This is a genomic window from Providencia sp. Je.9.19 (genome assembly GCF_051129765.1).
Taxonomy (GTDB): domain Bacteria; phylum Pseudomonadota; class Gammaproteobacteria; order Enterobacterales; family Enterobacteriaceae; genus Providencia.
In genome coordinates this window covers 1,614,803-1,672,473 of sequence record NZ_JBCPSS010000001.1, presented here as the reverse complement: position 1 = coordinate 1,672,473, position 57,671 = coordinate 1,614,803, and the positions used below count along the sequence as shown (strand labels likewise).

Sequence of the window (57,671 nt, the reverse complement as noted above, 5' to 3'; positions counted from 1 at the left end):
TGTGAAGCAAATTAATGGCCCATCAGCATCGAGTATTTCTACACTTCCTTTATTGGCGCAGAACGGTATTACTCATACTGAGCCTGGGCATGCTTTTACAGGCACCATTCCTGCTAACCAGTTTGGTACACAACCTGAAAAGATAGCGATGGTTTATTTGACTGAAGTTTCCCATCAATTTGCAGGTAAAACATATTGTTTTGGTGGCGGGTATTATCGAAGAGGAAACGCGAAGAATGCACTGGTTAGAATGTCTGATAACCAGTATCAAAGTGCCGATATTTTGCCACTAGATAGTTCAAGTATTGATTATCACATTCCATTAGCGGGGCAATTTCCTATTGGCTCAGCTGTCGTGATGTGCTTTCGCACACAAATTTTTGCCACTCGTAGCGACGTTGTTTTAATTTCAGGTATTTCTCAAGGAAAACCGAGATTAGAGGGGATTTACAACAGTCAGGGCGAGTGGAAAAAGGAGCGTTATCATGGCTAAGTTTTTAGTTCTCGTCATTGATAGTTTTGGTGTTGGTAGTATGGATGACGTGCCTTCAGTACGGCCGCAAGATATTGGCGCTAATACCTGTGGGCACATCTTTCAATGTAAACCTGATTTACAGCTCCCGATGTTGGAAAAGCTCGGCATTGTTAATGCGCTAGGTTTTCAGGCAAATAATATTAATTTTTCTGATGAAGCAAATGTGGGAACTGCTGACCTTCAACATGATGGCGGCGACACTTTTATGGGGCATCAGGAAATCATGGGCACAAAACCCAAAATTCCTTTACGTATCCCTTTTTCAGTTGTGCTTGCTGATGTTGAAGCCGCTCTGATAGCTGCTGGCTTCAAGGTGAGCCGAAAAGGAAATAAACCGTTGCAATATCTCTGTGTTAATCAACATGTTGCGATTGGCGATAATCTTGAAGCTGATTTAGGACAAGTATTTAATATTACAGCTAATTTGACTGAAATAGGCTTTGATGAGGTACGTAAAATTGGTGAGATTGTACGCCAGCAAGTGAAAGTTGATAGGGTGATTGCATTTGGTGGTTTGATGGTATCTAGCCAACAAATGCATGATGCAGTCGAGCAAAAAGAAGGCCGATATATTGGAATTAATGCCCCTAAATCAGGGGCATATGATAAGGGTTTTCAGGTTGTTCATATGGGATATGGGGTTGATAGCCAACAACAGGTTCCAGAAAAATTAGCGAAAAAAGGGGTTCAAACGGTCTTAATTGGCAAAGTCGCGGATATTGTTGAAAACCCTCATGGCACCAGTTACAAAAATTTAGTCGATTCACAAACTATTATGGATCTGACTTTTGAGGAAATGTGTGTGCCAGGTGACCGTTTTATTTGTACTAACATTCAAGAGACCGATCTTTCTGGTCATGCTCAAAGTGTTGATCGTTATGCGGATTGTTTAGCTATTGTTGATAAAAATTTAGCTCGCATTATCGAAGTTATGACAAGCGAAGATTGTTTGGTAGTTATGGCTGATCACGGCAATGACCCGACCATTGGTCATAGTAAGCATACGCGAGAAAAAGTTCCGCTGTTAGTTTATCAACCCGGCATTCGCGGTGTTGATATTGGTCATCGTGCAACACTTTCAGATGTTGGGGCGACAGTTTGTGACTTTTTTCATGCAAAATCGCCACAAAATGGTACCTCATTTTTATCATTAATGAATTTACAGGAGAAAGGATAAAAAATGAATAATTACCTTGATCCTACGGGTTATACCTATGCCCATGAGCATTTACATATCGATTTATCCGGTGAGAAAAATAATATTGATTGCCGTTTAGATCAATACACTTTGTTGGTTGCAGAAATGAGCCGGTTATATGATCTCGGTGTGCGCAATATTATTGAGGTAACTAATCGCTATATGGGGCGTAATCCTCAGTTTTTACTCAATATTATGCATGAAAGTAAAATGAATATTGTCGCCTCTACAGGCTATTACCAACAAAAATTTTATCCTGATAGCGTTAAATCATTGAGTGTGAAACAGATAGCGCAAGAGATGATTGATGAGATTGTCATTGGCATTGATGGTACAACGCTAAAAGCGGGTGTTATTGCGGAAATCGGCTCAAGTTTTGAGAAAATAACCGATGATGAACGCAAAGTTTTTGAAGCGGCGGCAATGGCTAGTCTTGAAACTGGACGCCCTATTTCAACACATACGACATTAAGCACTATGGGGTATGAGCAGCTAGTTATGTTAAAGGGATTTGGTATCTCACCTAAAAGTATTGTGATTGGGCATTGTGATTTGAAAGACAATCTTGATGTGATTTTACCGATACTTGAAGAGGGTGGATGGGTGCAATTCGACACTATTGGTAAAAACGATTATTACCCTGATGAAAAACGAATTGAAATGTTAAATGTAGTGAAATCAAAAGGATTTTTAGGGCAAGTAATGCTTTCTATGGATATTACTCGACGTTCTCATTTAAAAGGGAATGGAGGAATAGGTTTTGATTATTTAATCACGACTTTTGTACCTATGTTGATAAACGCAGGTTTCACTCAAAAAGATGTCAATTTAATGTTACGTGATAATCCGATTCAATTTTTTAATTACAATCATAAATAAAAACAGAAGGATGGAGCTATGAAATTCGTTGTTGGCGGACAAATTGAAAAAGAAAAAATTGCAGACAGTATTCGTGCACTTGCTGGCGATAAAGCAGAATCTGTTGTTGTTATGAATGATATAGAAGCTGCAATGGCGCTCAAAAGTGGCACTGTAGACTATTACCTTGGAGCCTGTAATACCGGGGGTGGTGGTGCACTGGCAATGGCTATTGCTATTGTTGGCATGGGATCTTGTGCAACTGTGGGTATGCCAGGAAAAATTTTATCTGATGATGAAATTATTGAGCATGTCAAAAATGGCAAAAAAGCATTTGGTTTTACAGGACAAGATATTGATGTTGTGTTGCCTGTGATTATTAAGGCCATTTTCTCTGAGTAAGGGGTAGGTTATGGCTCAAGATTTTTTGTTGCGGCTTATTGAAGTCGACCCTCTCAAAGCGATGTTACTTGCTTTGATTGGCGCAATATCTGCCATGATGGCAAACCGAGGAATTGCAGTATTTCATGATGGCTTGCGGCCACTGATCCCTGAATATTTGGAAGGGCGTATGAGCCGTAAAGCTCTCGCTGCAACCAGTTTTGCGCTAAGTTTTGGTTTAATTATCGGTTTTGGTATTCCATTTTCATTAGCTGCACCAATTATTCTTGTTCACAGTTTGCTCCTCGGTACTGATGTTATTGGTATCTGGTGTGCGGATAGTAAAAAAGGGTTTATTTTATCGGGTATTATTGGTGCGCTTTATGCTGTTGGATTACTGACAGGTCTGCGTTCTATCGTTGAAATTTTCTCAATGCTACCTGTTAACTTTATGAATAACTTGAGTAAAGTGGGAGACCCTATTGTTGTGTGTTTCTCATTATTCCCAGCGGTTGTTGTAGGTTATCAGTATGGCTATCGCAAAGGGATTTGGGTGCTAGTTGCGACTATTATTGGTTATTTAGGTACACAATCAGTCGGTAGCTTGACATTTGGTGGCCTAATTGAAAAACCAGTCAAACTCGATCCAAACGGTACCGCATTATTACTGGCGATGGTCGCAATGTTCTATTTTGCGATGAAAGAACGCCCTCCTCAACGTACTGATGACGGTCAAAAAGGGGCAAATGAAATGTTGGTGGGGTTATTTTCCAGCCGCATCGAACGTATTCAGAAAAATAAATGGTTGTTGATCCTCAGTGGTGGTTTAACCGCGGTGGCGGCGACGATGTCATTTAGTTTATTAGCAGAAGGACCTGTATCACTGCAATTAATGGCTCAAGGAGAGCAAAGTAGCGCAATGTTGGTCGCATTAGCGCGAGCCATTAGCTTTGTCCCATTAGTAGGTACGACTGCTATAGCAACAGGGGTGTACAGCCCTGATGGCATGAAATTTGTTTTTGTTGCCGGATTAGCAACGAGTAATCCTTGGATAGCATTTATTGCTGGTTGTGTGATTATGTTCTTAGAAATCATTATGCTAGCAAAGATTGCAATTTGGCTTGATAAATACCCTGGCGTTAAAGCATGCGGTGATCATATCCGTACTGCGATTACGCGTATGTTAGAAATTTCCTTATTAGTTGGCGGGATGATTGCATCAAATGCGATTTTACCGGGAATGGGCTTTATGGTTGTTGCAGGGATTTACCTACTAAATCGAACTTCTAAGCGACCATTTGTTGAGATGGCGATAGGCCCAATAGCAACGATTATTGTGGGTATTCTTGCCAATATTATTCATCTCGTTGGTTTGAGCTAATTTAGATACGTTAGATAAAAGAGAGTGAAAATGAAAACATATCCGTTACAAAGCATGACGATGGATCAGGCACAACAAAAACAGTTTCGTTTGGTTGATATTATTTGTCAGCATTTTCCGGGTAGTGATTTTCTCACTCAAGGTGATTTGGGGTTGGTTCCGGGTCTTAATCAGCCTCAAATCACGCAACGAGTCGAACAGGTTTTGGCTGACTTTTTTAGCGCCGAGTCAGCCGCTTTAGTGGGAGGGGCAGGGACTGGAGCATTAAGAGTTGGCCTTGCCGCGATGCTAAAATCAGGTGAAACTTTACTGGTTCATGATGCGCCTATTTATCCGACAACACGTGTCTCGATTGAACAAATGGGGATCAAAGTAATCACAGCGAATTTTAATCAGTTAGCAGAGGTTAAAAAGGTAATAAAAGCACACTCACCAAAAGCATGTTTGATACAGCATACTCGTCAAAAAATGGATGATAGCTATTATCTACCTGATGTTATTGAGTTGATGAATTCCTTTCAGATCCCAACAATTATTGATGACAATTATGCAGTAATGAAAACATCTCAAATTGGTTGTGAAGCCAACGCATCATTATCTACCTTTTCCAGTTTTAAATTACTGGGACCCGCAGGTGTTGGGGTGATCGTTGGGGAGCGACAATGGATAAGTAAGATACGTGCAACAATGTATTCAGGGGGAAGCCAGATCCAAGGGTATCAGGCGATGGAAGTGCTACGTGGTTTAGTGTTTGCACCTGTGACTCATGCTGTCCAAGCAAGCGTGAATGATGAGTTAGTTGTACGATTAAATCATGGTGAAATCAGAGCGGTTAAACATGCTTTTTTAGCAAATGCACAATCAAAAGTATTGTTAATTGAATTTAATCAACCGATTGCCAAGCAGGTACTCGCTAAAGCGACGGAGATGGGGGCTTTACCTTATCCTGTGGGAGCTGAATCACGATTTGAAATTCCACCTTTGTTTTATCGAATTTCAGGCACGTTTAGGGAAGCCGCACCAGACTTGGAAGAACGGATGATCCGTATTAATCCTAACCGTAGCGGTGCTGAGACGATAATGCGTATTTTACGCAATAGTTGTAGTGAATTGTGATGACTAGCTAAAAATATAATAGAATATATTGTGATTTTATTTTGAGTGGAATTTATTTTTTACTCTAACTTTTAAAAAGTAAAGGCTTGAACTTAATTATTAACGCCAAGCCTTATTTACTTTATGTGTGATAAATTAAATTGCTTTTAATTTTCTTATTGTGATTTACTCCTAATTAAATGTTGTTCGATAGAATGACGAATTGAGGGTGAGCTGTTATTTTCAGTAAAACTAAGTGCTATTGCTGCGCGCTCATTGCTATTCATTAGAGAGAAAGGTTTTGCTATACCGTTAATTTTACTGTGAGATATTTCTCCAGCCTTAATATGTGAGGCTATTGCAGCTTGATTTGCATGAGACATATTATTTTCAGTAAAGCTTAACGCGACGATAGCCTTTTCATTCGCATTCATTTGTGAAAGCGGTTTTGAAATACCATTAATTCTAGTGACGGGTAAATTGGCAGCTTTAATATGTGCGGCAATTGCGGCTTGATTGGCATAAGACGTATTATTTTCAGTAAAGCCTAATGAGATAACTGCATTTTCATGAGATGTATTATCCGCATAAACAGTCGCACTCATCATCAAAGAAAATATAGTGGGGAATATGTACTTCTTCATCTTAAAACCTTATTAAATAAAATTTTTCATACTCAGGTTGAGAATGAGTTAAATAACTTCATTGCAAGATGATGTTTGAAATTCAGCATCTTTCGATGAAGTTGTATTTTCAATTTCATGAATTTAAATAAAATAATTAAATCAATAGCTAAATTAATAACTATCATTTTTAATTGATTTAAAATAAATGTGATTTATTATTCATATATACAGGTGATTATGATTAATTTATATTAAATAAAAATAACAAAAAAATTATTCTTAACACGCTCTTAATATAGGTCATGGGTATTGATGCTAAAATTGACATTTATGCAAATAATGAATGCATAAGATGCATTCGACTATTTTGAGGTGGAAAGATTAAGTATGAGATAGTGCAGATTTTACCGATATTAAAGACGAAAAAGTGGCAAAGTTGAGGTACTATCAGAGGTATTAAAATGCAAAATAATGAATATTGCAGTATTGATTGATCAGAGGAAAAAAGATGATTGCTGTTATTTTTGAATTACAGGCGAATGAAGGGCAACAAGAGAATTATTTAGCGCTAGCTCAACAATTGAAAGAGTCATTGATTGAAATTAACGGTTTTATCTCTATCGAACGATTTCAAAGTTTAAGTGACAATAACAAATTGTTGTCTCTTTCTTTTTGGGAAAGTGAGGAAGCAGTCATGGTATGGAGAAATACTGAATTACATCGGTTAGCGCAAGCAAAGGGGCGAGAGTCTATTTTGAAATATTATCGTTTGCGAGTCGCTTCCGTGATCCGTGATTATGGGTTAAATGAGCGCGAAATGGTGCCGTCCGACAGCCTTAATTACCATAACTAAAATTATTATGACTCAATGTTTTAAAATCCCCTCGCGACTTTAGTGAGATTACCTTAGTCGCAAGGGCGGTAATATACTGAGCCTTTAATGGATTAAACTTAGTTTGTGGTTTGTTTTACAATAATGGTCTGCTTTTCTTTATTGGCAAACCAGCGTTCACGTAATAAATCGTATGCCAGATTAAATGCATAAGTATAGAAAAGGAAGAAGGCAAAGAAGCCGACTTCTAATAAAAATGCATTCCATAGCGACATTTTTAATAATAGTGCCAATATTGGTACGCCCATGACAACAAAACTGAGTTCAAAGCCAATGGCGTGAGCAACGCGTACCTTTGCAGGTCTAGGTCCTTTTGATAAAGGCCAGTAGCGATCGAACAGCATGTTATAAAATAAGTTTAATAACATCGCGAGAGTTGATAACACAATGGCGACGGTTCCCATTTCAAAAATTGAGCGTCCTAAAAGCCATGCACTGACCGGCGCAGTTATCGCAATCGCGATGACTTCAAATGACACTGCGTGAAAAATACGTTCAGTTAATGTTTTTTTGTTTTTGCTCATACCTACCTCAAGTTCATTATTCAGATGTTTATTACTCAATAGAAAACGAGTGCAATTATTTTCTATTTTGTATATAAATACAAAATGGCAGCCATCGATAAAACCGATACCTTATGAACTATTCTATAGACACATTGCGTACCTTTGTTGAAGCCGCATCACTTAAATCTTTTTCTGCGGCGGCAAGAAAGCTCAATAAAAGTCAGTCAACAATTAGTAGCGCTATCAGCGGATTTGAAGATGATATGGGGTTTTCTTTATTTGATAGGCAGGGCAGAGAGTCAACGCTGACTTTTGCAGGTCGAAAAGTATTGAGTTTGGTGGAAGATATATTATCAGCTGATGAACGTTTACAGGCATTAAGAGTTGAGTTGTCGCCTGAAATTGAACCTCGATTAAGCTGTGCTTTTTCTGATGTTTATCAGCCTCCTCACGCAGAGGATTTGTTGATAACGTTAGATAAGCAGTTTCCGCATATTGAATTTGAATTTTTGATTGCTGAAAATGATGACGTTATTAATATGCTGCAAAATCAACAGGCGCATATTGGTATGATGGAGTCACGAATTGAGTATCCTGCTGATATCGCATTTGCTCGTCTGCCTATTCAAGGTGAGCTCGGATTATATGTACTTAAAACACATCCACTTGCTTATGAAAAAAATATTATTCACCAAGATTTAACGAAAACACGTCAGCTCAGGCTCAGCAGTGGCACAGGAACAATTATTAATAGTGAGAAAAATTGGTTTGCTCCTAATTATTTATTATTACTTGAAATGGCTGAACAAGGTATGGGATGGGTCATATTACCGACTTGGTTAGTGAGGCAATTTGGCCATGATTTACTGGCTAGTCTTAATTATACTCAATGGCCTAAAAAAATAGATGTTGATTTAGTTTGGTCTAAAAATAGCCCTCCAGGCAAAGCCGGTTATTGGTTAATTGACAAATTACTAAAAGATAATGGGTTTAATAAATAATAACTGTTTGTAACAATATATTACCATGTAAATATAGGTAATAATGTTTTGATAAATGGAATTATAAAGCTAGTCTGATTAATCACAACATCGTTATTTTGAATAATTGAGAGAGCAAAATGAAAAAACTATTAGTACCTACACTGTTAGCCGTTGTATCTACTATGTCTTTTAATCTTTACGCTGCCTCTGCTCCAGTGGAAAACCAAAAAGAAGTCGTCAAAAATAATTTAAATGCTTATGAACAAATTATGGTTGGAAAAGTATGGGAAACAACTGGTGCTTTAGATCAAGATAAAAAAGCTGTAAATTCAGATGATAAGCAAGTTGCCAATTTTTTTGGTTTAGCTGAATATTACCCTGATGGATCGTTTAATATGACAACCTTTGATGGTAAACCAAAAATGAAAGGTGATTGGTCATTTAGTGAAGAGGGTAAAACACGTTCATTAACAGCAAAAGACGATAAAGGTGATGTTTTATTTACACGTGTTGTCGAAAATGTCACGGTAACACCTGAAGAGTACACTTATAGAATTTATCCAGAACAGGATAATAAGACTAAATATTTTGATATCGTCCATAAAGTGAAAAAATAAAATTTAAATAGATTAATGCCGTGTTGTATATAGCGGCATTAAATCCTTATATTAATTCAATTCCACTATTATTATAATAGCTATTCTTTGTATTTCCCTCGGTAAATTAATTGTTCATAAATAATGAAATTTTATTGATTACTGTATTTCAGTGTTTTTATTAAACATCCTATTGTGTTTCACTGTATTCATTACTGTTGCAAATTTTGCAAAAGTCTTTTGTTATATTAACACTTGGTGACAAAATATAGTGGTATACAATAGATCTCAGTCGGGTGGTCTGACGCATTTATGACTACCCAAATTATTTTTAACAAAAATACATCAATGATTTTATATGCTTATCAATATCTGTTCTGTCATAAAGGGCAGTGATGGGGCAAGTTAAGGTATGAATTTTAGTGAAGTTTATTAAAGAGAGGATAATATGGGCGTTCCATTGTTGGGTCTTGGTACTTTCCGTTTAAAAGACGATGTCGTAATTGATTCAGTAAAAACGGCATTAGAATTAGGCTATCGGGCAATTGATACTGCACAGATTTATGAAAATGAAGCTGCGGTTGGAAAAGCGATAGCAGAAAGCGGGGTACCGCGTCATGAGCTCTATATTACGACTAAAATTTGGATTGAGAATTTTAGTAAAGAAAAATTGATCCCGAGTTTGAAAAAAAGTTTAAGTGACTTACAAACTGACTATGTGGATTTAACATTAATTCACTGGCCATCACCTAATGATGCAGTGTCAGTTGATGAATTTATGACGGCGTTATTAGAAGCAAAAACGCAAGGGTTGACGCGCGAAATTGGTATTTCTAACTTTACTATTCCATTAATGGAAAAAGCGATTGAAGCGGTTGGGGCTGAAAATATTGCGACTAATCAAATAGAACTATCACCTTACCTTCAAAATAGAAAAGTGGTTGAATGGGCGAATAAGCATGGCATTCATATCACGTCATATATGACGTTAGCTTATGGTAAAGCGTTAGAAGATGATGTGATTAAGAGCATTGCTAAAAAACATAGCGCTACACCTGCACAAATTATTTTGGCTTGGGCGATGGGCGAAGGGTATTCAGTTATTCCTTCATCCACCAAGCGCGAAAATTTGGCAAGTAACTTATTGAGTGTTGATATTAAATTAGATGCTGATGATAAAAAAGCGATTGCCGCACTCGATTGTGATGGCCGTTTAGTAAATCCTGAAGGGCTAGCACCACAGTGGGATTGATCAGTAATCTCAAATTACGTTAAACATAAAGGGCAATGGCGATAGATATCGTCATTGCCCTTTATTTAAAAATAAGGTCTAAAAAAGCGAATATTATTTAAAACAAGTTTGTGCCCAGCGAGCTAAACCTGCGGTAACCGAACCAAAATCATCGCCTCGAACAATAGGAATATTAGGTAATTGTTGGCTAATGGCTTGGTGTAGAATAGGTGAACGAGCACTACCTCCGGTAATAAAAATAGCGTCCGGTTGTATACCACCTTGAGTGACCGCCTCTTTAACTAATTCAATCATTTTACTTTTAGGCGATTCAATTGATTCAACCATTTGTTCTCGCTGAATATTAACTTCTAAATTTTCATTTATTAATGAAATTTTTGCTAAATAACTTTCATTATCTGATAATGCGATTTTGGCTTCTTCCGCTTTACGTACAATACTGTAGCCGAGCGTTTCATTATAGATTTCAAGCAAACGAGCTAATTTTTCAGGTTCTTGTGCTTCTTGCTTTAAGCGAGTTAAGGCCATCAGATTTTGTCGTGAATAAAAGTCTTTTTGTGCCTCGACATTATTTATTGCAATAGGATTCCAAAATTGCAGTAATGGCATTTTAATTCCTGACGATGATTGGCTTTCCATTCCAAAAAGATTCATTAACTGTTTTAGCGCGATAAATATATCAAGATCATTACCACCAACACGCTGGCCTGTATGCGCTAAAAGTGATGCGGTACGATCTTGAGATGCTCGGTAGCTTGGCCCCATCTGAATTAAAGAACAGTCGGTTGTACCACCACCAATATCAACTACTAACACTATTTGATCTTTATTTAATGTCGCTTCATATTCAAGGCCTGCGGCAACGGGCTCAAATTGGAACGCGATATTTTTAAATCCAGCACGTTTTGCTGCTCGAATTAGAATGGCTTCAGCTTGTTGGTTTGCTAATTCACCACCACGACCATGAAAATTGATTGGGCGTCCAATAACGGTATCTGAAATAGTTTCTAGGGTATTTTTTTCAGCTTTTTGCTTTATATTTGCCATCATGGCGCAAACGAGATCTTCAAAAAAGCTAACTTGTACTTCATGGAGGCCAGATGCCCCAAGAAAGGATTTAGGCGATTTAACATAGTAAACATCCCGCGGATCGCTTAAATATAATTCGAGCGCTGCTTGGCCAAAAACAATATCTTCGGGTACTAAATCGATTCCTTCATCTCGATTGAAAGCAATCGATCTTCTTAGTATTTGTTTTCCTACTTCATCAGATGGCGAGATATTGCAGTGACGAAATAAGTGCTCAGAGACTGATTCTCTTGTTGGTGCGCAAAGGGTAGAGGGAATATAAACATTATTACCTTCTAGCGGTAATAGCATTGGGTTTCCATCTTTCATTATTGCGACAGAACAGTTGGATGTCCCGTAGTCAAAACCAATAAACATCTCGCCTCCACATTTTGGACTTGCCTGAAAAAAAGGGGGGAAACTTTATATCAAGCGCCGGTGAATTGCTATCGGATTTATGGTTTTATTTAGAAAAACCCTCTATTGCTTTTTTCATGGGCCATCTGCTGGGATTAGAAATTAAATAATTTGCTATAAAACCTATTTTGCTCAAAGTTATCATGATAATAATGGGCTAAAGTCTTACCTGCGATTTTGCTAAATTTGATTGGAGAATAAGATGAGTAAAACAAATATTGAGCTGAAATCAACCATTACATGTCCTGAATGTGGGGCTTCTCAGGTAGAAGAAATGCCAACGAATGCATGTCAGTGGTTTTATGAATGTAAACATTGTGGTGTATTATTGAAACCGCTGGAAGGTGACTGTTGTGTTTTTTGTTCTTACGGATCAGTTAAATGTCCGCCAATTCAAGAAGCTAATCTTTCTGGGGTGGCATCATGTTGCACTGCGAATTTAAATAATTAATAATCTGATTTTACTGTAGATTACTTTGCTAATTAGAATATTTATGACAGGTAATTATTTATATTAAGGTAAATTATTATTCTTTATATCTGACTTATCGTCAATATGATGAGTTACAATGCATGTACTTATCTTAAATTATTTCGTAATTAAATGTTTTTATTACACTATACTTGATAATTATAATTTACAATATTTTGTCCAAATAATATTAAAGTCATCATTTGGAAATTCTTTATCATCTCTATCTATGAGTGGAATTGAAACGACATTTCTGCCATCACTATGTAGGTATGTTTTGACGATAAAACGTTTATAACTATAGTTATTTTGACTGGTGAATATTAAAACATCTCCACATACATAGCCAAGCATACCATGATCTAATGTTTCTCTTATTTCATGATATCTTACATTTTTATATTCTGCTGTTTTGGGGAAAGCTAAAAAATCTTCAACGGCTTTTTGTGATTTTTTTACAATATCTAAATCGGGTGTATAGTTAGTGGCTACACCGCCAATAAAGGATGCGCTAGCGACAAGACCCACTATTAAAAATAAAAATACTTTATTTTTCATAATTTAAGTTTCTTAATATATTTATCTTTTCAGTTATCACCTTTAAGTTAGCATAAATTAATTTATAACAATATATGAGGGACACAATAGTAGTTAATAAGCAACGGAAAATTACATCTTTAAATGAATTGTCATATCAAAGATCTTTTTGATGACTAAAGTGATAATTTCACTCGTATTAATACTTACCAGGCATTAATGAATCATTATTTTCTTGTCAAATAAAAGCATTATTTTTTGAGATTTGAATTTATTAATTTAGCCATTTGAATAGCCTCAATAAGCTGTGCCCGATTTACCCGAGGGCTATTACTATCGAGTAATTCCTGCCAAATGTTAATCGCTTTTTCATAGTTAGCGTTCATAAAGGCATCAGAGGCAATTAACATGAGGGCGGTGACTTCATTTTTATCTAAACTTAAAGCTTTATCGATCACAGCTCGAGCGTCATTCGTAAGATTTTGGCCTGCTTGATAATATAATACAGTGGCAATAGCTGAATACAGTTGCGCATTTTCTCCACTATATTTAATTGCTCTTTGATATGCTAAAAGCGCATTTTCATAACTATTTTGATATAAATAATATTCACCGAGAGTTGCCCATAACTCACCATTTTGGGGGGATTGTCTTATATTCTGTTGTAGACGAAGCAGGTCCTTTTGTTCTTGTTGTAATGGTGAGAAAGATAATAAGGGATCAGAAATTCTTTGGTATTCATGATAAGCCTGCTGAAAGCGTGGCAGGGTGAGATAACCTGCAATAGCACACAAAAGTAGGGTAAATAATAATAGATTAATTTTTTTATTCCAACCTTTAAGGCTGCTATTCTTTTCGGTGACTGTACCGATAATTTTTTCTGTATCATTTGCCTGTATTTGTGTTAACGGGGAACCTGTATGTTCTAGGCGCTTTGTTTTGATTGTCCGCCACAAGATAAAAAAAATAAAAATAAATGCGGTCGGAGGAAGTGCCCATAATAAAAGTGTTTCGTTATTTAATGGTGGGTTATAGCGGACAAAATCGCCGTAGCGATCCGTCATATAGGTCATAATCTGTGGTTCTGATTTTCCTTCTTCAACCATTTTGAATACTTGATGGCGCATACTAACTGCTGTGGGGGCATTGGATTCTAATAGATTTTGATTTTGACATTGTGGGCAACGCAGCTGCGAGGCAATCTGTAAAGAATAATCTTGTTGTTCAGGTGAGCTAAATTGCCAAGTATCCACAATCTGTGCTTGGGCAATAAACGTAATTGAAAGGAAGAATAGAAGATAAATAAATTTAAACATTATTTGTTCTTCCTTTTATCCAGCCTATTAATACCCCTAGGCACATAATAAATGCGCCTCCCCAAATCCATTGAATTCCATCTTGTACGTAGAAGCGAACGGCGTAGCGGTCTGTACCTGTTTTTTCACCTAATACGGCATACCAATTACGTATTAATCCCCAATAGATCCCTGGCTCAATCATTAATTGCTGGCGGGCAGTATAAAAACGGCGCTCAGTTATGATGCTATGTAGATGATGGTTGTTTTGGCTAATTTGGATAATAGCTTTTTCGGTAGTGTAATTTGATTTTGCATCGAGCTGTAATTGCTGAAGATTAAATTGATATCCTGCCAGTGTAACTGTTTGGCCTAGATATATATTGACACTAATTTCTTGTCTACTGCCAATGGATAAGGCAATACCAGCCGCAAAGATAATCACGCCCGTGTGCGCAACTAAGACTGATATTTTTGCATTGATGGCTTTTAATGGACGTAGCCAAAGTATCAGTAAAACTGCAATAAGTAATGAACAAGAGAGTGTAATAACTAAGCCATGAGACCATAATATGAGTGCAGTAGTTGTACTTGATAAACAAATGACAACTGCTTGCCATTTAAAAGTATGATTACTTTTTTTCTGATAGGCGAACGCACTTAACGTTATCACCAGTAGCATGATAATACCGAATGGTAATAAGGTTTGGTTAAAATAAGGTGCTCCTACTGAAATCTTTCCCCATCCTAGTAGGCTGTATAACATAGGGTAGAGGGTTCCGGTCAGTACAATGAATAGCACTGTAGAGAATAAGATTAAAGTCAGTAATAAATAGATTTCCCTATTGCCCTTAGGAGGACTCAACGAATTATTGAATTTTGCTCGCCAACCGTAAATAAATAGTGCGGCAATACTGAGAACGCTAAATAGCAAAAATAAAGGTACAGCTCTAACGTTATCGAGTGCAAAGGCGTGCACGGAGACTAAAATTCCGGAACGAACAATGAGTGTACCGAGTAAGGATAAAATAAAGGTAATAATCGCCAATAATATGGACCAATGACGATATATACCGGTTTTGCGTGAAGCCGTTAAACTATGGAGTAAGGCAGTGGATGATAGCCAAGGCAATAAAGAGGCGTTTTCTACGGGATCCCAAAACCACCAACCGCCCCAGCCCAGTTCGCTATATGCCCACCATGAGCCTAAAACAATGCCTAATGTCAGTATGCACCAGCTAGGCACTGCAAAGCGCCAGCACACCCAAGCGATAGATTGGCCAAAATTACCGAATAACAGTGCCGCAAGGACTAATGCAGCAACGATAATGAGCCCACTATAGCCTAGATACAATAATGGTGGGTGTAAGATAAGCCCCCAGTGTTGCAACATGGGGTTGAGGTCGCGTCCTTCGATGGCGGGTGGAAAAATGCGGGCAAAGGGGTCTGAATAGATAACAATAAAGAGTAATAATGCGGCGATAATAACGGCAAGCACGATAAGTGTTAGCGAAAAAATAGGATGATTTTGTCGGCGATAGCGCCAAGCAAATAACGCACTCCAACTCGAAAGGAAAACGACCCATAGCAATAAAGAACCTTCATGTCCGCCCCAAACTGCGGCTACTTTCATCGCTAATGGCGATAATCGATGGCTATGCTGTGCCACATAAACCACAGAAAAGTCACTTTGAATAAAGCTGATAGTGAGACAGATAAAGGCGCTAACTAGGCATAAAAATTGTAGCAGGCTCCAAAGCACGTTCTGAGACATTTGCCTCGGAACGTGCTTGAAGATCCCCACAAATCCTAATATCGCTTGAAAACTGGTGATACACAACGCCAATAATAGGCAGATGAAACCAATTTCCGGGATGATTAGTTCCAAATATCACCCTTATTATTTAATGAATCACGCAACGGTTAATTGACCCGCATAGAGGACAAAGAAACGCAGTAGAAATACGCCAAGTAAACTTGCCCCACTAACAAGTAAAACGCGAAATGCACCATTACCACGGTTCTGCCATTTTTTAAGCGCCAACGGAATAATGAAGCCAATACCGATTACGCCAATCCAAAACCACCACGTCCAAAAGCCCCCGCCCAATGCGGCTACTAATGAACGCACTTTGCCATCATCTCCTAAGGCGAGTCCGACAAAAAATGCCGCAAGTAAGAAGAGTTCTAACCAAACGACAAAACTTTCCACTCGATGAAGAAAGGCAGATTCTTGGTTATGAATATTTTTACGATAGCGTAATGCGATAGCAATTAATGAGACAGCTATCCCCGATGATATTCCTGAAAATAAGAATAAAGCTGGTAATAAAGGATTGTTTAAGAATGGATATGATTTTAATGCGGATAATAAAAACCCCGTATATGCGCCGAGTAAAACCGCTAGAACTAACATGGTAATATCAAGCGTGCGCATGACTTTATTTAACAGCGTTAATAACCGAGGAATAATTGTTAATTTAGGTAGCCACCGATGCTGTAATGCAATAACTTCTTTTTCAAAGATTTTAGCCAACCATATGACTAATACAGCCATGTAGACTTGAAATAACATGACACCCATCGACATCACTGAGGTTGGGCTGTAATGAAACATCAATTTCCAAAATGTCCATGGACGAGTTAAATGGAGAATGAGGATTAATAAGCCAATCACGATGGTACTCGGTGCTAACAATAAAGTGGTACGCATTAATGTGCTTTCGCTACTTGCTGCGTTTGGATAATACTGACGGAGTAAAACGGCGATGACAACTAAGCCCGCAGAGATACCGATAAGAAATAAATAAACCGCAATTGGCCAATCCCATACTAGAGATTCAAAATGGAAAGCGGACGCAGTTTTCATTGGCTAACCTCCCCATATTTGAAGGGAACTCGATAAACTTTGGGGCGTGTACCGAGTGCAATTTTGAATCGATAAGTTGGTTTTTGTCCAAGCATTTTGGAAACATCGCTTTGTGGATCATCTAAATTGCCAAAAATCAGCGCTTTGGTTGGGCATGATTCTACACAGGCGGGCTGTTTACCTTTTTTCAGGTTGGTCTTACGGCAAAAATCACATTTATCTGCGGTCTTATTGACGGGGTGAATGAATCTAACGCGATATGGGCAAGCGGCAATGCAGTATTGGCAGCCGACACATAAGTCAGGATTAACATCAACAATACCGGTTGTTTTATCGATAAAAGCAGCGCCCGTTGGACAGACATCGACGCAAGGGGCATTTTCACAATGTTGGCAGGAATGACGAAAAAAACGGTATTTAACGTCAGGAAATTCACCAATCGGTTCGCTACGGATAATGGTCAGCCGTGATACCCCTTCGGGGACTTGGTTGACTTCGCGACATGCATCCATGCAAGCCGTACAGCCGATACACAAATTTTCATCGTGGATCATGCCATAGCGAACGCCATCTATTTTCATGGTGTTCGCTAGCGTGTGGCTAGTTATCCCCCCAATCGCCGCCAGTGCTCCGGAATAAATAATGAATTGACGACGAGAGCAACTCATGGCTGCTCCTTAAGCAATTTAACCGCTGCTGGGTTGAAATTAGGATTATCACGTTGATCTGAATGACAATCTACGCAAATTTTGACTTTTCCTTTATCGGTTAGTACTTTCATTGCATCTTGTTGCGGATGCAGGTCATGACAACTAGCACAAGCGACTTTGGTAACGTGGACATCATGAGGCCAAAATGCTTTTTGCAACTGTTCGGGTAAGTGGCACGACAAACAGACCGTATTTTGTTGCTCTACGCTATACATCGGGTTATTAAAGCGCATCACATCTTTTACGCCTTCCCGATGGTCTGGGCCTGGATTACCATGGCAGTTGGTGCAGGTAACGGGCAACTTATTGTTTGGATTGACCACTGATGCGTGAGTGCCATGCATACCTTCTTTATCGGGCTTATGGCAATCAAGGCAAGCACTATCTGCGCTGCGCTGCTGTGTGACAACCCAACGATCGCCGGCGGCTTTTTCCTCAGCTATTTGAGGTGTCGCGAATGCTGATACTGCCCATAAAAAGCCTGATGCCAGCACCCCGGCAGTTAATAACGAACGTAATACGCTCATATTCACTCCATTGGTTATGTCGCCTCTTTGTCTTTAATAGCACAGAGGCGAGTAGAGGTTATTTGGCTAACAGGTCGTTTTTACGCGCTTGAGCATCCCACTCTGGCACGACAGTTTTCATGAACTCTTGTTTTTCAGCATTGATTTTCTGCATATCTAAGCCAATCGCTTGCTGAGCCTTCTCTTTGGTTGAGATATCCGGAATAGCAATTTCATGAGTAATGCCTTTTGAACCGAGTAAACGTGCCAGTTTAGTACGTGCGTCAGCGGCTTTATCTAATGAACCCCCTAACATACGTAGCCCTTCATCAGGTGCATGCATGTGAATGCCGTGTGATGCGATAGCTAAATCCCAACGCCATTGAGCGTGGCGAATATCAGTAAGGATTGGCTGCATTTCTTCTTGGGTTGCACCCGCGTCCCAAGCAGCTTTCGCTTCAAAGTGAGCGCGAACTAACTGATCTTCTGCTTTTACTTTCATCTCTTGGATGGCTTTTTTACGTTCCGCAACAACGTCTTGTAGTTGTTGTTTGCTTTGAGTATGACAATTGCTACAGGTTTGCTCAAAGTTATCGAATGGATTACCAATTTTATGACTGGTATATAATTCGCCTTTATCGTTTTGTAGTTTTGGCATATGGCAATCAATGCAAGTGACGTTATTTTTACCGTGAATACCTGCACTCCAAGTTTCATATTCAGGGTGTTGAGCTTTTAACATTGGTGCTTTTGATAACGTGTTGGTCCAGTCGGAGAATCCTATTTTGTCGTAGTACACTTCCATTTCTTCGACTTTGGTACCGTTATCCCAAGGGAATTTGACTGATTTATTTTCACCAGAGAAATAGTATTCAACGTGGCATTGACCGCATACCATGGATTGTTGGTCGAAACGACTCGCTTTATCAAAGGGCTTGCCAATGGTTTCCATTGCCCGTTCTGCATAAGGGCGTGTGAGGGTTAACTCGGGTTTTCCTTTTGCAAACTCAGGAGAATCGGTCTTATGGCAATCGCCACAGCCCAAAACATTGACTACTTCTGGTCCACCTTTTGCCCATTTACCTTGAAAGTAGCCATCTTCGCCATGTTCTTGAATTAATCTGGCGACATCCGGGCTTTTGCAGCTCCAGCAAGCCATCGGTAAAGGACCGTCTTGGGCATCTTTGGGCGCGCCAGTACGTAAGGTTTCACGAACATCAATGATTGCGTATGCGTGACCTCGCGGTTTGTTATAGTCACGGGAGAAAGGATATCCAGCCCAAAGGATCACTAATCGTGGATCTTCAGCAAGGGCATCTTCACGATTTGATTGTTCTGATGTAGCTCGCCAAGAATGGTATTGATCTGGATAAGCCGCTTCAAAGGTTTCGTTTCGGGTATTAATTGTCGATACATTATCTGTATTCGGCGTTTGTGCATGAACGGAAGTAAAGAGAAATATTCCTGCAATCAAACTCAGTAAGTACAGAGTGTTATTTCTTATCTTTGCCATAAGAGCCTCGAGTAGGGTAAATCAGCCATCCCATAAGCTGACACCTTTTATTATTCGAGCTGTAGTTGTGTTGGTTTTGTGTCTTACTACAATTCGAATTATTTAGGGTATATTTTTAGTTATATAAATTTGATAGCAAGCGCACATTTGCCATCAATGACATTGCCAACTTATATGTTTAACAAAAAACCACACAAAAAATATTGTTTTTGATCAAAGGTAAATTTGAATTAAGTGATTTAATGTCAAAAATTAAATAAAAGTACGTTAATAGTGGAATTTATATAGTAATTAGAGATGAATTTAAAAACTGTATTTTGTATTTTTCAGTTAAGAATGATTCTTATTATTTATTTAAAATAATTATTTAATAACTAATTGAATTTAAACACTTAATGTTATTTAACTCACGAATGGTGATTATTCTGTTTTTGACGCGTAAATTAAAATGTGCGTAGTATCAAAAAAATAAAATATAAATTTTACTAAAATGACCTTTCATATACCACTTTAGTAGTATATATCGATGTTAATTAAAAAATATGTCATTACAACTTAAGCTTAAATGGGGATTCTATATTTACAGATTGTTAATGAATAATTATGAAAACCGTATAATACCTCTTTTTATAGTGAGTTAATGCTTAGTCTAATATTTGAATAGTTTCTGGCTGATTTATATTCATAGTGAATAAATTACTCCTGTTACCTATTAGGTAGTATGTATTTTTGCCCTCTCACTCGTTAATATTCATGCTAAATACACGCATAAAAAATGCGGTTTATCAGTTCTTTTTAGTACTTTTTTGTTGGGCAATGTAAAGGAAAAAACATGGTTGATATCACCCGTAGGGGCGTATTAACTGGTGCGTGGCGTAATGCAGCTCCGGTAGTTAGACCGCCATGGAGTGGTACTGAACAGCATTTTATTGAGCTGTGTACGCGTTGCAACGCTTGTCTAGCGAGTTGCGAGACCTCTATTTTGCAGCCCGGATCTGGCGGATATCCTGTCGTTGATTTTAAGCGCGGGGAATGCACTTTTTGCTATGCCTGTGCAGCATCTTGCCCTGAACCTATTTTCCTCCCTCAGCAAACCCAACCTTGGAATATCTCGATATCTATCGATCAAAGCTGTCTTGCCTATAAATCAATCGAATGTCGGCGTTGTGAAGACAGTTGTGAGCCTCAAGTGATTTCTTTTCGTCCATCACTGGTCGGTATTTATCAACCAAAAATAGAACAACAGGGCTGTACAGGTTGTGGCGCCTGTGTTGCAGGATGCCCCGTATCGGCCATAACCGTGGAGCGTGAACATGCACGATAACTGGCAAGTGTGCAGTTTAATTGTACAAGTAAAAAGTGAACGAATATCTGCTGTGACTGAAAAACTGAATCAATTTCCTCATTGTGAGGTGGCTATTAGTTCACCTGAAAATGGGAAATTGATTGTCGTCGTCGAAGGGCAGCATAGTAAAACTTTGTTAGATACTATTGATTTAGCACGCAATATCGAAGGCGTGCTAGATGTTTCACTGGTTTATCACCAGCAGGATGAGCAATGTGAGGAAAATGATGAAACTCAGTCGTCGTAGCTTTATGAAAGCCAATGCGATAGCGGCCGCTGCTGCGGCGGCAGGCATTGGTGTACCAAGTATCGCGAAAGCGGTCGTTGGACAACAAGAAAGTATCAAGTGGGATAAAGCCCCGTGTCGTTTCTGCGGTACTGGCTGTGGCGTGCTTGTCGGCACACAAAATGGCCGTATTGTCGCGAGCCAAGGTGACCCAGAAGCACCAGTCAACCGTGGTCTTAATTGTATCAAGGGCTATTTCCTACCAAAGATTATGTACGGGAAAGACCGTTTAACCCAGCCATTGCTGCGCATGAAAGATGGCGAATATGATAAAAATGGTGAGTTTACCCCAATTACATGGGAACAAGCCTTTGATGTCATGGAAGAAAAAACGAAAGCAACACTGAAAGAAAAAGGTCCTGAAGGTATTGGGATGTTTGGTTCAGGTCAATGGACAGTTTGGGAAGGTTATGCGGCTTCTAAATTGTTTAAAGGTGGTTTTCGTTCAAATAACCTCGATCCAAATGCACGCCACTGTATGGCCTCTGCGGTCGTTGGTTTTATGCGTACTTTCGGTATGGATGAGCCGATGGGCTGTTACGATGATATTGAACATGCGGATGCCTTTGTGCTTTGGGGCTCTAACATGGCAGAAATGCATCCAATATTATGGTCGCGTATTACAAATCGTCGTTTATCAAATCCTGATGTCCATGTTGCAGTTTTATCAACTTATAAACATCGTAGTTTTGAATTAGCGGATAATGGTATTGTTTTCGCGCCGCAATCCGATTTGGTTATCTTAAATTACATTGCTAACTATATTATTCAAAACAATGCAGTTAACCAAGATTTTCTAGATAAACACGTTAATTTACGTCGTGGTGCAACGGATATCGGTTATGGCCTTCGTCCAACGCATCCATTAGAAAAAAATGCTAAAAATCCAGGGTCTGATGCTTCTGAACCGATGACTTGGGATGAATATAAAGCTTTCGTTGCGGAATATACGTTAGATAAAACCGCTGAAATGACGGGAGTACCGAAAGATCAGCTAGAAGAATTGGCGAAACTCTACGCCGATCCAAAAATTAAAGTCGTTTCATATTGGACGATGGGTTTTAACCAACATACTCGCGGTGTTTGGGCGAATAACCTTGCTTATAACCTTCATTTATTAACCGGTAAAATTTCTCAACCAGGTTGTGGTCCTTTCTCTTTGACAGGACAACCATCTGCCTGCGGTACAGCACGTGAAGTGGGAACATTCTCACACCGTTTACCTGCGGATATGGTAGTGACTAATGAAAAACACCGTGAAAAAGTGGAAGGTGTTTGGCAACTACCTGCGGGCACTATCCCTGAAAAAGTTGGATTACATGCAGTCGCGCAAGACCGTGCATTGAAAGACGGTAAACTCAATTTTTATTGGGTGATGTGTAACAACAATATGCAAGCAGGGCCGAATATCAATGAAGATCGCCTACCGGGCTGGCGCGATCCGCGCAACTTTATTGTTGTTTCAGACCCTTATCCTACCGTGAGTGCACTAGCCGCTGACTTGATTTTACCCACGGCAATGTGGGTCGAAAAAGAAGGTGCTTATGGTAATGCAGAGCGCCGTACTCAGTTTTGGCGTCAGCAAATTCAAGGTCCAGGCGAATCAAAATCAGATTTAATGCAGATGGTGCTGTTTTCTCGTCGCTTTAAAGTTGAAGAAGTATGGCCTGAAGAATTGTTAGCTAAAAAACCTGAATATCGTGGAAAAACACTGTATGACGTGTTGTTTGCTAATGAAGCGGTAACTAAATTCCCAGTGACTGAATTAGCTGAAGACCAATTAAACGACGAATCTCGTGAGCTTGGTTTCTATTTACAAAAAGGCTTGTTTGAAGAGTATGCCGGCTTTGGTCGTGGACATGGTCATGACCTTGCTGATTTTGATGCTTATCACCAAGCTCGTGGTATCCGCTGGCCAGTTGTAGAAGGTAAAGAAACACAGTGGCGTTATAGCGAAGGGAATGACCCTTATGTTAAAGCCGGGCAAGGTTATCAGTTTTACGGTAAACCAGACGGTAAAGCGGTTATTTTTGCATTGCCATTTGAGCCTGCGGCTGAATCACCTGATAAAGAATACGATTTATGGCTTTCAACTGGGCGAGTGCTGGAGCATTGGCATACGGGAAGCATGACGCGCCGTGTCCCTGAGCTGCACCGTGCATTCCCAGAGTCGGTTGTCTTTATGCATCCATTAGACGCAAAAGATAGAGGCTTGCGTCGTGGCGATAAAGTCAAAGTGGTTTCTCGTCGTGGTGATGTGACCACAATAGTGGAAACTCGTGGTCGTAATAAACCACCTAAAGGCTTGGTGTATATGGCATTCTTTGATGCTTCCCAGTTGGTCAATAACTTGACGTTGGATGCGACAGATCCACTTTCTAAAGAAACGGATTACAAAAAATGTGCCGTTAAACTGGAAAAGGTGTAATTGGCAATGCCCCAGAACGCTAAGTCTCAAAAGACTAAGTCCCAGAACAGCCGCCGTCGTTTTCTGCGCGACATTGCTCGCACAGCAGGCGGACTGGCGGCGGTTGGTGTGGTACTGGGGCTACAGCAACAAACTTCCCGTGCGAGTAGTGTACGACTCCGCCCGCCGGGAGCGCTTGCTGAAAATGCATTTTCGAGTGCTTGTGTTCGTTGCGGTCAATGTGTTCAAGCCTGTCCTTATGACATGTTGAAATTAGCTACGTTGGCATCCGGTCTTGAGTCAGGTACGCCGTATTTCATAGCCCGCGAAATTCCTTGCGAGATGTGTGAAGACATTCCTTGTGCCAAGGTGTGCCCAAGTGGTGCATTGGATAAAAACATGGAATCGATTAATGATGCTCGGATGGGATTGGCTGTTTTACTCGATCACGAAAACTGCCTTAATTTTCAAGGGCTACGATGTGATGTGTGTTACCGCGTTTGTCCGTTAATTGATGAAGCAATCACACTTGAACTTGAACAAAATCATCGCACTGGTAAGCATGCACGCTTCTTACCCACGGTAAATAGCAATTTCTGCACGGGATGCGGAAAGTGTGAGCAGGCTTGTGTACTGGAAGAGTCCGCGATTAAAGTTTTACCAAGAGAATTAGCCAAGGGCGAGTTAGGACATCATTACCGTTTCGGTTGGTTGGAGGGAAGCAATGGCAAATCGTAAGCACGATGCCGGACGTGAGGCTCTGGCTAAAAAAGGGTGGTGGCAAAGCCATAAATGGCTGGTTTTAAGGCGAATAAGTCAACTTTTGGTCTTGGCTATGTTTCTAAGTGGTCCATGGTTTGGCGTGTGGATCTTACATGGAAATTATAGCAGTAGCATATTGTTGGATGTTGTTCCATTAACTGATCCGCTTATTACGCTGGAAAGCTTAGCAAGTGGTTACTTACCTGGTATTTCAGCATTAATTGGTGCGGCTCTCGTTTTTGCTGTTTATGCATTGCTGGGAAAACGGTTTTTTTGTAGCTGGGTGTGTCCTGTTAATCCAATCACCGACGCAGCCGCATGGTTACGTCGTAAATTCGAGTTGAATCAATCTGCAACAATTCCTCGCAATATTCGGTATGTATTGTTGGGTGTGATTTTAATTGGTTCAGCTATAACAGGCACCTTGTTATGGGAATGGTTAAATCCAGTTTCGTTAATGGGGCGTAGCCTTATTTTTGGTTTTGGCAGTGGTGCTTTGGTTTTAGTTGCACTGTTTTTATTCGATTTATTAGTCGTGGAACATGGATGGTGCGGTCACATTTGCCCCCTTGGAGCCTTGTATGGCGTTACGGGTTGTAAAGGTGCACTGGCTGTTACAGCGGAAAGAAAAGAAAATTGTAACCGCTGTATGGATTGTTTTCACGTTTGTCCGGAGCCGCATGTTTTGCGGTTGCCGGTTCTCGATAAACAAGCCCCTGCACTGATTTCAGATATGGATTGCATCACTTGCGGTCGCTGTATCGATGTCTGTGCTGAGGATGTTTTTAAAATAACACTACGATGGAGTTCGGGAGCTAAATCATGAAAAATCATGCCCTGAAAAAAACAATAAGCCGTTGGATGGCTGGTATGGCCTTGGTTGTAAGTAGTTTTGTTTTAGCTGCTAACGGTGTGGATTTTAATCAGTCACCTGAAGTTTCAGGCACGCCAGAAGGGGGCATCCATGTTCCTAAAGAGCAAGAAAAAATGGCGTTGAACTACGTTAATCAGCCGCCGATGATCCCTCATAGTGTTGATGGGTATCAAATCACAACAAATACCAACCGTTGTTTACAGTGCCATGGCGTTGAAAACTATCGTACTACGGGTGCGCCAAGAGTGAGCCCGACTCACTTTATGGATGCTAGCGGTAAAGTTTTGGGTGAAGTTTCACCTAATCGTTATTTTTGTTTGCAGTGCCATGTACCGCAATCAGATACACCACCGATTGTTGATAATACTTTTGCCCCATCCAAAGGCTTTGGTAAATAAGGGGGAGATATGGCCAATAAAAATGAGAATCAAGCAGGTAGTGATAAACCCAAAAAGTCAGGCTTGATAGGGCTTATCCGCAGGCTTTGGCAGTGGTGGCGTCGTCCTAGCCGTTTAGCACTTGGAACACTTTTACTGATTGGTTTTGTCAGTGGCGTGATTTTCTGGGGTGGATTTAATACGGGAATGGAAAAAGCCAATACAGAAGAGTTTTGTATTAGCTGTCATGAGATGCGTGAAAATGTCTATGAAGAATATATGGATACTATTCACTATACTAACCGTAGTGGTGTAAGAGCAACTTGTCCTGACTGCCACGTACCACATGAATTTGGACCTAAAATGGTCAGAAAAATTCAGGCGAGTAAAGAGTTGTACGGTAAAATCTTTGGCATTATCGACACGCCTCAAAAATTTGAAGATCATCGCTTAGCGATGGCTCAAAGTGAGTGGCGGCGCATGAAAGATAATAATTCTCAGGAGTGTCGTAATTGTCACAACTTTGAATACATGGATTTCACCGCACAAAAAAGTGTCGCATCAAAAATGCATGACCAAGCTGTACAAGATGGCAAAACCTGTATTGATTGCCATAAAGGTATTGCACATAAATTGCCGGATATGCGTGATGTTGAACCGGGCTTTTAGGAAGAATGACTTGTTCTGATTGGTTGTGATGGACTGATTTAGATCAGCGAATCGAATAACAGCGTGTAGTTAACGTACAATCAGTTCGAATAATGATGATAAATAGGCTAGTCGGCAGTTAAATGCTTGACTAGCCTAAATTATATTTGTGTTAAATCAATAAATTTGTTGTAGTTATGTGTATCGTAGATTGAACTAGTACAAAGCTAACTAACGACATAAATTGGGGCTATTAAACTATGTGGAAAAAGCTTCACCAACTTGCCATTCCTGTGAACCTATATCGCTTGTGCGGATATCTCGCACCTTGGTTTATTGTCTTGAGCGTAATTTTTCTCGCGGCTGGCTGGATTTGGGGATTTGGCTTTGCGCCAACAGATAAAACACAAAGTGATAGCTACCGTATTATGTATATTCACGTGCCAGCTGCAATGTGGTCGATGGGTATTTATGCGACTATGGCAATCACTGCGTTTATTGGTCTTATTTGGCAAATGAAAGTATCTGAGCTTGCAATCGCTGCTATGGCACCTATTGGCGCTGTATTTACCTTTATTGCCTTAGTTACCGGTGCCACATGGGGGAAACCTATGTGGGGCGCATGGTGGGTTTGGGATGCACGTCTAACCTCAGAACTGATTTTATTTTTTCTTTATGTTGGAATTATTGCCTTATGGCATGCATTCGATGATCGTCGCATTGCGGGTAAAGCAGCAGCAATATTAGTCTTAATTGGTGTTATTAATTTACCTATCATCCATTATTCTGTCGAATGGTGGCAAACATTGCATCAGCCTTCGACTCGAATGCAGCAAAGTATTAATCCAGCAATGCGGACACCATTGCGTTTAGCTATCCTTGGTTATCTATTTCTGTTTATATCGTTGACATTAATTCGCTTACGCAGCCAATTATTACTGTTAGAGCGTAATCGTCCATGGGTTCTAGATATCGTCAATAAGCGAGGACAAAAATAATGAATAGCGCTTTTGCATCTTGGACGGATTTTTTTGCCATGGGTGGCTATGGATTCTATGTATGGTTAGCTGTAGCTTTAGCATTGGTGCCGATATTATTGTTGTGCTTGCATACCTATATTCAAAGAAAAATGATTTTTACGGCAATTATTCAGCAACAAGCACGTGAAGTTAGACAAAAAGCCGCAAGAGCTCGCCGGGAGGGGATGTGAATATACGCCGAAAAAATAGATTATGGTTAATTTGTGCCATATTGGTGGGTGCTGGTTTAACAATAGCATTAATATTATATGCATTACGTTCAAGCATTGACTTGTTCTATACACCCGGTGAAATCATTTATGGTAAGCGGGAAACACAGCAAATTCCTGAGGTAGGACAGCGTTTACGTGTTGGTGGTATGGTGATGCCAGGCACGGTGGTTCGCGATCCTGAATCATTAAAAGTTACTTTTACTGTGTATGATGCGGAAGCAGAAATTGAAGTCAGTTATGATGGTATTTTGCCTGACTTGTTTCGTGAAGGACAAGGTGTGGTCGTGCAAGGTGAGCTTGAAGAAAATAATCATGTTTTAGCTAAAGAAGTATTAGCAAAGCACGATGAAAATTATACACCACCAGAGATAGAACAAGCGATGCAAGAAAATCATCGAAGGCCTGCTGCGGTCTATAAGGATAACGCATCATGATCCCTGAGATTGGTAGCATCTTGCTATGTTTGGCATTGGGTATTGCGGTATTGCTATCTTTTTATCCACTCTGGGGTGTCGCGCGTAATGACTCTCGGCTGATGGCGTCATCTCGTCCTCTTGCATGGCTACTTTTTTTGTGTGTGACGGGCGCATTTTTAGTATTAGTGAATGCCTTTGTTGTTAATGATTTCTCTGTCACTTATGTGGCGAATAACTCGAACACGTTATTACCTGTCTGGTATCGAGTTGCCGCTACATGGGGTGCTCATGAAGGTTCTTTGCTTTTGTGGGTTTTATTAATGAGCGGTTGGACATTTGCTGTCGCTCTTTGTAGTTATCGTATGCCGCTAGATATTGTAGCGCGTGTATTGGCTGTGATGGGCATGGTCAGTGTCGGTTTCTTGTTATTTATTATTTTTACCTCAAACCCATTCTCACGCACGTTGCCTGCATTTCCTATTGAAGGGCGAGATTTAAACCCGCTGTTACAAGACCCCGGCTTAATTTTCCATCCTCCATTATTATATATGGGCTATGTTGGATTCTCGGTAGCTTTTGCTTTTGCTATTGCCGCATTATTGAGTGGTCGACTCGATAGCGCTTTCACCCGTTTTGCACGTCCTTGGACAATGGCTGCCTGGTTCTTCCTCACACTCGGTATTATGTTAGGTTCTGCATGGGCGTATTATGAACTGGGCTGGGGAGGTTGGTGGTTCTGGGACCCAGTTGAAAATGCATCGTTTATGCCATGGTTGGTCGGCACCGCACTAATCCACTCATTGTCGGTGACGGAACAAAGAGCGACATTCAAAGCGTGGTCATTGTTACTTTCTATTTCCGCGTTCTCATTGTGTTTGCTTGGCACCTTCTTAGTTCGCTCTGGGGTGTTGGTCTCTGTCCATGCCTTTGCGTCTGATCCATCCCGTGGCCTGTTTATATTAGCCTTTATGATCTTAGTGATTGGCGGATCGTTACTGGTATTTGCTGTTCGGGGTCATAAAATTCGCTCGAAAGTGAATAACTCGCTGTGGTCTCGTGAGTCCTTGTTGCTTGGTAACAATGTCATCCTAACCGCAGCAATGTTAGTCGTGTTACTTGGTACGTTACTACCTTTAGTGCATAAGCAACTTGGCTTAGGGACTATCTCAATCGGCGAACCTTTCTTTAATACGATGTTTATTGTGTTAATGGTACCTTTTGCTCTGTTGTTAGGTATCGGGCCATTAGTTCGTTGGGGACGCGATCGCCCAGCCGCTATTCGAAAAATATTGATTTTTGCTCTAGTCATGGCACTGATATTGTCTTTCTTATTGCCTTGGTTGATGGAAGATAGAGTTGAAGCGCTGACTTATCTTGGCTTGATGATGGCGAGTTGGATAGTCATTCTTGCATTCGTCGAAATGAAAATACGGATTAGCAAGAAAATTAAATTAACATCAAGTTATTGGGGAATGGTGTTGGCTCATTTAGGTTTGGCCGTCACGATTGTCGGGATCGCATTTAGTCAAAATTATAGTATTGAACGAGATGTCAAAATGAAGCCCGGTGATAGTATTTCTATTCGCGCTTATACCTTTGTTTTTAACGGTGTACATGAAGCTAATGGTCCAAATTATCAAGGGGTTATTGGTAGCATCTCGGTTAAAGAAAATGATAAAGTATTAACGACTTTACTGCCTGAAAAACGCTTTTATAAGACCAGTCGTGCAGTGATGACGGAAGCAGCTATTGATGGTGGTTTTACCCGTGATTTATACGCGGCTTTAGGTGAGGAAATTACTAAAGACGTCTGGACACTGCGTTTATATTATAAGCCTTTTGTGCGTTGGATTTGGTCAGGTGGTATTTTGATGTCTATTGGCGCGCTATTTTGCTTGTTTGACCCACGCTATCGCCGTCGTAAAGCTGAAGGGGAGGCTGCATGAGTCGTAAAGTATTTTTAATCCCTTTTATTATATTTACGGCGATTGCTGCTGTGCTTTTATGGCAGTTGATGCGTAATGCTGAAGGGGATGATCCTCGCTTATTAGAATCTGCATTAATTGGTAAGCCCGTGCCGGTGTTTCGTTTGGAATCATTAGAGAATCCAGGGCAACATTATGAATCGGATGTGCTCAATCAAGGTAAACCAATTCTATTAAATGTTTGGGCGACATGGTGTCCTACTTGTCGTGCCGAACATCAATATCTGAATACACTTTCGGCGCAAGGCGTGCGTGTTGTTGGTCTTAATTATAAAGACAATCGGCAAAAAGCGATTGGTTGGCTACGTGAGCTGGGCAACCCTTATGCGCTGAGTTTATTTGATGGTGAAGGTATGTTGGGCTTAGATCTCGGCGTTTATGGTGCACCTGAAACTTTTCTTATTGATGGCAATGGCATTATTCGTTATCGCCATGCAGGGGCTATGGATGAGCAAGTGTGGGAAAAAGAGTTGAAGCCACTGTGGGACCGTTATAGCAAGGAGGCCAGCCAATGAAATATTTATTAGGCTTGCTGATGTTTGCGCTCAGTGCAACCGTTACTTTTGCGGCGACAGAAGTGTTTACTTTTGATAATGAACAACAAGAGCAGCAGTTTCGTAAATTAACGGAAGAGTTACGCTGCCCTAAATGTCAAAATAACAGTATTGCTGACTCTAACTCAATGATTGCGCTAGATTTACGTCAAAAAGTGTATGAATTGATGAAAGAGGGTAAAAATCGCGATGAAATCATTGATTATATGGTGGCGCGATATGGTTATTTTGTCACTTATAATCCACCATTAACTCCTTTAACGGTGATACTTTGGGGGCTCCCATTTGCCGCTATAGCCGTGGGTGGGTGGATTATTTTTGCACGTTCTAAAAAACGGGTACGCATTAAAAATTCATCCCTAAATGATGAAGATGATTTACCTGAATCATCACGAGCGAGTATCTGGGTCTATGTACCGGGTATTTTTATTGCCGTTGGTATTGGTGCAGTGGCATATTATCAAGTCGGAAGCTATAGCAAAGTTGCAGATTGGAATATTGCTTACCAGCAAGCCCCCGCTTTGCTTGATAGAGCCCTTGACCCAAAAGAACCGCCACTTAATAATGAAGAGATGGAACGTTTGGCATTAGGCTTACGCACTCGTTTACAAGAAGATCCACAAAACGTAGAAGCATGGGTAATGCTAGGGCGTATCGGCATGGTATTGAGTAATGCGACGATGGCAACAGATGCTTATGGTAGAGCTTATCGTTTATCGCCGAATGATGAAAGTGTCGCGATGGGCTATGCAGAAGTATTAACCCGTTCATCTGATCCGGAAGATAACCGTGAAGGAACTGAGCTACTGAAAAAATTGATTGCTGAAAATCGAACTAATGTTAAAGCATTAAGTTTGTTTGCATTCAATGCCTTTGAGCAAGAGCAATATGCAGAAGCCATTTCAGCTTGGCAAATGATGTTAAAATTATTGCCTGAAAACGATCAGCGTCGAACTATTATCGAGCGAAGTGTAGAACAAGCTTTAGTGTTGCTACACGAGAAAAAAGGTACGGCAGGCAGCCAATAATCTTTAAAAGTAGTTAGTTATTATATAAGCGGGCGCAATTGCGTCCGTTTTAATCAGTGTTGTAATAATAATCTTCACTAATACGCATTTCTCCATTTGTGATCTACCTCCCAATATACAAAGAATAAATTCTATTGAAAATAATTCGATAATATTTAGTTATTTTATCTTTATAGTAAAATAAAGATAAATATAATTGATGTTATTTAAGATTTATTTGACTTTAAATTGGATTTAAATTAATTCATTTAATGAAATATTAAAAATATTTTTATAGTTAATTTTAATTAACTGAATTTGTATATTTTTTTATTTTAATTAGCCTAATTTATAGGTTGCTATATTATCTTGATATAAATGATGTATTTAGCTTTAAGACTGCATTTTTGTTTTTTTTTGTTTTTAGTTTTATGCTTTTTGCTTTTTTTTGCTTTTGAATGGGAACATATGATTATAGTCACATTAACTTAACAAGGTATAAATTAGAGTTAATGCCATGAGGTAAAATGGCATGAAAGCAGAACGACATAAGAAAATAATTAATTTTTTAAAAAAAACAGGCTCAGCGAAAGTTTCTGTTTTATCGAAAGAACTTAATGTCACTAAAGAAACGATTAGGGCAGATTTAAATTCTTTAGCAAAAAAAGGCATTATTAGTCGCTGTCATGGCGGTGCCTATATTGAATTTGAAACTTTAGATAAAGTTGCCAAAAAGGAAATAATTCAATTTCTTGAATGTAATGAAAGCTTTAATGATAAAATAAATAAGGATGATGCCGTGTTAGGTAAAGTTTGCGTATTAGGTTCATTTAATGTTGATATGATTAGTTATTTGCCTCGATTACCTGAAGCGGGTGAATCATTATTAGCAAACAAGTTTATATTCTCCCCAGGTGGTAAAGGTTGTAATCAAGCTTTAGCTGCAAGCTATTCAGATTCTCAGGTACATTTTATTACTAAAATAGGAACCGACCAATTTAGTGAATATGCTATAAACTTTATTTCATCATCTAAAATTAAAACATCAACAATATACCAAACAGAAAAATATCAAACAGGTACAGCTTCAATATTTGTATCCGAAAATAGTGGTGAAAATATTATTTCTATTTATCCTGGATCTAATATGGATATTACCGCTGATGAGGTTAAAATTCAAAAGGATAGGGTGATTAATTCAAATATTATCCTACTACAATTAGAAACAAATATTGATGCATTAAAAGAAATTATTTCCATCGGTAATGAATATAATATTCCAATTATATTAAATCCTGCACCTTACAACGATATAGTGAATGAGTTAATTGATAAAATAGATATTTTAACACCGAATGAAACCGAAGCGAGTTTGCTTTCTGATATTAATGTGATTGATATAGAAACAGCGAAAAAAGCAGCGAAAGTTATCTATGAAAAAGGTGTTAAAAAGGTTGTCATTACGCTTGGTAGTAAAGGCTCTATCGCTTATGACGGTAATAAATTTATTTATTCACCGGCTTATACCGCAGTAGTGAAGAATACCGCGGGGGCGGGTGATGCATTTAATGGTGCATTGGCGGCATCATTAGCGAAAGGTAAGCAATTTTCTTATGCATTACGTTACGCCTCAGCATTCTCATCTCTTGCAGTTGAAACCGGTAATGCTTCTGAAATGCCCGATGACATTAATGTCATGCATCGAATTAATCAAACAACTTACTCTCAGGTTGTTACTCAATCTCCTGAATAAATTAATAGTCTGAAAGAGGAATGAAAATGAAAATTTTATTTATTGGTGAATCATGGCACATTCACATGATCCATACCAAAGGTTATGACAGCTTTACTTCAAGTAAATATGAAGAAGGTGCAACTTTTTTATTAGGCTGTTTGAAAAGCAAAGGAATTGAAATTGACTATATGCCAGCACACACAGTGCAAATGGCGTTTCCTAAAACAGTTGAAGAGTTGGCTAAATACGATGTAGTTGTGATTAGCGATATTGGTGCTAATACATTTTTATTACAAAATGATACTTTCTACAATATGAAAGTATTACCAAATGCTTTAGAGCTCATTAAACAATATGTTATTAATGGTGGCGGCTTGTTAATGATAGGGGGTTATTTATCCTTTATGGGTATTGAGGCTAAAGCAAATTATAAAAATACATTACTCGCAGATGTATTACCTGTAGAAATGCTTAATGGTGATGATCGAGTTGAAAAACCAGAAGGTATTTTTGCATCACCCGTTAATTCTGAACATGATTCAGTAAAAGGCTTTAGCAATTGGCCAATGTTCTTGGGTTATAACAAAGTTACAGCTAAAGAAAATACAGAAGTTGTATTAAATATTGGTGAAGATCCTTTATTGGTATTTGGCCAATATGAAAAAGGCAAAACTGGTTGTTTTATGAGTGACTGTTCGCCGCACTGGGGAAGTCGTGAGTTTTTAGCTTGGGAATATTATACCGATATGTGGGTAAATATTTTAAAACAAGTTTCTCGCTAATTTATAAAATTAAAATTCTAAAAATAAAGAAAATAAGTGCAGAGTTTTCTCTGCGCTTAACCTACCGATTACAATAATAATGACTCATAGTCAAAATCCATAAGGAATATTTTATGAGTACAAAAAGTTATTCTACCCCTTTTCTTATGATAGCGACGGTTTTGGCCGGTATGCTGTCACCAATGCAATCCGCCGTAAATGGGCAGCTTGGAGATGTATTAAAAGACGGAAATGCGAGTGCCGTTATTTCTTTTGCTAGTGGTTTAGTTGTTATGTTTTTTGTCATTCTAGCGAAAAAACAAACTCGCCAACAATTTGCAGCAATTCCGAGTTTAATTAAAAATAAGAAAATACCTTTATGGAATTGGTTTGCTGGCCTTTGTGGTGCGATGGTCGTTTTTTCTGAAGGAGCATCTGCAAGTGCACTTGGTATTGCTACATTCCAAACAGCGCTTATTTCAGCACTCTTGTTATCAGGTTTACTGTGTGACCGATTTGGTATTGGTATCGATGAGAAAAAACCATTTACAACTTTCCGTGTTCTTGGTGCTGTGTTTGCCGTTATTGCGACCTTATTTGTGGTATCACCACAATGGCATTCAAGCTCAGCCATTTATTTAGCTATCCTTCCATTCTTGGCGGGTTTGTTAGCGGGTTGGCAACCAGCAGGTAACTCAAAAGTCGCCGATGCAACAGGTTCAATGTTAGTTTCAATTACATGGAACTTTATCGTTGGTTTTACTGTGTTAACCATTGCTTTGGTTATTCGTATGGCATTGGGTCACATTACGTTAGAGCTTCCTGGTGTTTGGTGGATGTATCTCGGTGGCCCATTAGGTCTGATGTCAATCGCATTAATGGCTATCTTAGTTCGTGGATTAGGTCTCTTAATGTTGGGTGTTGCATCAACCGCAGGTCAACTATTGGGGTCAGTCTTAATTGATACTTTGCTACCATCACTAGGTAATACTGTTTACTTTGTCACCATAATTGGAACGCTATTCGCATTAGTGGGTGCAATTATCACAACCATTCCTGAATTCAGAGAAGCCAAAGCCGCGAAAGCAACAGGAGTATAATTATGAAAGGGTATATTCAAACTGTAACAGGTCCAGTTAGAAAAGAAGATATGGGGCTAACGTTACCACATGAACATTTATTTAATGATCTCTCAACCGTTGTCGATCAGCCTTTTTATGATTTCTCCCATGTGTTAGTTGATAAAAAAGTGACGGCTGATATTCAATGGGGGCTCAAACATGATCCTTATTGTTGTTGCGACAATATGGATAAAAAGCCGATTGAAGATGTTATTTATGAAGTGAATAATTTTAAAGATCTCGGTGGTAGAACATTGGTAGATGCGACGGGTTCTAGTGCTATTGGTCGTGATGTTCTTCAGTTACGTGACGTTGCAGTGAAAACAGGTATTAATGTTGTGGCTTCATCAGGCCTATATATTGAAAAATTTGAAGGCGACCGCTTAGTCAATGATATCGATGCTATGGCAAAAATGATTGATGACGAGCTAAATATTGGTATTGATGGCACGAATATTTGTGCGGGCATGATTGGTGAAATTGGTGTGTCTCCATCATTTACAGATGGTGAAAAAAATAGTTTACGTGCGGCGTCACTAGCTCAACTTGCGAATGATCATGTATCAATGAATATTCATATGCCTGGTTGGCAGCGCCGTGGCGATGAAGTGCTCGACATTTTAATTACAGAAATGGGTGTTAATCCAGCAAAAATTTCGTTAGCGCATTCAGACCCATCAGGTAAAGATTTTGAGTATCAACGTCGTATGCTAGACCGAGGCGTATGGCTTGAATTTGATATGATAGGCCTCGATATTTCATTTCCAAAAGAAGGTGTTGCGCCGACAGTCACAGAAACTGTAGATGCAGTTTATCAATTGATTGAAATGGGATATGGACATCAGATAGTGCTAAGCCACGATGTGTTTTTAAAACAAATGTGGGCAAAAAATGGTGGGAATGGTTGGGGTTTCGTACCGAATGTATTTTTATCGTTACTAGCAAAAAAAGGTGTCGATAAAGCAATTATCGCGCGTCTTTGTATTGATAACCCTGCTAATTTATTGGCTTAAATCAAGATGCTTAATTTAAGTATATTCATCTTTCTATAATATTGAATAATTAGCTTAAATAAAATTGCTATTTTAATTATGCGACAACTCATTATATGTGGTGTCGCATTTTTATTCTAAATGTTATTAGTTATTATATTTTTGTTATTGGATTAATATTTATTCGTATTATATTAGCTGCCTAAAAGAAAGAATAAAAAGGTCAATTACAACATGGGGTTATGATTAAGATAAATGAAAATGTTCTACTTGTTATGACTAAAGTAATATTTGATGAATAACTGCTTAGTATTTAATCTATATAGGAGTGCAAAAATAAAAGCATATACTTAACATTAATGGTAAAAAGTAATAACAATAAACATCTAAATAAGATACACTTTTGCCCCATAAATTCGTACTAAAATGACGGAAAAACGTTGCACCTGCGCCGCTTTATCAGAGAACTCGCAACTTACCTAGGATTACTGGCCGTCGCTATGTTGTTTATTGCACCATTGATTTCAAAATCAATGGCACAAATGAATAGTTGCACAGATAGCCATAGTCAAATGGTGGGGCACTCGATGCATCAGCATCAGGGGCTCCCATCGCCTGAAAATTGCGAATCAACCGGTATGATGAACCATATGCTAATGACAGGTATGGGACAGTCGCCGATGGAAGATATTGCCTGCGGCTACTGTCAGCTATTAGTACATTTTCCATTTTTAATCTTATTTATTGCCATTGCTATTCGACAATTGGCTACTCTCACACGCTTTATTCCTTTTGAGCGCTGTATTCAGTTATGGGTATTTCGCCCATGGTCATTACGTCTGGCTCGAGCCCCCCCTTACACCTGATTTCTTTAATTAACGTATTTAACTAATTTTTATCTTACTTTTGCCACATTGTGTACAAAGTGGTTTCGTGCATCCTGAATTTGGCTTTCATTTTTAGGCGCTGCCCTAATGCACGAAATAAATACCGTGAGTCAAAGGCAAAAAATATTTAATAAAGAAACAGGCAATATATATGAACACACAAACGTTTAAGCTTACTCCAGTGACTCTGTTGGTTATTGGTGCGATTTTTTCTGCTACATCTATCGCTGCGGCTAATAGTGCTAATCAAAGTTTGTTATCAGAAAGCTCAGTAATGATAGTTACGGCTCCGGTTGATTCACCTTTAACTATTTCTACATCAACAAAAACACCAAGGCAGCCTGTGCCTGCAAGTGATGGCTCCGATTACTTGAAAACGATCCCAGGATTTTCACAAATCAGAAATGGAGGGACAAACGGTGACCCTGTTTTTCGTGGAATGTTTGGTTCTCGTTTACGAATTTTAACCAATGACGGTGAAATGTTAGGTGCTTGCCCATCACGTATGGATGCGCCAACGTCTTATATTTCACCTGAAAATTTTGATGTATTAAATATGATTAAAGGCCCGCAAACTGTGTTGTGGGGGCCGGGTAACTCAGCAGGTACTATTCGTTTTGATAGAGAAAAACCTGATTTTACTGAAGCTGGAATTAAAGGGAATGCGAGTGCTTTAACTGCATCTAATCACCGTTTGGATACTAATGCGGATATTAGTATAGGTAATGAAAAAGGTTATGTCCGTTTGATAGGTAATAAGTCTCGTTCTAATGACTACAAAGATGGCAATGGTGATAAAGTGCCATCAAAATGGGATAAATGGAATGCAGATATTGCGGTGGGTTGGACTCCCGATGAATATACGTTATTAGAATTAACCGCAGGCAAAGGGGATGGTGAAGCACGCTATGCGGGAAGAGGAATGGATGGTTCACAATTTAAGCGCGATAGTTTAGGTTTACGTTTTGAAAAAAGTAACATTGGTACTGTTTTGGATAAAGTTGAAGCGAGTATGTACTACAACTATGCCGACCATGTTATGGATAATTACTCTTTACGCTCAACTTCAAATGGTATGGGTTCCGGTCATATGTCTAGTAGCCACGGCATGATGAATATGCCAATGAAAATGCGTGTTGACCGCGAAACCATTGGCGGTCGAGTCATGAGTACTTGGATTTGGTCTGACTATGAGTTACGAACAGGTGCTGATATGCAAACGAATCAGCATCGAAGTAATAGCAATAATAGTTGGATTAAAGATGCTAAGTTTCAGGATTATGGTGTTTTTGGTGAGCTATCTTGGAACGCAACACAGCAAGGAAAAATGGTGAGTGGGGCGCGTTTAGATAGAGTTATTGTCGATAATTATAAAGACGTAGGTGCTTCAGGGCGTAATACGGTGATGCCAGCTGGTTTTACTCGTTATGAATATTCGCTTTCTGATGTGCCAGTGATGTTGTACGCCGGGGTCGGTTATACTGAACGTTTTCCTGATTATTGGGAGCTTTTTTCACCTAAGCTAGGTCCTGATGGCACGAGTCGTGTTTTTGATACGTTGAAGACAGAAAAAACCGCGCAGTTAGATATTGGTGCTAAATACAGCAATGAGCAAACTAATGCTTGGGTTTCGGCTTACATGGGGCGTGTTGATGATTTCATTCTTTTCCGTTATAGCGCAACGGATTCAAGAATGAGCCAAGTTGAAAATGTGAATGCGATGATTATGGGCGGGGAGCTGGGTATTGCCCAAAAGCTCAGCGACGAATGGAAAGCGGATGCGAGCTTAGCTTATTCTTGGGGGGAAAATAGAACGGATGGCTCAGCATTACCACAAATGCCACCACTCGAAAGCCGTTTTGGTCTCTCTTGGGAAAAAGGAGATTGGACAACAACGGGGTTAATTCGTGTTGTTAGCCGCCAAGATCGTGTTGCGATCAATGATGGAAACGTTGTGGGCAAAGACTTCAGTAAAAGTGCAGGTTTTACTATTTTCTCACTCAACACTGCCTATAAAGTAAATGAGAATGTGAAATTGAGCGCAGGGGTTGATAATTTGTTTGATAAAACCTACAGCGAACATTTGAATTTGGCTGGAAATAGTGGTTTTGGTTATTCATCAAACAGTCCTGTTAATGAGCCAGGTAGAACATTTTGGGCGAAAATGAACCTGACATTTTAATTGTGTGTTATTAATTAAAATAATAGGTGTTGTGACGCTGATCGTTATACCTGTAATATCGGTATAAGCTGACTATAGTTAGCGAGTCGAAGGATCGACTGGCTAACTAGTTTGATTATTCAGCGATGACAGGTATGTAATAATTTAATTCTTTAATATAACTATGTGAATTATCAATGAATTCATTATAGGTTGGTTTAGAATTCAACACATAATGTTCAATGTCTGCTCCTTCGCCACGAGCAATATCCATTTCAGCTAATACTTTTCCGTAAACCGTATAAATAATATCATTGTAATTAATACCTTTAAGGCTCCCTATAAATTTGATTTTGAGGTAGTTCCCTTGTGGTAATTTTAAACTTTTTGTTTGAGGCGTAACGATATCAACTTCGTTCTCATCAAAAGCTGTTGAATATAAAAAGCGACCTTCTTCAGTAGCAGAAGCATCAATTCCATGTATAGCGTAGAGATTTTTTGTAACGTACTTATTTTTATCAAGAAAATTTCGCCAATAGCTTTTTCTTAATTCTTGCGTATTAAGATTCCACTCATTAATGTTTTGTACATAACGATGAGTAGTACCTAGAAGGTTGATAGCAGGCAAATGAACAAGTTTAACTTCTGCTTGTAGCTCTTTACTTTCTCTTAATGGCAAACAAAAGCCTTCTACCTTCCATCCTGTACGCTTTCTATATTCTGATGGTGTGATATTAAACTGTTTTTTGAATGCGCGGCAGAATGTTTGCTGAGAGTCAAAGCGGTATCTCAACGAGATGTCCATGATGCTGTCATTTGTGAGACGCAGTGCGACAGCTGAGCATGATAGACGTCTAGCTCGAATATAAGAGCCTAAGGCTAGGCCTGTTTGATTTTTAAACAGGCGCTGGAAGTGCCATTTAGTATATCCAGATTTATCAGCGACTGTATCTAAAGATAGCCGAGATTCTAAATTTTGCTCTATCCAGAGAATGATTTCCCTGATAACACTTTCTTGTAGCATGGTTGCCCTTTCTAGTCATTTTTACTTAAACTTGAAATATAGAGAGCCGAGTTATCGGTTGTTGGGATTGAATCTGATAAAAAATAATAGTTACCAGTAACAGAATAGCATAGCTACTGAGAATTTTTTTAAACAGATGTGAAGTTAAGTAAGTTTTACTCTTATTATTAAAGATAACGCTTCTCATGAGTAACATGGGATTGACTTTAGTTAGTACTTTCTGGTAGAAAAATCCTTCTAGGATTATTTTATGTGGGCTATTGTAGTGGTAGATAAGTTGATACGATGAAATTCTCCTTTTTTGTATGCTATGTTTTTGGTTGCCGTTATGACATTAAGTATTTAAATAACATATTGAAATAACAAATATTTTTCTTACGATGATAATTGAAGTGTATTATTGCAACTATTAATTATAAAAATATGACCAATAGTGATAGATGATTTAATTTTGTTGGGTAATATGTTTTTTAAATAGTAATTAAGAATTATCTAAGAATTAAAAAAATATGCTATTAAGCAGAAACCATTAGAAACTTGTAAATACAAATTGTGACGAATTATTGTAAAAACTAATACTTAATATTAGATAATTGATTTGTTACATCAATAGAATAAGCTAGACTTTATATTCTAGCAATTAATACGCCTTTAAGTTTTAATCAATAGTTGACTGTCTTAATTAGACTTAGGATATCGCCTAATTAATGTTTTTAAGTGACTTGCATCACTATTTTTAATTATTATTACATTGTATTTCATTTGATGTTAATCAATAGGTTATGAATTATTTTGATTGTTTCATTTTTAAAGTAGTCAAAATTGGACGTGATTTTCATCACATTTATTAATGTAGGTCAATTATTTGATTTAAATGTGGTGATAATTTACTCGCCGACAGTTCATGTTCAGTTATATTAATAATAGGAGTATCTATGCATAAAGATGAAATTGCAAAAATGCTAGGCATTAAAATCCGTAAGCAACGAGAAAGTCATAAGATGACACTAAAACAGACTGCACTGCTAATTGGGGTTTCAGAGGATGAAATGAATCGGTTTGAAAGTGGTGAAAGTTGTATTGATATAGATTCTTTATTCCAATTTGCATATTTATTTAATTTAGAGCCAACAGTATTTTTAACGAGTGTCGTCAATATCAATAGTGGTACGCGTAACACTATTCATTAAAGTATTATTTATTAAAGTACACTTTTTAAGTGCTATCGTTTTAAGCACCATTGATTAAAACACAGTTTATAAGTATTAAATGTAATATTGAATTACATAGGTATTGGGTTGTTTACATTAAAATTTTTAACAATAAAGAATGTGATGACGATAGATAACATTAAAAGGGGTAATTCAATGAGCCTAGGCTCTTACCCCTTTTGATGGTGATTATGCAATTCATTAGATAAACGCTTTGAGTTTTAGTTGCCCTAAAATATTTTCAGTTATCAGGTTGGTATTCATAAAATGCGTGGCTTTTCTTTGTTTAGTTTCACTTCGTAACTTTAAAACAAATTGGTCAAGCTGCTTGATCACTGCATCATCATCAGTAACTAGATGGTTTTTTTGTTCAGTGATTAAATTATTCTCAAACTGAAAGTTATGATTGCGTTGTTTTAATGATAGTCGGTCTGAAATATTTCCCGTATTGAAAAATAACTCAAATGAAATGAGTAACCCATATTCAGTACGTAAATTAATGATTAGTACGTCACCATCTTCCATTTTTGAAAAAGGATGAGAGTATTGGATAGACGCAGTGCTTAATGTAAAACTAGGCAGTAGTGTTAAAAGAAGTGATACTTTATCTGAAATTACTGCACGTAATGTATTGAACGGTATTCGATCATCGGGCTCAATTTTTCTATGAGCCGATAATCTCAATAAACCCGCCTCTGAATTTTTCTCTGATAACAACTCTAAATTTAAATCACAAAATTGCGTCTCAAAACTTATGGGATGGCTATGACTTATGTTGACACCGTTAAGTTTAGCTAATTTTAATAAGGTCGATAGCTCATCTTCGCAGTAGTTAGGAATATTATTAAGTAATATATCTTTACCTGCATCTACTGCTGTGTGGATCGTAAATTTTAATAATTCATCACTGTAAACAGATGTGATAATAACTGAACTAATTTCTTCATTATTAATGAGATTCTCAATCTTTCTTTTTTGGCACATAAAGTAAGATGCAGAGGGCATTGCTGAATCAATCTCACAAACAGCTTTGAGTTCGCAATGGTGAGAACTGTGGTTGATAGCTTGCATGTAACGGTGGTTATAAGCCGTGGAGCCGATTAAGCCAATTCCCACTCTATTTAATGAAACAAGAGAATGCTGTTCTTCAAGTAAACGAAGATGACCAAGTAAATAGAGGAAGTGAGTATTCATCATCGTCGTTCCCTATAATAAGCGTTATACTCAGAATTCACATAATCTCAACATAGCAGCATGAAACAATAATTTCATTTTATTGTTACGTTGAAATTTGTATTTTCTGACAGAACTCACAAATTAGATATAATAATAGAGAAAAACGATATTGTGGTTGTCACTATAAATTGTTATCACGATGTATGGTTAGGAGATACTAAAAATTTAAATAATGTTTGATATGAATGATTAAAATTAACATGAAAAAATTTAAAAAAATTACTCTGTCACAATGGAGGCGTTTGTAACAGAGTCTTTGGCGTTGATGGTTAAATTAATTTTTTACTGCCTTGGCGATATGCTAAGGCCACCGTCAGTGATTGCGCTAAACAAAGTGTTGCTGACTGGGAACGAAATGCATCAACTTGCGCTTCTTTAATGACAAAACACACATCGCTGAAACTGGCTAATGGACTAATTTGGCTATCGGTTATAACGATTTGCCGAGCTCCAGTTTGTGCTGCTTTTTCACTGACCATAATAGTTTCAGATGCGTAAGGTGTGAAACTAATAGAAATAACGACATCATTTTCACTAATACGATTTATTTGCTCTTTAAACATTCCACCGAGGCCATCAATTAATACTGGACGGCATTCAAGATGACTAAGCGCATAGCTTAAATAAGTGGCAACACTAAAGGAGCGGCGCAGGCCAATAATGTAAATATTTTGAGCCTCTGCCAGTAAAGATACTGCTTTTTCCATATCTTCAGGCGGTGTTCTCGCTGCCATTTGCTGTAATGCTTGAGCGTTTGAGTGAGCAAATTCTTTTAAAATTTGAGCAGGGTCATCACTCAATTCTTGGTCGCTATCCATCTCACGAAACAGTCTTGCTCTATCTGTATAGCTTGCAGTTTCTTCAACAAGATTCATTCGAAATAATTGTTTCATTTCATTAAAGCCACTGAAATCAAATGCATTGGCAAAACGAATTAAAGTTGAAGGAGGGACATTCGCCTCTTTAGCAATAACTGCAACGGTATCAAATGCGACACTGTTGGTATTATCTAACACGTATCTCGCCACTTGTTGTAGCCGTTTACTTAACTCATCATATCGGGAGCGAACTTGCTCCTGAAACTCATTTAAATTTGATGCTGTGGACATATAACCTCCGTGATTGGCCATTAATTGTAGTTGTTTTCTGCTGTTAGTCGAATCTTTTTGAAACAGTTAGTTCAAACAGATAAAATGACCTTTTCCGATGCCCTAAATAATTTAACTTTTGGGTAGTATAAATAATGCCGCAATTTTTATAAATAATGACTTGTAACGTGAATTAAGATGAGTATCTATGTGAATAAATGATTAAATGCAATTTTGAAACAAGAATCGTAATCTTGAATTGATAATTTCATAAAAGCTTTGTCTGGATCACATAAATTGAATGTTGTTTCAATTTTAGTTGAAAATGAAATGAATATTTCATATACCTTTACTAACAAGGTAACTCTATCAGCTAAAGAGAGGCAACATGAAACAGATTCAAAATTTCATTGGTGGCGAAATAGTATCCAGTAAAAGTGGACGTTTTGCGCCAGTGTATAACCCGGCGACGGGTGAGCAAATTGCACAAGTTGTACTAAGTAGCGCCGATGAAACTAAACAGGCAATAGAGATTGCACATAAAGCATTTTCTCAGTGGTCTAAACTATCTCCCCTAAGACGCTCTCGTATTCTGTTTAAATTCAAAGCATTACTTGAACTTAATATGGATAGCTTAGCGCGCCTTATTTCACAAGAGCATGGTAAAGTATTTTCTGATGCAGTGGGTGAAGTCACGCGTGGTCTTGAAGTTGTTGAATTTGCTTGCGGTATTCCTCATCTGCAAAAAGGTGAACATTCAGCCAACGTTGCAACAGGTGTTGATAGTCATTCACTGATGCAACCATTAGGTGTTTGCGTTGGTATTACTCCGTTTAACTTTCCTGCAATGGTACCAATGTGGATGTTCCCAGTTGCCTTAGCAACAGGTAATACTTTTATTTTGAAGCCTTCAGAAAAAGACCCTTCTTTGGCATTGGAACTCGCTAAATTATTGAAAGAAGCGGGTTTACCTGATGGCGTGTTTAATGTTGTTCAAGGGGATAAAGAGTCCGTTGATACATTACTCACAGCGCCAGAAGTTCAAGCTGTCAGTTTTGTTGGCTCGACTCCGATTGCTGAATATATATATTCTACTGCGTCTAAGCATGGTAAGCGTTGTCAAGCACTCGGTGGTGCAAAAAATCATTGCATATTGATGCCTGACGCAGATATGGACCAAGCAACAAATGCCATCATGGGCGCTGCGTTTGGCGCGGCAGGTGAGCGCTGTATGGCATTGTCAGTTGTTCTTGCTGTTGGTGATGAAACCGCAGATTCTTTAATTGCTAAACTCAAAAATCAAATTGCTAAAATGACGGTAGGCCCAGGTCTTACCGAAGGCAAAGAAAATGATATGGGACCCGTGATTTCAGCGCAACATAAAGCGAAGATTTGTGATTATATTACCAGTGGTGAGAAACAAGGTGCGAGCTTATTAGTTGATGGTCGTAGCTTCAAAGTTTCTGGTTTTGAAAATGGTTATTTTGTTGGCCCAACATTATTTGATAATGTCACCCCTGAAATGGATATTTATAAAGAAGAAATATTTGGTCCAGTACTCGCGATTGTTCGTGTACCTGATTTTGAAACAGGGCTAAAACTTATCAATCAACATGAGTATGGTAATGGAACTGCAATTTTTACTCGTGATGGTGAAACCGCGCGTGAGTTCCAAGAAAATGTGCTTGCAGGGATGGTTGGGATAAATATTCCGATCCCAGTACCAATGGCATTCCATAGCTTTGGTGGTTGGAAACGTTCTATTTTTGGCCCATTGAATGTCCATGGTAATGACGGTGTTCGTTTCTATACACGAATGAAAACAGTAACAAGTCGTTGGCCTGCTAGTGTTCGTTTAGAGCATCATGAAAGTAGTTTCACAATGCCAACTATGGAATAAATGGAGACCCTTATGAATAAGCAGAAAATGACCACAGCTCAAGCGTTGGTTAAATTTCTTAATCAGCAGTATGTTGAAGTCGATGGTGAACAGTATCCGTTTATTCAGGGGGTATTTACCATTTTTGGTCATGGTAACGTTGTTGGGTTAGGGCAGGCGCTTGAAGAAGCGCCGGGTCATTTACGTGTTTATCAAGGATGCAATGAGCAAGGTATGGCTCATATTGCTACCGGTTTTGCGAAGCAAAAAAAACGTAAACAGATTTTTGCTGTGACATCTTCGGTGGGACCTGGCGCAGCAAATATGATAACGGCTGCGGCGACAGCAACAGCTAATCGTATTCCATTATTACTATTACCGGGCGACACATTTGCCACCCGCCAACCTGATCCTGTTTTGCAGCAGGTCGAGCAATATGGTGATGGGACTATTAGTACTAATGATTGCTTTAGGCCTATCTCTCGTTATTGGGATAGAGTCTCTCGACCTGAACAGCTTATGGCAGCAATGATTAATGCTATGAGAGTACTGACTGATCCTGCGGATACTGGCGCGGTGACAATTTGTCTACCCCAAGATGTTCAAGGTGAGGCGTGGGATTACCCAGATTATTTTTTTGAAAAGCGAGTTCATCGTATTGAGCGACGTCCTGCTACCACGATCAGCCTGAATGAAGCTGTTAGTCTTATTCAAAGTCACAAAAGACCACTATTAGTTTGTGGTGGCGGTGTTCGTTATTCAGAAGCACATGATGTTTTTCTAGATTTTGCTCAGCGTTATTCGATACCTTTTGGGGAAACCCAAGCGGGTAAAAGTGCGATTGTGGCAAGTCATCCTCTGAATGTTGGGGGGATTGGGACTACCGGAGGACTCGCGGCAAACTTATTAGCTAAAGAAGCCGATCTGGTGATTGGCGTAGGGACTCGTTTTACTGACTTTACGACGGCGTCTAAATCATTATTTAGTCATCCCAATGTCAAGTTTTTGAATATTAACGTAGCAGAGTTCGATGCAGGCAAACTTGATGGATTAAAAGTTATCGCTGATGCTAAAGAGGCACTTTCGGCTATCGATAAGCTAATGCAAGGAAGTGGCTATCAAGCGCAGTGGGGCGAAGCTATTTCTAAAGCAAAACAGCAGTGGCAAACAGAATTAACGCGTTTATTTTCAATTCAATATAAACCATTGGATTTTGTACCTGAAGTTGCCGGACATCTTGATGACAAGTTGGAAGAATACAAGAATGTGTTAGGCACTGAGCTTACACAAACTCGCGTTTTAGGGCTTATTCAGCAAAATATGGAAGATAACGCCATTATTGTGGGTGCTGCGGGTTCGCTACCGGGGGATCTTCAGCGTATTTGGCTACCGAAACATCGTGATACTTATCATCTTGAGTACGGCTACTCTTGTATGGGTTATGAAATTGCGGCCGCAGTGGGTGCTAAAATTGCAGCGCCAACACAACCTGTTTATGCAATGGTCGGCGATGGTTCATATCTGATGCTACACAGCGAGTTACAAACTGCTATCCAAGAAAACCTTAAGATCACTATCTTATTATTTGATAATGCAGGGTTTGGTTGTATTAATAACCTGCAAATGAGCCAAGGTATGGGGAGTTTTGGTACCGAAAATCGTCATCGTAACCCACAAACGGGTTTAATGGATGGTCCATTAGTTAAAGTGGACTTTGCTAAGAATGCAGAAAGTTATGGATGTAAGAGCTATCGCGTGCATGATGAAACTCAATTAATCTCTGCTATTGAAGATGCAAAGCTGCAATTAGGCTGTGTGTTAATTGATATTAAAGTCTTACCTAAAACCATGACAAATGGCTATGAGGCATGGTGGCGAACGGGTACAGCTCAGGTTGCTAATAAACCTGAAATAGTCGCAGCTGCGGATAAAATTAAGCACATGGTGGATAATAACGTTCGCCTGTATTAGTCACGTTATTTTAGAAAATGAGTTTTAAGGGGAACTCGAAGGCAATTTGCCTTTGAGTATATTCCCTTGTCCTAAAGGTCGTGAGGTAGGGTAATGTCGGATTATTTGCATGGATTGCTTTCGGATATTATTTAATTTTAATTGGGTTAATTAATGCCGTTGTTTTATTTTTATCGCTCAGCTTTTGCTGAGCTTTTTTGTGCTTAATGATTTGATTAGCCGTTAATGTGAGATTTTTTTCTTACATTATTGCATTTCAATGACTAATTTATTGTAAATCAACTGGGTAAATGTAAACTGTTTCGAACTTTTTTATTTTTCTTTTGATCTAAAGCAGTCTTAAAACTATGCAGTAGTTGATTAAAATCGAAGAATAAATTGAAACGTTCATTTCAATTTGTTTCGTTTGTGATTGAAATCGTTTGTTTTTCGATAGGAAAAGGAGCCATTGCGCTTTTATACGTCTAATTGATTGAGTTTACATTATTGTTTTGTGATCTTAATAACACTAAAAATCCACTTTTAGATAACATTTGTTACCTAGCGCTCAAAAATATAATTTTCAAATAATTATAAATTGAAATGAATGTTTTATTTGGTATATTCCATACTATCCTAATAGTGGATTTAAAGTATCAAGGAGCATTTAAATGTTCAACATAGCACTATTTGGCGCAGGACGTATTGGACAGGTGCATGCTGTTAATATTGCCGGCCATAAAGAAACCACACTTTATTCTGTTATTGATCCATACCAACCAAATGCAGATGCGCTAGCTGAAAAGTATCAGGCAAAAATTCAATCAGTAGAAGAAGCAATGCAAGACCCGAATGTACACGGTGTTTTGATTGCATCTGCGACAGACACTCATGCGAATTTAATTGAATTGGCAGCAAAACATAAAAAAGTTATTTTTTGTGAGAAGCCTGTCCACTTAGATCTTGAACGTGTTAAGCAGTGTTTAAAAAGCGTTAAGGAACACAATGTTCCTCTATTTATTGGTTTTAATCGCCGCTACGACCCTCAATTCCGTCACCTTAAAAATTTATTCGAACAAGGCGCAATTGGTAAAGCTGAATCTTTAATTATCACTTCACGTGACCCATCACCACCACCTGCTGAATATGTGAAAGTTTCAGGGGGTATGTTTAGAGATATGACCATCCATGATTTTGATATGGCGCGCTTTATGATTGGTGAAGAGCCATGTTCTGTCTTTGCACAAGGTAGTAATGTCGTTGATCCTGCAATTGGTCAAGCTGGAGATATTGATACCGCATTTATAATTTTGAAATTCCCATCCGGTGCTATGGCAACGATTTCAAATAGTCGTCGCTCAGGTTATGGCTATGATCAACGTGTTGAGTTACATGGCGAAAAAGGATTATTAACGGCGGGAAATATCAAAGAAAATAGTGTGGAATTACTTAGCGAAGTTGGCTGTTTATCTGCAAAACCTGAATTCTTTTTCTTACAGCGTTACAACGAAGCTTATAAAGCAGAGTGGAATCACTTTGTTGATATTTTAGCTGGACGTGCTGAATCTGAAACAACCGGTACAGATGGTGAACTTGCTTTATATCTTGCAGATAAAGCTCTTGAGTCATTAAAGACAGGTAAAGAAGTCAAATTATAGTTTATATTTTTAATTGGATTAGACTTTTTAATCTAATTAGAGTCATGTTATGAACGAGGGATATTCTCTCGTTCATAACACAAGCCTGAATATATTAACTCTGTAATTTTAAGGAATAAAATTAACAGAGGCAATGCAGACCTTACACTTAATCTAAAATGATATAAATGATTTATACCTTGCTATAAGTCTAGGTTTTATATTATTTATTTAATTTCTATTTACCCTATTTAAGTGTATGCATTTGTTTTTATAAAGAATGAGTTAGTGCGCCATATTTTAATTATTCTTTATATCCGGCTTACAATTATCTTGATAATAATTCAATTAAAGTGCCAAAAACTTTTCATTATTTAATATTAAATACGTTCAATGAAATTTTAAATACTGAGAAAGATTTTTTTTGGCAGACATAGTGATTCAGATAATAAGGTAATAATAATATGTCATTAATAATGAATCTCAATGAGCAACAAAGAAAAAGATTGCATCAAATAACATTGGTTGCAACTTTTGGTGGATTACTTTTTGGTTATGATACCGGTGTTATCAATGGTGCATTTTCTTCATTGAAAGAAAACATGGGGCTAACGCCGACGACAGAAGGCTTAGTCATGAGTGTTCTGCTCGTTGGCGCAGCCTTGGGTAGTGTTTGTGGTGGGCGTATTGCTGACTTTGTTGGACGCCGAACCTACCTATTGTATCTCTCTTTTCTATTTTTGGTTGGTGCGTTTTTATCTGCTGCCGCGCCTAATATTGAAGTATTATTAATTGCTCGATTTTTACTCGGTTTTGCCGTAGGTGGCGCTTCGGTGACCGCACCTACATTTATTTCAGAAGTTGCTCCAACCGAGATGCGGGGAAAATTAACGGGACTAAATGAAGTTGCCATTGTTATTGGTCAGCTTGCCGCTTTCGCTATTAATGCTGTTATTGGCTTGATTTGGGGACATTTACCTGAAGTTTGGCGCTATATGTTATTGGTTCAAGCGATCCCTGCGCTGTGTTTACTATTTGGTATGTGGCGAGCACCAGAAAGCCCACGTTGGTTAATGAGCAAAAATCGCCGTGAAGAAGCATTAAAAATTCTGAAACAAATACGCCCTGAAAAAAGAGCAATTCAAGAGTATCAAGATATTGTTACGTTGCTAGATGTTGAAGCGGCAGAGTTGAAACGAAATCCGCATGCCCATAAGAAAAATTTAGCACTTATTTTTAATACACCGTGGATCTTAAAGCTCGTCTTAATTGGTATTGTGTGGGCGGCATTACAGCAAACCACGGGCGTTAACGTCATCATGTATTACGGAACTGAAATCCTAAAAACAGCGGGTTTTTCTGAACAAACTTCGTTGATTTTTAACGTATTGAACGGGGTGTTCTCAGTTGGTGGTATGGTGATTGGCGTACTTTTCTTAGTTGATCGTTTTAAACGTAAAACATTAATTGTAGGCGGTTTTGCTTTAATGGCATCACTGCATTTATTAATTGCTGCCACTGACTATTTCTTAACAGGTGATGTAAAAGCAACGTTGATTTGGTTATTGGGAGCCATCTTTGTGGGTGTAATGCAAGGTACTATGGGCTTCTTAACTTGGGTTGTCTTAGCTGAACTGTTCCCGTTGAAAATTCGAGGTCTATCTATGGGGATATCCGTATTTTTCATGTGGATAATGAATGCTATCGTGAGCTATTTATTCCCGGTGATGCAAGCTGAACTTGGCTTAGGTCCAGTATTCTTAATTTTCGCAATAATAAACTATTTGGCGATAATATTTGTTGTTAAGTTGCTGCCTGAGACCTCAAACAAGTCACTAGAACAGTTAGAAGAAGAATTATCATCAATGTAGCATTGTCATAAAGGTAGTATAGGGCAATTGCATTTGCGATATGAATACACCTAATTATCTATAAAGAGGGTTGTATATGATAGAACAACTAACGGCAAGTAACTTACATTTGGGTTGCCAAGCCAAAAACAAAGCCGAAGTATTGAAAATGGTCGGCCACGAGTTTAAGAATAAAGGTTATGTGGATCAAGATTGCGTTCATTTTCTCAATGAAAGAGAGTTGCAAATATCGACGTTTTTAGGTAATGGCATTACGCTGCCTCATCTACCGAAGTCTGCGAATGATATTATTCTTAAAACAGGCATTGAGATCTTTCAATTTCCCGATGGCGTTATTTGGGATAGAACGAATGTGATGTTTATTGCTATCGGTGTGATTGCAAAATCAAGAGAACATATTGATGTTCTTAGAGAAATAGCGTTGATTTTTAGTGATGAGTTTATTGCTAATGCGCTATCTATCACTTCAAGTGAGAAAGAGTTCCTCAGTATTTTACATCGCTAGATAGGTTATGACCATGAGCACCGATGTGGGGTGCTCATGGTTTTTTCATATGAGTTCATAGGATAATCTTAGGGTTTTTAACACCACAAGCAGCAGCATAGCGAGCTAATGTTTCTATTGTTGCTTTTTCAGCATTACGTTCAGTTCGAGATATTGCTGCGGGTGATATTCCGAGACGTGCCGCAACCTGAGAGCTGCTTAGACCTGCAGAACAGCGCCATGCTACTAATTGTTCACGAACACGTTCTGATCTTAATTGTTTTTCATAAAGAGTATTAATATCAGGATCAGATAAAATTTCTTCACGTGCACTTTCCCATGAAACTGATTTTTTACTCATCGTGTAGCATCTCCTCTAGTCGTTTAGCTGCATCAGATAACATTGATGAAGGCAACTTTACGGTACTTTTTGCGAAGATTTTTAGGATGAAAATTCGCTTACCTTTTCGATAAACATAAATAGCACGCCCTATATCCCCAGCTTTTGCTCTTAATTCAAAAAATCCGTCTTTAATTGGTTTTGTATTTGGCTCTCGAAGTGATATCGCATATATAGCGAGTTTATCAATTTGCCTAGTCATTTTAGCTTGTAATATTTTAGGTAATTCTTTTAACTCTTGTAATGCATCCTTGTGAATTTCAATCTCAAACATCAGCATCCCTCCGAATAAGTCACAATAGAGTAAAGCATAGTAACATTCAAGAGTTTAATTAACTTATAGGTTGAATTAATGTTTAAGTTAATAGTGTTTGTTTTAGATAAATACTATTAAAAATTATGTAAATATTGATAATTAACGTGCTAGTACCCTTGTTTAATATTCGTGTGTGATATTTGTTGACGCGAACATTCCATTTCTAGCTTAATTCATTTCATTTATATCGGTTTTATTCCATTTTTCATTTCATTCTGTATTTCATTGCTACAACTCCAATAATTAATTTCCTTATATATTAATCAATTAAACAAAAAATTAACGCCAGATCACAAAATGAAACTAATATTCCTTATTTTATTGAAAGTGAAATGAATATTCCGTATAACATTAGTATCAAATTAAAAATATCAAGCACAGACATCGGGTTGATAAACGCACCGCAGATGATGAGCGATAGAGGGAGTGTTCAAAATGAAAGAAATTCGTATTGGCATGATAGGTACCGGTTACATAGGGCGTGCTCACGCAATTGCTTATGCTCAGGCGCCAACAGTTTTTCCTCTGCAAGGAAAGCTCGTTCGTGAAATGATTGCTGAAATTACACCTGAATTGGCGCAAGAACGTGCAAAAGAAATGGGCTTCAATCGTTCAACAGATGATTGGCGCAAGCTGGTTGCTGACCCAAATATAGATGTGGTTGATATTTGTTCACCAAATTTTTTACATAAAGAAATGGCAATGGAAGCGATTAAACATGGCAAACATGTTTATTGTGAAAAGCCATTAGCGTTGAATTCACAAGATGCTAAAGAAATGGTTGAAGCGGCTGAAAAAGCAGGCGTCAAAACCTTAGTAGGCTTCAATTATATGAAAAACCCAACGGCACAATTAGCGAAACAGATTATTGCTAATGGTGAAATTGGTGACGTTATCCATTTTTATGGTACTCATAATGAAGACTATATGGCTGACCCTAAAGCGCCTATCCATTGGCACTGTTTTAAAGAAAAAGCGGGTTTGGGTGCATTAGGTGATTTATCTGCACATATTATCAATATGGCACAATTTTTGGTCGGCGATATTGAAACTGTCTGTGGCGATATGGAAATTGTGATTAAACAGCGTCCGGAAAAAGTGGGCTCCTCAGTCATGGTAACAGTTGAAAATGAAGACCAAGCTCACGCAATGGTACGTTTTGCGGGTGGGGCAATGGGGGTTATTGAAACGTCTCGTATTGCATCGGGTCGTAAAATGGGACTGACTTATGTGGTGACGGGCACGAAAGGAACCTTATCCTTTACACAAGAAAGAATGGCTGAGCTGAAATTGTATCGCCATGATGAGCCTTCAAATCGCCAAGGATTTAAAACAATTTTAGTTGGCCCAGAGCATCCTGATTACGCTCCTTTTTGTAATGGCGCGGGTCATGGTATTGGATTTAACGATCAAAAGACCGTTGAGGTTCGCGATTTAATTGATGGCGTTGCGACGAATAAAAAAATGTGGCCTGACTTTGAAGAAGGCTGGAAGGTGTCGCGTATTTTAGATGCTATCGCTCTTTCTTATGATGAGCAGCGATGGGTTAAAGTTAATGAAATCAATTGATTCTGTTGTAGTTAAGGGGTGATTAATGGATAAGCAGAAGAAGTTAGATGTTATCTGTATGGGCCGTATTGCCGTTGACCTTTACGGACAACAGATAGGTTCTCGATTAGAAGATATGAGTAGTTTTGCTAAGTATCTAGGCGGTTCTTCTGGAAACGTTGCATTTGGTACTGCAATACAAGGCTTAAAATCATCAATGCTTGCTCGTGTTGGTGATGAACATATGGGTCGTTTTTTACGTGAAGAATTGCAACGTGTTGGCTGTGATACCAGTAATCTGATTACCGATAAAGATCGCTTAACTGCATTGGTTATTTTGGGCATCAAAGATCAAGATACTTTTCCGTTGATTTTTTATCGTGAAAATTGTGCTGATATGGCTATCACACCTGATGACTTTACTGAAGAGTACATTGCATCAGCTCGTTGCTTAGCGATTACAGGCACTCATTTATCAAACCCTAAAACGCGTGCCGCGGTGTTAAAAGCACTGGAATATGCCAAACGTAATAATGTTAAGACGGCTATTGATATCGATTATCGCCCTGTCTTGTGGGGACTCACTTCTCTGGGGGATGGCGAAACACGATTTATTGCATCTGACAAAGTGACAGAAGAACTGCAAGAAGTATTGTCAATGTTTGATTTGATTGTGGGAACGGAAGAAGAGTTCCACATTGCAGGTGGTACAACGGACACTATTCAAGCATTGAAAAATATTCGTAAAATCAGTCATGCTGAATTAGTTTGTAAACGAGGTTCACTAGGCTGCTCAGTATATAGTGGTGCAATTCCTGAAACTTTAGACGAAGGTATTACTGTTCATGGCGTTCGAGTTGATGTTCTAAACGTGTTAGGCGCAGGTGATGCTTTTATGTCTGGCTTGCTACGTGGCTATTTGAATGGTGAAGGTTGGGAGAAAGCTTGCGCTTATGCTAATGCTTGTGGCGCTTTGGTGGTTTCTCGTCATGGCTGCGCCCCTGCAATGCCATCTAAAATTGAGTTAGATAATTACCTTGAACGTGCGGCATCAGTGCCTCGTCCTGATTTAGATCCTATCTTGAATCATTTGCATCGCGTGACTACGCGGGGGACACAGTGGGAAGAACTTTGTGTCATGGCATTTGATCATCGTATTCAATTTGTCGATATGGCGCGTACTGCTGGTGTTGACATTGACTGTATTCCCTATCTGAAAAAACTCATTTTCCGAGCCAGCCGTGAAGTGGCTCAAGAAGCTAACCTGAAAGGGAAAGCGGGATTACTTTGTGACAGTACTTTTGGACAAGATGTTTTAAATGATGCGACCGGACAAGGCTGGTGGATAGGGCGTCCAATTGAGTTGCCTGCTTCAAGACCACTTTGTTTAGAGCATGGAAATATTGGCTCTCAACTGGTTAGCTGGCCGAAAGAACACATTGTAAAATGTTTAGTCTTTTTCCATCCAGAAGATAATCATCCTCTGCGTCTTGAACAAGAAAAAACGGTTCAAGAAGTGTATAGCGCCTGTTGCCAATCAGGGCATGAATTATTGCTAGAGATTATTCTACCTGCTGATATGGAGCGTAATGATGAGCTCTATCTACGGGCAATAAAACGTTTTTATAATTTAGGCATTAAACCGGACTGGTGGAAATTACCGCCTTTACAAGCCGAAAATTGGGACGCAGTTGATAGTTTAATTCAAGAGCGTGACCCTTATTGTCGTGGTGTGGTTCTTTTGGGCCTTGATGCGCCACAAGCTGAGCTTCAGGCAGGTTTCAATGCGGCAGCGGGTAAATCCATAGTAAAAGGATTTGCTGTCGGACGGACATTGTTTGGTAAACCTTCATTAGAGTGGATGAAAGGGGAAATCAACGATGACGAGCTGGTACAGATGATTAAAACTAATTACCTCAACCTGATAGCCTTATGGCGTCAGCGTAAATAATATTACTTTTACCTACACAGGAGCTTCATCATGGCAATCCAACTTGGTATTAACCCTTTAACGTGGACCAATGATGATTTACCAACATTGGGGGCGGAAACGACTCTGGAAACTTGTCTAACAGAAGGCCGTCAGGCAGGATTCGCTGGTTTTGAATTGGGTAACAAATTTCCGCGTAAAGCTGAAATTTTGGGTCCTATTTTAGAGCAGCACGATTTAAAATTAGTTTCAGGCTGGTATTCAGGTGAATTACTGACTCGCAGCGTGGAAGAAGAAATTGCAGCGGCGCAAGACCATCTTGCATTACTGCGTGATCTTGGCGCTAAAGTAATGGTTTTTGCTGAGGTGACTCATTGTATTCACGGTGACCAAGATAAACCTGTTCATATGCGCCCATTATTCCCAGCAGATCAGTGGGAAGAATACGGTAAAAAATTGACTGAGTTTGCGAAATATACATTATCTCAAGGTGTACAAATTGCTTATCACCATCACATGGGGACGGTAATTGAGTCTGCGGAAGATGTTGATAATTTGATGAAATATACCGGTGATGAAGTCGGTTTATTGTTAGATACAGGGCATTTAACCTTTGCAGGTGCCGATCCGGTGGAAGTGGCAAAACGTTGGGCGAAACGTATTAATCACGTGCATTGCAAAGATGTACGCCCAGACGTATTAAAAGATGTCAAAAATCGGAAAACCAGTTTTCTGAATGCAGTATTAGCGGGTGTGTTCACCGTACCGGGTGACGGTTGTGTTAATTATCCGGAAGTCTTTAAGGTATTGAAAAATAGCCAGTATGAGAATGGTTGGTTAGTGGTTGAAGCAGAGCAAGACCCTTCTATTGCGCATCCATTGACTTATGCGACTTTAGGGTACAATAACCTACATAAATTTGCTAAAGATGCAGGTCTGATTTAAGTCTAAGTGCTCGACGGGTATAAAGAGGTAAGCGATATGTCTAAATTATTATCAAAGTACCATGCTCCGGATACAGATAAGCGTACTCAGCATATTACGCCTGAGTCCGCACATTGGGGATACGTACATTTTGATGTTTATGAATTAAAGCAGGGTGAGTCAATTTCCTTACCGGCATCGGATAATGAAATGTGTTTGGTATTAGTCGCTGGTAAAGCTTCGGTGAAAACACCTGCACAAACATTTGAAAATATCGGCGATCGCATGGACCCATTTGAGCGTAAGAAACCTTATGCGGTATATGTGACAGCTAATGAGTTTGCTGAAGTTAAAGCAGAAACGGCACTTGAGCTTGCAGTTTGTCGTGCTAAAGGAAAAGGAACTTACCCAACGCGTTTAATTGAGCCTAAAGATATTAATGCAGAACAACGCGGCCATGGTTTTAATAAGCGCTATGTTCATAACATTTTACCTGATGATAAGGCGGCGGATAGCTTATTAGTTGTTGAAGTTTTCACTGATGAAGGTTGCACAAGTTCTTATCCAAGTCATAAACATGATGTGGATAACGAACCAAATGAAACTTATTTAGAAGAAACTTATTACCATCGTTTGAATCCGTCACAAGGGTTTTGTATGCAACGGGTATACACTGATGATCGTGAATTAGATGAGTGTATGGCGGTGTATAATAAAGATGTGGTCATGGTGCCAAAGGGATATCACCCAATGGCAACCGTTGCGGGTTATGATAACTATTATTTGAATGTGATGGCAGGTCCAACACGTAAATGGTTATTTACGTGGGAAAAAGATCACAATTGGGTCAATAGTGAAGTATATGCAGCCAAGCATCGTGAAAAATAAGTTATAGAATATGTCGTTAAGTTGA

At 38.8% G+C, this 57,671-nt stretch carries 55 protein-coding genes (1 of these 55 cut by a window edge); 40 read left to right on the top strand and 15 right to left on the bottom strand.

Annotation, left to right across the window (positions count from 1 at the left end):
* The 6 genes in view from AAZR93_RS07670 to AAZR93_RS07645 are tightly spaced (at most 30 nt apart) and all read left to right on the top strand, a layout consistent with a single transcriptional unit that may run on beyond the window.
* Positions 1–493, top strand: partial view of a YhfX family PLP-dependent enzyme gene (locus AAZR93_RS07670; protein WP_294102992.1) — the 3' end only. Its footprint begins 680 nt before the window's first position; the window shows 493 of its 1,173 coding nt (coding positions 681–1,173); its start codon lies beyond the left edge, outside the window; it ends in the stop codon at positions 491–493.
* Entirely contained in the window at positions 486–1,712 is a 1,227-nt protein-coding gene (locus tag AAZR93_RS07665) for a phosphopentomutase (protein WP_434719421.1), read from the top strand. The genes AAZR93_RS07670 and AAZR93_RS07665 overlap by 8 nt, the downstream gene beginning before the upstream one ends.
* A 3-nt stretch (positions 1,713–1,715) precedes the next feature.
* A complete protein-coding gene (locus AAZR93_RS07660) occupies positions 1,716–2,612 on the top strand; it encodes a phosphotriesterase-related protein (protein WP_434719420.1) in 897 nt (298 codons plus the stop codon).
* A gap of 18 nt (positions 2,613–2,630) precedes the next feature.
* Positions 2,631–2,993 (top strand): DUF2620 domain-containing protein, encoded by a 363-nt coding sequence (locus AAZR93_RS07655; protein WP_434719419.1) that lies wholly within the window; start codon positions 2,631–2,633, stop codon positions 2,991–2,993.
* Between the two features lie 10 nt (positions 2,994–3,003).
* Complete coding sequence (locus AAZR93_RS07650) at positions 3,004–4,353, top strand: YhfT family protein (RefSeq protein ID WP_294103003.1); 1,350 nt, start codon at positions 3,004–3,006, stop codon at positions 4,351–4,353.
* Between the two features lie 30 nt (positions 4,354–4,383).
* Positions 4,384–5,469: an aminotransferase class V-fold PLP-dependent enzyme gene (locus AAZR93_RS07645; protein WP_434719418.1), complete on the top strand. Its 1,086-nt coding sequence runs from the start codon at positions 4,384–4,386 to the stop codon at positions 5,467–5,469.
* 155 nt (positions 5,470–5,624) lie between these two features.
* Here the strand turns inward: AAZR93_RS07645 and AAZR93_RS07640 are convergent, their stop codons facing one another.
* Positions 5,625–6,092: a hypothetical protein gene (locus tag AAZR93_RS07640; protein WP_434719417.1), complete on the bottom strand. Its 468-nt coding sequence runs from the start codon at positions 6,090–6,092 to the stop codon at positions 5,625–5,627.
* 490 nt (positions 6,093–6,582) lie between these two features.
* Between AAZR93_RS07640 and AAZR93_RS07635 the strand changes: the two genes are divergently transcribed.
* Complete coding sequence (locus tag AAZR93_RS07635; protein ID WP_434719416.1) at positions 6,583–6,927, top strand: antibiotic biosynthesis monooxygenase family protein; 345 nt, start codon at positions 6,583–6,585, stop codon at positions 6,925–6,927.
* Positions 6,928–7,025: 98 nt separating this feature from the next.
* Here the strand turns inward: AAZR93_RS07635 and AAZR93_RS07630 are convergent, their stop codons facing one another.
* A complete protein-coding gene (locus AAZR93_RS07630; RefSeq protein WP_294103016.1) occupies positions 7,026–7,490 on the bottom strand; it encodes a multidrug/biocide efflux PACE transporter in 465 nt (154 codons plus the stop codon).
* A gap of 113 nt (positions 7,491–7,603) precedes the next feature.
* Between AAZR93_RS07630 and AAZR93_RS07625 the strand changes: the two genes are divergently transcribed.
* The 3 genes from AAZR93_RS07625 (at position 7,604) to dkgB (ending at position 10,303) form a co-directional block, all read left to right on the top strand.
* Complete coding sequence (locus AAZR93_RS07625) at positions 7,604–8,473, top strand: LysR family transcriptional regulator (RefSeq protein ID WP_434719415.1); 870 nt, start codon at positions 7,604–7,606, stop codon at positions 8,471–8,473.
* A gap of 119 nt (positions 8,474–8,592) precedes the next feature.
* On the top strand, positions 8,593–9,072 hold the full coding sequence (locus AAZR93_RS07620) for a DUF4822 domain-containing protein (protein WP_434719414.1): 480 nt from the start codon (positions 8,593–8,595) through the stop codon (positions 9,070–9,072).
* A gap of 427 nt (positions 9,073–9,499) precedes the next feature.
* Positions 9,500–10,303 (top strand): 2,5-didehydrogluconate reductase DkgB, encoded by an 804-nt coding sequence (gene dkgB / locus AAZR93_RS07615; protein ID WP_434719413.1) that lies wholly within the window; start codon positions 9,500–9,502, stop codon positions 10,301–10,303.
* A 93-nt stretch (positions 10,304–10,396) separates the two neighbouring features.
* Here the strand turns inward: dkgB and yegD are convergent, their stop codons facing one another.
* Complete coding sequence (gene yegD / locus AAZR93_RS07610) at positions 10,397–11,749, bottom strand: molecular chaperone (RefSeq protein WP_294103026.1); 1,353 nt, start codon at positions 11,747–11,749, stop codon at positions 10,397–10,399.
* Between the two features lie 241 nt (positions 11,750–11,990).
* Between yegD and AAZR93_RS07605 the strand changes: the two genes are divergently transcribed.
* Positions 11,991–12,239, top strand: a complete 249-nt coding sequence (locus AAZR93_RS07605; RefSeq protein ID WP_434719412.1) for a GDCCVxC domain-containing (seleno)protein — start codon at positions 11,991–11,993, stop codon at positions 12,237–12,239.
* 180 nt (positions 12,240–12,419) lie between these two features.
* Here the strand turns inward: AAZR93_RS07605 and AAZR93_RS07600 are convergent, their stop codons facing one another.
* The 7 genes from AAZR93_RS07600 to nrfA all read right to left on the bottom strand — a co-directional run bounded on the left by AAZR93_RS07600 (position 12,420) and on the right by nrfA (position 19,690).
* Positions 12,420–12,818, bottom strand: coding sequence for a hypothetical protein (locus AAZR93_RS07600; protein WP_434719411.1), 399 nt, complete (start codon positions 12,816–12,818; stop codon positions 12,420–12,422).
* A 230-nt stretch (positions 12,819–13,048) separates the two neighbouring features.
* The gene (gene nrfF / locus AAZR93_RS07595) at positions 13,049–14,113 is read right to left on the bottom strand and encodes a heme lyase NrfEFG subunit NrfF (protein ID WP_434719410.1); all 1,065 of its coding nucleotides are present in this window, start codon (positions 14,111–14,113) and stop codon (positions 13,049–13,051) included.
* Positions 14,106–15,980, bottom strand: coding sequence for a heme lyase CcmF/NrfE family subunit (locus tag AAZR93_RS07590; protein WP_434719409.1), 1,875 nt, complete (start codon positions 15,978–15,980; stop codon positions 14,106–14,108). Before AAZR93_RS07590 ends, nrfF begins: the two co-directional genes overlap by 8 nt.
* 24 nt (positions 15,981–16,004) lie before the next feature.
* Positions 16,005–16,961 carry a cytochrome c nitrite reductase subunit NrfD gene (nrfD, locus tag AAZR93_RS07585; RefSeq protein ID WP_336428826.1) on the bottom strand — a complete coding sequence of 319 codons (957 nt, stop codon included), beginning with the start codon at positions 16,959–16,961 and terminating at the stop codon, positions 16,005–16,007.
* The gene (gene nrfC / locus AAZR93_RS07580; protein WP_434719408.1) at positions 16,958–17,629 is read right to left on the bottom strand and encodes a cytochrome c nitrite reductase Fe-S protein; all 672 of its coding nucleotides are present in this window, start codon (positions 17,627–17,629) and stop codon (positions 16,958–16,960) included. The genes nrfD and nrfC overlap by 4 nt, the downstream gene beginning before the upstream one ends.
* Positions 17,626–18,198, bottom strand: a complete 573-nt coding sequence (gene nrfB, locus AAZR93_RS07575; protein ID WP_336428830.1) for a cytochrome c nitrite reductase pentaheme subunit — start codon at positions 18,196–18,198, stop codon at positions 17,626–17,628. Before nrfB ends, nrfC begins: the two co-directional genes overlap by 4 nt.
* A gap of 58 nt (positions 18,199–18,256) precedes the next feature.
* Positions 18,257–19,690: an ammonia-forming nitrite reductase cytochrome c552 subunit gene (nrfA, locus tag AAZR93_RS07570; protein WP_434719407.1), complete on the bottom strand. Its 1,434-nt coding sequence runs from the start codon at positions 19,688–19,690 to the stop codon at positions 18,257–18,259.
* 832 nt (positions 19,691–20,522) lie between these two features.
* On the opposite strand from nrfA, the gene napF reads away from it, so the two are divergent.
* The 19 genes from napF (at position 20,523) to AAZR93_RS07475 (ending at position 39,281) form a co-directional block, all read left to right on the top strand.
* A complete protein-coding gene (gene napF, locus AAZR93_RS07565; RefSeq protein WP_434719406.1) occupies positions 20,523–21,014 on the top strand; it encodes a ferredoxin-type protein NapF in 492 nt (163 codons plus the stop codon).
* Entirely contained in the window at positions 21,004–21,282 is a 279-nt protein-coding gene (gene napD, locus AAZR93_RS07560) for a chaperone NapD (protein ID WP_294103050.1), read from the top strand. Before napF ends, napD begins: the two co-directional genes overlap by 11 nt.
* Positions 21,263–23,749, top strand: coding sequence for a nitrate reductase catalytic subunit NapA (gene napA, locus AAZR93_RS07555; RefSeq protein ID WP_294103194.1), 2,487 nt, complete (start codon positions 21,263–21,265; stop codon positions 23,747–23,749). The genes napD and napA overlap by 20 nt, the downstream gene beginning before the upstream one ends.
* A gap of 6 nt (positions 23,750–23,755) precedes the next feature.
* On the top strand, positions 23,756–24,466 hold the full coding sequence (gene napG, locus AAZR93_RS07550) for a ferredoxin-type protein NapG (RefSeq protein WP_434719405.1): 711 nt from the start codon (positions 23,756–23,758) through the stop codon (positions 24,464–24,466).
* Entirely contained in the window at positions 24,453–25,316 is an 864-nt protein-coding gene (gene napH, locus AAZR93_RS07545; protein WP_434719404.1) for a quinol dehydrogenase ferredoxin subunit NapH, read from the top strand. Before napG ends, napH begins: the two co-directional genes overlap by 14 nt.
* The gene (gene napB / locus AAZR93_RS07540; protein ID WP_294103063.1) at positions 25,313–25,762 is read left to right on the top strand and encodes a nitrate reductase cytochrome c-type subunit; all 450 of its coding nucleotides are present in this window, start codon (positions 25,313–25,315) and stop codon (positions 25,760–25,762) included. The genes napH and napB overlap by 4 nt, the downstream gene beginning before the upstream one ends.
* A gap of 9 nt (positions 25,763–25,771) precedes the next feature.
* The gene (gene napC / locus AAZR93_RS07535; RefSeq protein WP_294103066.1) at positions 25,772–26,410 is read left to right on the top strand and encodes a cytochrome c-type protein NapC; all 639 of its coding nucleotides are present in this window, start codon (positions 25,772–25,774) and stop codon (positions 26,408–26,410) included.
* 239 nt (positions 26,411–26,649) lie between these two features.
* Positions 26,650–27,387 carry a heme ABC transporter permease gene (locus AAZR93_RS07530; protein WP_294103069.1) on the top strand — a complete coding sequence of 246 codons (738 nt, stop codon included), beginning with the start codon at positions 26,650–26,652 and terminating at the stop codon, positions 27,385–27,387.
* The gene (ccmD, locus tag AAZR93_RS07525; RefSeq protein WP_434719403.1) at positions 27,387–27,599 is read left to right on the top strand and encodes a heme exporter protein CcmD; all 213 of its coding nucleotides are present in this window, start codon (positions 27,387–27,389) and stop codon (positions 27,597–27,599) included. Before AAZR93_RS07530 ends, ccmD begins: the two co-directional genes overlap by 1 nt.
* Complete coding sequence (gene ccmE / locus AAZR93_RS07520; protein WP_336428841.1) at positions 27,596–28,075, top strand: cytochrome c maturation protein CcmE; 480 nt, start codon at positions 27,596–27,598, stop codon at positions 28,073–28,075. The genes ccmD and ccmE overlap by 4 nt, the downstream gene beginning before the upstream one ends.
* Entirely contained in the window at positions 28,072–30,003 is a 1,932-nt protein-coding gene (locus tag AAZR93_RS07515; RefSeq protein WP_336428843.1) for a heme lyase CcmF/NrfE family subunit, read from the top strand. Before ccmE ends, AAZR93_RS07515 begins: the two co-directional genes overlap by 4 nt.
* Positions 30,000–30,557 carry a thiol:disulfide interchange protein DsbE gene (gene dsbE / locus AAZR93_RS07510; RefSeq protein WP_434719402.1) on the top strand — a complete coding sequence of 186 codons (558 nt, stop codon included), beginning with the start codon at positions 30,000–30,002 and terminating at the stop codon, positions 30,555–30,557. Before AAZR93_RS07515 ends, dsbE begins: the two co-directional genes overlap by 4 nt.
* The gene (locus AAZR93_RS07505) at positions 30,554–31,624 is read left to right on the top strand and encodes a cytochrome c-type biogenesis protein CcmH (RefSeq protein WP_434719401.1); all 1,071 of its coding nucleotides are present in this window, start codon (positions 30,554–30,556) and stop codon (positions 31,622–31,624) included. The genes dsbE and AAZR93_RS07505 overlap by 4 nt, the downstream gene beginning before the upstream one ends.
* A gap of 511 nt (positions 31,625–32,135) precedes the next feature.
* The gene (locus tag AAZR93_RS07500; protein ID WP_434719400.1) at positions 32,136–33,356 is read left to right on the top strand and encodes a PfkB family carbohydrate kinase; all 1,221 of its coding nucleotides are present in this window, start codon (positions 32,136–32,138) and stop codon (positions 33,354–33,356) included.
* A gap of 26 nt (positions 33,357–33,382) precedes the next feature.
* Entirely contained in the window at positions 33,383–34,120 is a 738-nt protein-coding gene (locus AAZR93_RS07495; RefSeq protein WP_294103087.1) for a glutamine amidotransferase, read from the top strand.
* A gap of 113 nt (positions 34,121–34,233) precedes the next feature.
* Complete coding sequence (locus AAZR93_RS07490; protein ID WP_294103090.1) at positions 34,234–35,199, top strand: DMT family transporter; 966 nt, start codon at positions 34,234–34,236, stop codon at positions 35,197–35,199.
* A 2-nt stretch (positions 35,200–35,201) separates the two neighbouring features.
* The gene (locus AAZR93_RS07485) at positions 35,202–36,233 is read left to right on the top strand and encodes a phosphotriesterase family protein (protein ID WP_294103092.1); all 1,032 of its coding nucleotides are present in this window, start codon (positions 35,202–35,204) and stop codon (positions 36,231–36,233) included.
* Between the two features lie 419 nt (positions 36,234–36,652).
* Positions 36,653–37,078: a DUF2946 domain-containing protein gene (locus AAZR93_RS07480; RefSeq protein ID WP_336428854.1), complete on the top strand. Its 426-nt coding sequence runs from the start codon at positions 36,653–36,655 to the stop codon at positions 37,076–37,078.
* Positions 37,079–37,250: 172 nt separating this feature from the next.
* On the top strand, positions 37,251–39,281 hold the full coding sequence (locus tag AAZR93_RS07475; protein WP_434719399.1) for a TonB-dependent copper receptor: 2,031 nt from the start codon (positions 37,251–37,253) through the stop codon (positions 39,279–39,281).
* 115 nt (positions 39,282–39,396) lie between these two features.
* Here the strand turns inward: AAZR93_RS07475 and AAZR93_RS07470 are convergent, their stop codons facing one another.
* Positions 39,397–40,284, bottom strand: coding sequence for a helix-turn-helix domain-containing protein (locus AAZR93_RS07470; protein WP_294103101.1), 888 nt, complete (start codon positions 40,282–40,284; stop codon positions 39,397–39,399).
* A gap of 935 nt (positions 40,285–41,219) precedes the next feature.
* Between AAZR93_RS07470 and AAZR93_RS07465 the strand changes: the two genes are divergently transcribed.
* Complete coding sequence (locus tag AAZR93_RS07465; RefSeq protein WP_294103103.1) at positions 41,220–41,474, top strand: helix-turn-helix domain-containing protein; 255 nt, start codon at positions 41,220–41,222, stop codon at positions 41,472–41,474.
* Positions 41,475–41,696: 222 nt separating this feature from the next.
* Here the strand turns inward: AAZR93_RS07465 and AAZR93_RS07460 are convergent, their stop codons facing one another.
* Together AAZR93_RS07460 and AAZR93_RS07455 are read right to left on the bottom strand one after the other, a co-directional pair.
* Positions 41,697–42,692: a hypothetical protein gene (locus AAZR93_RS07460; protein ID WP_434719398.1), complete on the bottom strand. Its 996-nt coding sequence runs from the start codon at positions 42,690–42,692 to the stop codon at positions 41,697–41,699.
* Between the two features lie 308 nt (positions 42,693–43,000).
* A complete protein-coding gene (locus tag AAZR93_RS07455; protein ID WP_294103108.1) occupies positions 43,001–43,840 on the bottom strand; it encodes a MurR/RpiR family transcriptional regulator in 840 nt (279 codons plus the stop codon).
* Between the two features lie 367 nt (positions 43,841–44,207).
* On the opposite strand from AAZR93_RS07455, the gene AAZR93_RS07450 reads away from it, so the two are divergent.
* The 5 genes from AAZR93_RS07450 (at position 44,208) to AAZR93_RS07430 (ending at position 51,661) form a co-directional block, all read left to right on the top strand.
* Entirely contained in the window at positions 44,208–45,719 is a 1,512-nt protein-coding gene (locus tag AAZR93_RS07450) for a CoA-acylating methylmalonate-semialdehyde dehydrogenase (RefSeq protein WP_434719397.1), read from the top strand.
* A 12-nt stretch (positions 45,720–45,731) separates the two neighbouring features.
* Positions 45,732–47,669 (top strand): 3D-(3,5/4)-trihydroxycyclohexane-1,2-dione acylhydrolase (decyclizing), encoded by a 1,938-nt coding sequence (gene iolD, locus AAZR93_RS07445; protein WP_434719396.1) that lies wholly within the window; start codon positions 45,732–45,734, stop codon positions 47,667–47,669.
* Positions 47,670–48,319: 650 nt separating this feature from the next.
* Positions 48,320–49,306 carry an inositol 2-dehydrogenase gene (iolG, locus tag AAZR93_RS07440; RefSeq protein WP_434719395.1) on the top strand — a complete coding sequence of 329 codons (987 nt, stop codon included), beginning with the start codon at positions 48,320–48,322 and terminating at the stop codon, positions 49,304–49,306.
* A 443-nt stretch (positions 49,307–49,749) separates the two neighbouring features.
* Positions 49,750–51,156: a sugar porter family MFS transporter gene (locus AAZR93_RS07435; protein WP_434719394.1), complete on the top strand. Its 1,407-nt coding sequence runs from the start codon at positions 49,750–49,752 to the stop codon at positions 51,154–51,156.
* A 76-nt stretch (positions 51,157–51,232) separates the two neighbouring features.
* Positions 51,233–51,661, top strand: coding sequence for a PTS sugar transporter subunit IIA (locus AAZR93_RS07430; RefSeq protein ID WP_294103120.1), 429 nt, complete (start codon positions 51,233–51,235; stop codon positions 51,659–51,661).
* Positions 51,662–51,716: 55 nt separating this feature from the next.
* On the opposite strand, the gene AAZR93_RS07425 is transcribed toward AAZR93_RS07430, so the two are convergent.
* A complete protein-coding gene (locus AAZR93_RS07425) occupies positions 51,717–52,001 on the bottom strand; it encodes a helix-turn-helix domain-containing protein (protein WP_434719393.1) in 285 nt (94 codons plus the stop codon).
* The gene (locus tag AAZR93_RS07420) at positions 51,994–52,314 is read right to left on the bottom strand and encodes a type II toxin-antitoxin system RelE/ParE family toxin (RefSeq protein ID WP_434719392.1); all 321 of its coding nucleotides are present in this window, start codon (positions 52,312–52,314) and stop codon (positions 51,994–51,996) included. Before AAZR93_RS07420 ends, AAZR93_RS07425 begins: the two co-directional genes overlap by 8 nt.
* A gap of 477 nt (positions 52,315–52,791) precedes the next feature.
* Between AAZR93_RS07420 and AAZR93_RS07415 the strand changes: the two genes are divergently transcribed.
* Genes AAZR93_RS07415 through iolB form a run of 4 tightly spaced genes read left to right on the top strand, consistent with a single transcriptional unit; the run spans position 52,792 to position 57,646 of the window.
* Positions 52,792–53,925 carry a Gfo/Idh/MocA family protein gene (locus AAZR93_RS07415; protein ID WP_434719391.1) on the top strand — a complete coding sequence of 378 codons (1,134 nt, stop codon included), beginning with the start codon at positions 52,792–52,794 and terminating at the stop codon, positions 53,923–53,925.
* A 25-nt stretch (positions 53,926–53,950) separates the two neighbouring features.
* Positions 53,951–55,855 carry a bifunctional 5-dehydro-2-deoxygluconokinase/5-dehydro-2-deoxyphosphogluconate aldolase gene (locus AAZR93_RS07410; RefSeq protein ID WP_434719390.1) on the top strand — a complete coding sequence of 635 codons (1,905 nt, stop codon included), beginning with the start codon at positions 53,951–53,953 and terminating at the stop codon, positions 55,853–55,855.
* Positions 55,856–55,885: 30 nt separating this feature from the next.
* Complete coding sequence (gene iolE / locus AAZR93_RS07405; protein ID WP_294103131.1) at positions 55,886–56,779, top strand: myo-inosose-2 dehydratase; 894 nt, start codon at positions 55,886–55,888, stop codon at positions 56,777–56,779.
* Between the two features lie 36 nt (positions 56,780–56,815).
* Positions 56,816–57,646, top strand: coding sequence for a 5-deoxy-glucuronate isomerase (iolB, locus tag AAZR93_RS07400; RefSeq protein ID WP_434719389.1), 831 nt, complete (start codon positions 56,816–56,818; stop codon positions 57,644–57,646).
* Positions 57,647–57,671 lie beyond the last annotated feature (25 nt).

Excerpts from the sequence above, each read along its gene's own strand:
- AAZR93_RS07530 (WP_294103069.1), top strand. The coding sequence starts at position 26,650 with ATGTGGAAAAAGCTTCACCAACTTGCCATTCCTGTGAACCTATATCGC.
- AAZR93_RS07600 (WP_434719411.1), bottom strand. The coding sequence starts at position 12,818 with ATGAAAAATAAAGTATTTTTATTTTTAATAGTGGGTCTTGTCGCTAGC.
- AAZR93_RS07640 (WP_434719417.1), bottom strand. The coding sequence starts at position 6,092 with ATGAAGAAGTACATATTCCCCACTATATTTTCTTTGATGATGAGTGCG.
- AAZR93_RS07420 (WP_434719392.1), bottom strand. The coding sequence starts at position 52,314 with ATGTTTGAGATTGAAATTCACAAGGATGCATTACAAGAGTTAAAAGAA.
- AAZR93_RS07645 (WP_434719418.1), top strand. The coding sequence starts at position 4,384 with ATGAAAACATATCCGTTACAAAGCATGACGATGGATCAGGCACAACAA.
- AAZR93_RS07470 (WP_294103101.1), bottom strand. The coding sequence starts at position 40,284 with ATGCTACAAGAAAGTGTTATCAGGGAAATCATTCTCTGGATAGAGCAA.
- AAZR93_RS07605 (WP_434719412.1), top strand. The coding sequence starts at position 11,991 with ATGAGTAAAACAAATATTGAGCTGAAATCAACCATTACATGTCCTGAA.
- napD (WP_294103050.1), top strand. The coding sequence starts at position 21,004 with ATGCACGATAACTGGCAAGTGTGCAGTTTAATTGTACAAGTAAAAAGT.
- AAZR93_RS07465 (WP_294103103.1), top strand. The coding sequence starts at position 41,220 with ATGCATAAAGATGAAATTGCAAAAATGCTAGGCATTAAAATCCGTAAG.
- iolD (WP_434719396.1), top strand. The coding sequence starts at position 45,732 with ATGAATAAGCAGAAAATGACCACAGCTCAAGCGTTGGTTAAATTTCTT.
- AAZR93_RS07475 (WP_434719399.1), top strand. The coding sequence starts at position 37,251 with ATGAACACACAAACGTTTAAGCTTACTCCAGTGACTCTGTTGGTTATT.
- AAZR93_RS07655 (WP_434719419.1), top strand. The coding sequence starts at position 2,631 with ATGAAATTCGTTGTTGGCGGACAAATTGAAAAAGAAAAAATTGCAGAC.
- ccmD (WP_434719403.1), top strand. The coding sequence starts at position 27,387 with ATGAATAGCGCTTTTGCATCTTGGACGGATTTTTTTGCCATGGGTGGC.
- AAZR93_RS07435 (WP_434719394.1), top strand. The coding sequence starts at position 49,750 with ATGTCATTAATAATGAATCTCAATGAGCAACAAAGAAAAAGATTGCAT.
- nrfC (WP_434719408.1), bottom strand. The coding sequence starts at position 17,629 with ATGAGTTGCTCTCGTCGTCAATTCATTATTTATTCCGGAGCACTGGCG.
- AAZR93_RS07515 (WP_336428843.1), top strand. The coding sequence starts at position 28,072 with ATGATCCCTGAGATTGGTAGCATCTTGCTATGTTTGGCATTGGGTATT.
- AAZR93_RS07450 (WP_434719397.1), top strand. The coding sequence starts at position 44,208 with ATGAAACAGATTCAAAATTTCATTGGTGGCGAAATAGTATCCAGTAAA.
- iolB (WP_434719389.1), top strand. The coding sequence starts at position 56,816 with ATGTCTAAATTATTATCAAAGTACCATGCTCCGGATACAGATAAGCGT.
- AAZR93_RS07430 (WP_294103120.1), top strand. The coding sequence starts at position 51,233 with ATGATAGAACAACTAACGGCAAGTAACTTACATTTGGGTTGCCAAGCC.
- dsbE (WP_434719402.1), top strand. The coding sequence starts at position 30,000 with ATGAGTCGTAAAGTATTTTTAATCCCTTTTATTATATTTACGGCGATT.
- nrfD (WP_336428826.1), bottom strand. The coding sequence starts at position 16,961 with ATGAAAACTGCGTCCGCTTTCCATTTTGAATCTCTAGTATGGGATTGG.
- AAZR93_RS07660 (WP_434719420.1), top strand. The coding sequence starts at position 1,716 with ATGAATAATTACCTTGATCCTACGGGTTATACCTATGCCCATGAGCAT.
- AAZR93_RS07665 (WP_434719421.1), top strand. The coding sequence starts at position 486 with ATGGCTAAGTTTTTAGTTCTCGTCATTGATAGTTTTGGTGTTGGTAGT.
- AAZR93_RS07650 (WP_294103003.1), top strand. The coding sequence starts at position 3,004 with ATGGCTCAAGATTTTTTGTTGCGGCTTATTGAAGTCGACCCTCTCAAA.
- AAZR93_RS07490 (WP_294103090.1), top strand. The coding sequence starts at position 34,234 with ATGAGTACAAAAAGTTATTCTACCCCTTTTCTTATGATAGCGACGGTT.
- napA (WP_294103194.1), top strand. The coding sequence starts at position 21,263 with ATGAAACTCAGTCGTCGTAGCTTTATGAAAGCCAATGCGATAGCGGCC.
- AAZR93_RS07460 (WP_434719398.1), bottom strand. The coding sequence starts at position 42,692 with ATGATGAATACTCACTTCCTCTATTTACTTGGTCATCTTCGTTTACTT.
- napH (WP_434719404.1), top strand. The coding sequence starts at position 24,453 with ATGGCAAATCGTAAGCACGATGCCGGACGTGAGGCTCTGGCTAAAAAA.
- AAZR93_RS07630 (WP_294103016.1), bottom strand. The coding sequence starts at position 7,490 with ATGAGCAAAAACAAAAAAACATTAACTGAACGTATTTTTCACGCAGTG.
- AAZR93_RS07500 (WP_434719400.1), top strand. The coding sequence starts at position 32,136 with ATGAAAGCAGAACGACATAAGAAAATAATTAATTTTTTAAAAAAAACA.
- AAZR93_RS07410 (WP_434719390.1), top strand. The coding sequence starts at position 53,951 with ATGGATAAGCAGAAGAAGTTAGATGTTATCTGTATGGGCCGTATTGCC.
- napF (WP_434719406.1), top strand. The coding sequence starts at position 20,523 with ATGGTTGATATCACCCGTAGGGGCGTATTAACTGGTGCGTGGCGTAAT.
- AAZR93_RS07635 (WP_434719416.1), top strand. The coding sequence starts at position 6,583 with ATGATTGCTGTTATTTTTGAATTACAGGCGAATGAAGGGCAACAAGAG.
- AAZR93_RS07485 (WP_294103092.1), top strand. The coding sequence starts at position 35,202 with ATGAAAGGGTATATTCAAACTGTAACAGGTCCAGTTAGAAAAGAAGAT.
- AAZR93_RS07455 (WP_294103108.1), bottom strand. The coding sequence starts at position 43,840 with ATGTCCACAGCATCAAATTTAAATGAGTTTCAGGAGCAAGTTCGCTCC.
- nrfF (WP_434719410.1), bottom strand. The coding sequence starts at position 14,113 with ATGTTTAAATTTATTTATCTTCTATTCTTCCTTTCAATTACGTTTATT.
- dkgB (WP_434719413.1), top strand. The coding sequence starts at position 9,500 with ATGGGCGTTCCATTGTTGGGTCTTGGTACTTTCCGTTTAAAAGACGAT.
- napG (WP_434719405.1), top strand. The coding sequence starts at position 23,756 with ATGCCCCAGAACGCTAAGTCTCAAAAGACTAAGTCCCAGAACAGCCGC.
- AAZR93_RS07505 (WP_434719401.1), top strand. The coding sequence starts at position 30,554 with ATGAAATATTTATTAGGCTTGCTGATGTTTGCGCTCAGTGCAACCGTT.
- iolG (WP_434719395.1), top strand. The coding sequence starts at position 48,320 with ATGTTCAACATAGCACTATTTGGCGCAGGACGTATTGGACAGGTGCAT.
- nrfB (WP_336428830.1), bottom strand. The coding sequence starts at position 18,198 with ATGAGCGTATTACGTTCGTTATTAACTGCCGGGGTGCTGGCATCAGGC.
- napB (WP_294103063.1), top strand. The coding sequence starts at position 25,313 with ATGAAAAATCATGCCCTGAAAAAAACAATAAGCCGTTGGATGGCTGGT.
- AAZR93_RS07620 (WP_434719414.1), top strand. The coding sequence starts at position 8,593 with ATGAAAAAACTATTAGTACCTACACTGTTAGCCGTTGTATCTACTATG.
- nrfA (WP_434719407.1), bottom strand. The coding sequence starts at position 19,690 with ATGGCAAAGATAAGAAATAACACTCTGTACTTACTGAGTTTGATTGCA.
- iolE (WP_294103131.1), top strand. The coding sequence starts at position 55,886 with ATGGCAATCCAACTTGGTATTAACCCTTTAACGTGGACCAATGATGAT.
- AAZR93_RS07415 (WP_434719391.1), top strand. The coding sequence starts at position 52,792 with ATGAAAGAAATTCGTATTGGCATGATAGGTACCGGTTACATAGGGCGT.
- AAZR93_RS07425 (WP_434719393.1), bottom strand. The coding sequence starts at position 52,001 with ATGAGTAAAAAATCAGTTTCATGGGAAAGTGCACGTGAAGAAATTTTA.
- AAZR93_RS07495 (WP_294103087.1), top strand. The coding sequence starts at position 33,383 with ATGAAAATTTTATTTATTGGTGAATCATGGCACATTCACATGATCCAT.
- yegD (WP_294103026.1), bottom strand. The coding sequence starts at position 11,749 with ATGTTTATTGGTTTTGACTACGGGACATCCAACTGTTCTGTCGCAATA.
- AAZR93_RS07625 (WP_434719415.1), top strand. The coding sequence starts at position 7,604 with ATGAACTATTCTATAGACACATTGCGTACCTTTGTTGAAGCCGCATCA.
- napC (WP_294103066.1), top strand. The coding sequence starts at position 25,772 with ATGGCCAATAAAAATGAGAATCAAGCAGGTAGTGATAAACCCAAAAAG.